The 57671-nt window shown below is 44.7% G+C and carries 58 protein-coding genes (1 of these 58 running past the window's edge); 9 read left to right on the forward strand and 49 right to left on the reverse strand.

Annotation, left to right across the window (positions count from 1 at the left end; genetic code table 11):
* The 43 genes from A3738_RS31125 to A3738_RS13925 form a co-directional block, all read right to left on the reverse strand.
* Positions 1–464, reverse strand: a 464-nt coding sequence (locus A3738_RS31125; RefSeq protein WP_197473858.1) for a hypothetical protein, incomplete at its 3' end; no start/stop codon positions are given.
* 27 nt (positions 465–491) lie between these two features.
* Positions 492–797 carry a hypothetical protein gene (locus A3738_RS13725; RefSeq protein WP_068476200.1) on the reverse strand — a complete coding sequence of 102 codons (306 nt, stop codon included), beginning with the start codon at positions 795–797 and terminating at the stop codon, positions 492–494.
* Positions 798–809: 12 nt separating this feature from the next.
* A complete protein-coding gene (locus tag A3738_RS13730) occupies positions 810–1592 on the reverse strand; it encodes a ParA family protein (RefSeq protein WP_068480065.1) in 783 nt (260 codons plus the stop codon).
* A gap of 175 nt (positions 1593–1767) precedes the next feature.
* A complete protein-coding gene (gene motD / locus A3738_RS13735; RefSeq protein WP_068480062.1) occupies positions 1768–2553 on the reverse strand; it encodes a flagellar motor protein MotD in 786 nt (261 codons plus the stop codon).
* A gap of 9 nt (positions 2554–2562) precedes the next feature.
* Positions 2563–3321 carry a flagellar motor protein gene (locus A3738_RS13740; protein WP_068480060.1) on the reverse strand — a complete coding sequence of 253 codons (759 nt, stop codon included), beginning with the start codon at positions 3319–3321 and terminating at the stop codon, positions 2563–2565.
* Positions 3321–4445 carry a chemotaxis response regulator protein-glutamate methylesterase gene (locus A3738_RS13745; RefSeq protein ID WP_068480057.1) on the reverse strand — a complete coding sequence of 375 codons (1125 nt, stop codon included), beginning with the start codon at positions 4443–4445 and terminating at the stop codon, positions 3321–3323. The genes A3738_RS13740 and A3738_RS13745 overlap by 1 nt, the downstream gene beginning before the upstream one ends.
* A 25-nt stretch (positions 4446–4470) precedes the next feature.
* A complete protein-coding gene (locus tag A3738_RS13750; RefSeq protein WP_068480054.1) occupies positions 4471–6846 on the reverse strand; it encodes a chemotaxis protein CheA in 2376 nt (791 codons plus the stop codon).
* Between the two features lie 23 nt (positions 6847–6869).
* On the reverse strand, positions 6870–7664 hold the full coding sequence (locus A3738_RS13755) for a protein phosphatase CheZ (RefSeq protein ID WP_068480164.1): 795 nt from the start codon (positions 7662–7664) through the stop codon (positions 6870–6872).
* Positions 7665–7671: 7 nt separating this feature from the next.
* On the reverse strand, positions 7672–8058 hold the full coding sequence (cheY, locus tag A3738_RS13760; RefSeq protein ID WP_068480161.1) for a chemotaxis response regulator CheY: 387 nt from the start codon (positions 8056–8058) through the stop codon (positions 7672–7674).
* Positions 8059–8191: 133 nt separating this feature from the next.
* Positions 8192–8911, reverse strand: coding sequence for an RNA polymerase sigma factor FliA (locus tag A3738_RS13765; protein WP_068480049.1), 720 nt, complete (start codon positions 8909–8911; stop codon positions 8192–8194).
* 71 nt (positions 8912–8982) lie between these two features.
* A complete protein-coding gene (locus tag A3738_RS13770; protein WP_068478671.1) occupies positions 8983–9795 on the reverse strand; it encodes a MinD/ParA family protein in 813 nt (270 codons plus the stop codon).
* Between the two features lie 120 nt (positions 9796–9915).
* Positions 9916–11259 (reverse strand): flagellar biosynthesis protein FlhF, encoded by a 1344-nt coding sequence (flhF, locus tag A3738_RS13775; RefSeq protein WP_068502096.1) that lies wholly within the window; start codon positions 11257–11259, stop codon positions 9916–9918.
* A gap of 47 nt (positions 11260–11306) precedes the next feature.
* Positions 11307–13484 (reverse strand): flagellar biosynthesis protein FlhA, encoded by a 2178-nt coding sequence (flhA, locus tag A3738_RS13780; protein WP_068480043.1) that lies wholly within the window; start codon positions 13482–13484, stop codon positions 11307–11309.
* 127 nt (positions 13485–13611) lie between these two features.
* A complete protein-coding gene (flhB, locus tag A3738_RS13785) occupies positions 13612–14748 on the reverse strand; it encodes a flagellar biosynthesis protein FlhB (RefSeq protein ID WP_068480040.1) in 1137 nt (378 codons plus the stop codon).
* Complete coding sequence (gene fliR, locus A3738_RS13790) at positions 14749–15537, reverse strand: flagellar biosynthetic protein FliR (protein WP_068480037.1); 789 nt, start codon at positions 15535–15537, stop codon at positions 14749–14751.
* A 2-nt stretch (positions 15538–15539) separates the two neighbouring features.
* Positions 15540–15809, reverse strand: a complete 270-nt coding sequence (gene fliQ / locus A3738_RS13795; protein ID WP_068480035.1) for a flagellar biosynthesis protein FliQ — start codon at positions 15807–15809, stop codon at positions 15540–15542.
* A 24-nt stretch (positions 15810–15833) separates the two neighbouring features.
* Positions 15834–16571 (reverse strand): flagellar type III secretion system pore protein FliP, encoded by a 738-nt coding sequence (fliP, locus tag A3738_RS13800; protein ID WP_068480033.1) that lies wholly within the window; start codon positions 16569–16571, stop codon positions 15834–15836.
* Positions 16572–17171 (reverse strand): flagellar biosynthetic protein FliO, encoded by a 600-nt coding sequence (gene fliO, locus A3738_RS13805; RefSeq protein ID WP_068480031.1) that lies wholly within the window; start codon positions 17169–17171, stop codon positions 16572–16574.
* A gap of 37 nt (positions 17172–17208) precedes the next feature.
* Complete coding sequence (gene fliN / locus A3738_RS13810) at positions 17209–17709, reverse strand: flagellar motor switch protein FliN (protein WP_068480029.1); 501 nt, start codon at positions 17707–17709, stop codon at positions 17209–17211.
* Complete coding sequence (gene fliM, locus A3738_RS13815; RefSeq protein ID WP_068480027.1) at positions 17702–18700, reverse strand: flagellar motor switch protein FliM; 999 nt, start codon at positions 18698–18700, stop codon at positions 17702–17704. Before fliM ends, fliN begins: the two co-directional genes overlap by 8 nt.
* 19 nt (positions 18701–18719) lie before the next feature.
* The gene (locus A3738_RS13820; protein ID WP_068499680.1) at positions 18720–19223 is read right to left on the reverse strand and encodes a flagellar basal body-associated FliL family protein; all 504 of its coding nucleotides are present in this window, start codon (positions 19221–19223) and stop codon (positions 18720–18722) included.
* A gap of 222 nt (positions 19224–19445) precedes the next feature.
* Positions 19446–21329 carry a flagellar hook-length control protein FliK gene (locus tag A3738_RS13825; RefSeq protein WP_068480020.1) on the reverse strand — a complete coding sequence of 628 codons (1884 nt, stop codon included), beginning with the start codon at positions 21327–21329 and terminating at the stop codon, positions 19446–19448.
* 91 nt (positions 21330–21420) lie between these two features.
* On the reverse strand, positions 21421–21726 hold the full coding sequence (locus A3738_RS13830) for an STAS domain-containing protein (protein WP_068473743.1): 306 nt from the start codon (positions 21724–21726) through the stop codon (positions 21421–21423).
* Positions 21727–21817: 91 nt separating this feature from the next.
* A complete protein-coding gene (locus A3738_RS13835; RefSeq protein ID WP_068480018.1) occupies positions 21818–22867 on the reverse strand; it encodes a chemotaxis response regulator protein-glutamate methylesterase in 1050 nt (349 codons plus the stop codon).
* Positions 22868–22892: 25 nt separating this feature from the next.
* The gene (gene cheD, locus A3738_RS13840) at positions 22893–23534 is read right to left on the reverse strand and encodes a chemoreceptor glutamine deamidase CheD (protein WP_068480016.1); all 642 of its coding nucleotides are present in this window, start codon (positions 23532–23534) and stop codon (positions 22893–22895) included.
* 2 nt (positions 23535–23536) lie between these two features.
* The gene (locus A3738_RS13845; RefSeq protein ID WP_068480157.1) at positions 23537–24337 is read right to left on the reverse strand and encodes a protein-glutamate O-methyltransferase CheR; all 801 of its coding nucleotides are present in this window, start codon (positions 24335–24337) and stop codon (positions 23537–23539) included.
* Between the two features lie 58 nt (positions 24338–24395).
* On the reverse strand, positions 24396–24917 hold the full coding sequence (locus A3738_RS13850) for a chemotaxis protein CheW (RefSeq protein ID WP_068480014.1): 522 nt from the start codon (positions 24915–24917) through the stop codon (positions 24396–24398).
* A 106-nt stretch (positions 24918–25023) separates the two neighbouring features.
* A complete protein-coding gene (locus tag A3738_RS13855) occupies positions 25024–26418 on the reverse strand; it encodes a chemotaxis protein CheA (protein WP_231876651.1) in 1395 nt (464 codons plus the stop codon).
* 33 nt (positions 26419–26451) lie between these two features.
* Positions 26452–27060 carry an Hpt domain-containing protein gene (locus tag A3738_RS32025; RefSeq protein WP_068483184.1) on the reverse strand — a complete coding sequence of 203 codons (609 nt, stop codon included), beginning with the start codon at positions 27058–27060 and terminating at the stop codon, positions 26452–26454.
* A 29-nt stretch (positions 27061–27089) separates the two neighbouring features.
* Entirely contained in the window at positions 27090–27452 is a 363-nt protein-coding gene (locus tag A3738_RS13860; RefSeq protein ID WP_068480009.1) for a response regulator, read from the reverse strand.
* Positions 27453–27517: 65 nt separating this feature from the next.
* A complete protein-coding gene (locus tag A3738_RS13865) occupies positions 27518–27793 on the reverse strand; it encodes a lipid asymmetry maintenance protein MlaB (protein WP_068476840.1) in 276 nt (91 codons plus the stop codon).
* A 176-nt stretch (positions 27794–27969) separates the two neighbouring features.
* A complete protein-coding gene (gene fliJ, locus A3738_RS13870) occupies positions 27970–28413 on the reverse strand; it encodes a flagellar export protein FliJ (RefSeq protein ID WP_068476838.1) in 444 nt (147 codons plus the stop codon).
* Positions 28414–28418: 5 nt separating this feature from the next.
* Entirely contained in the window at positions 28419–29774 is a 1356-nt protein-coding gene (gene fliI, locus A3738_RS13875) for a flagellar protein export ATPase FliI (RefSeq protein ID WP_082878188.1), read from the reverse strand.
* On the reverse strand, positions 29767–30603 hold the full coding sequence (locus A3738_RS13880; protein ID WP_068480007.1) for a FliH/SctL family protein: 837 nt from the start codon (positions 30601–30603) through the stop codon (positions 29767–29769). Before A3738_RS13880 ends, fliI begins: the two co-directional genes overlap by 8 nt.
* A gap of 8 nt (positions 30604–30611) precedes the next feature.
* Positions 30612–31634, reverse strand: coding sequence for a flagellar motor switch protein FliG (fliG, locus tag A3738_RS13885; RefSeq protein WP_068480006.1), 1023 nt, complete (start codon positions 31632–31634; stop codon positions 30612–30614).
* Positions 31627–33342 (reverse strand): flagellar basal-body MS-ring/collar protein FliF, encoded by a 1716-nt coding sequence (gene fliF, locus A3738_RS13890; protein WP_068480151.1) that lies wholly within the window; start codon positions 33340–33342, stop codon positions 31627–31629. The genes fliG and fliF overlap by 8 nt, the downstream gene beginning before the upstream one ends.
* Positions 33343–33376: 34 nt before the next feature.
* Positions 33377–33751 carry a flagellar hook-basal body complex protein FliE gene (gene fliE, locus A3738_RS13895; protein ID WP_068480004.1) on the reverse strand — a complete coding sequence of 125 codons (375 nt, stop codon included), beginning with the start codon at positions 33749–33751 and terminating at the stop codon, positions 33377–33379.
* 209 nt (positions 33752–33960) lie between these two features.
* Positions 33961–35430, reverse strand: a complete 1470-nt coding sequence (locus tag A3738_RS13900; protein ID WP_068763649.1) for a sigma-54 dependent transcriptional regulator — start codon at positions 35428–35430, stop codon at positions 33961–33963.
* Positions 35427–36704, reverse strand: coding sequence for an ATP-binding protein (locus A3738_RS13905; protein ID WP_068479137.1), 1278 nt, complete (start codon positions 36702–36704; stop codon positions 35427–35429). Before A3738_RS13905 ends, A3738_RS13900 begins: the two co-directional genes overlap by 4 nt.
* Before the next feature lie 204 nt (positions 36705–36908).
* Positions 36909–38351 (reverse strand): sigma-54 dependent transcriptional regulator, encoded by a 1443-nt coding sequence (locus A3738_RS13910; RefSeq protein WP_068479140.1) that lies wholly within the window; start codon positions 38349–38351, stop codon positions 36909–36911.
* A 202-nt stretch (positions 38352–38553) separates the two neighbouring features.
* Positions 38554–38832, reverse strand: coding sequence for a hypothetical protein (locus A3738_RS13915; RefSeq protein WP_068479143.1), 279 nt, complete (start codon positions 38830–38832; stop codon positions 38554–38556).
* A 2-nt stretch (positions 38833–38834) separates the two neighbouring features.
* On the reverse strand, positions 38835–39401 hold the full coding sequence (locus tag A3738_RS13920; RefSeq protein WP_082878325.1) for a YceI family protein: 567 nt from the start codon (positions 39399–39401) through the stop codon (positions 38835–38837).
* 33 nt (positions 39402–39434) lie between these two features.
* Positions 39435–39965, reverse strand: coding sequence for a cytochrome b (locus A3738_RS13925; RefSeq protein ID WP_068479440.1), 531 nt, complete (start codon positions 39963–39965; stop codon positions 39435–39437).
* A gap of 101 nt (positions 39966–40066) precedes the next feature.
* Here A3738_RS13925 and A3738_RS13930 point away from each other — a divergent pair, with 101 nt between their 5' ends.
* The 3 genes from A3738_RS13930 (at position 40067) to A3738_RS13940 (ending at position 43094) form a co-directional block, all read left to right on the forward strand.
* Complete coding sequence (locus A3738_RS13930; RefSeq protein ID WP_068479438.1) at positions 40067–41149, forward strand: flavin reductase family protein; 1083 nt, start codon at positions 40067–40069, stop codon at positions 41147–41149.
* Positions 41146–42255 carry an acyl-CoA desaturase gene (locus tag A3738_RS13935; RefSeq protein WP_068479436.1) on the forward strand — a complete coding sequence of 370 codons (1110 nt, stop codon included), beginning with the start codon at positions 41146–41148 and terminating at the stop codon, positions 42253–42255. The genes A3738_RS13930 and A3738_RS13935 overlap by 4 nt, the downstream gene beginning before the upstream one ends.
* A 71-nt stretch (positions 42256–42326) precedes the next feature.
* The gene (locus A3738_RS13940; protein ID WP_068479446.1) at positions 42327–43094 is read left to right on the forward strand and encodes a sterol desaturase family protein; all 768 of its coding nucleotides are present in this window, start codon (positions 42327–42329) and stop codon (positions 43092–43094) included.
* Here the strand turns inward: A3738_RS13940 and A3738_RS13945 are convergent.
* The 4 genes from A3738_RS13945 to lptF all read right to left on the reverse strand — a co-directional run bounded on the left by A3738_RS13945 (position 43069) and on the right by lptF (position 47258).
* Positions 43069–43671, reverse strand: a complete 603-nt coding sequence (locus A3738_RS13945; protein ID WP_068479433.1) for a MarC family protein — start codon at positions 43669–43671, stop codon at positions 43069–43071. The two genes, A3738_RS13940 and A3738_RS13945, sit on opposite strands and share 26 nt — an antisense overlap.
* A gap of 64 nt (positions 43672–43735) precedes the next feature.
* Entirely contained in the window at positions 43736–44962 is a 1227-nt protein-coding gene (locus A3738_RS13950) for a DUF6160 family protein (protein ID WP_068479431.1), read from the reverse strand.
* A gap of 131 nt (positions 44963–45093) precedes the next feature.
* Positions 45094–46155: an LPS export ABC transporter permease LptG gene (gene lptG, locus A3738_RS13955; RefSeq protein WP_068479429.1), complete on the reverse strand. Its 1062-nt coding sequence runs from the start codon at positions 46153–46155 to the stop codon at positions 45094–45096.
* Entirely contained in the window at positions 46152–47258 is a 1107-nt protein-coding gene (gene lptF, locus A3738_RS13960) for an LPS export ABC transporter permease LptF (RefSeq protein ID WP_231876652.1), read from the reverse strand. The genes lptG and lptF overlap by 4 nt, the downstream gene beginning before the upstream one ends.
* Before the next feature lie 121 nt (positions 47259–47379).
* Here lptF and A3738_RS13965 point away from each other — a divergent pair, with 121 nt between their 5' ends.
* From A3738_RS13965 to A3738_RS13985, 5 genes are all read left to right on the forward strand, one after another.
* Positions 47380–48852 carry a leucyl aminopeptidase gene (locus A3738_RS13965; protein ID WP_068479425.1) on the forward strand — a complete coding sequence of 491 codons (1473 nt, stop codon included), beginning with the start codon at positions 47380–47382 and terminating at the stop codon, positions 48850–48852.
* The gene (locus A3738_RS13970; RefSeq protein ID WP_068479423.1) at positions 48853–49302 is read left to right on the forward strand and encodes a DNA polymerase III subunit chi; all 450 of its coding nucleotides are present in this window, start codon (positions 48853–48855) and stop codon (positions 49300–49302) included.
* Between the two features lie 88 nt (positions 49303–49390).
* The gene (locus A3738_RS13975; RefSeq protein ID WP_068479421.1) at positions 49391–52243 is read left to right on the forward strand and encodes a valine--tRNA ligase; all 2853 of its coding nucleotides are present in this window, start codon (positions 49391–49393) and stop codon (positions 52241–52243) included.
* Between the two features lie 42 nt (positions 52244–52285).
* A complete protein-coding gene (locus tag A3738_RS13980; protein WP_068479419.1) occupies positions 52286–53185 on the forward strand; it encodes a ketopantoate reductase family protein in 900 nt (299 codons plus the stop codon).
* Positions 53169–54062 (forward strand): ROK family protein, encoded by an 894-nt coding sequence (locus A3738_RS13985; RefSeq protein ID WP_068479417.1) that lies wholly within the window; start codon positions 53169–53171, stop codon positions 54060–54062. Before A3738_RS13980 ends, A3738_RS13985 begins: the two co-directional genes overlap by 17 nt.
* Before the next feature lie 7 nt (positions 54063–54069).
* Here A3738_RS13985 and ampD read toward each other — a convergent pair whose 3' ends face one another.
* Together ampD and A3738_RS13995 are read right to left on the reverse strand one after the other, a co-directional pair.
* Complete coding sequence (gene ampD, locus A3738_RS13990; protein ID WP_156493719.1) at positions 54070–54609, reverse strand: 1,6-anhydro-N-acetylmuramyl-L-alanine amidase AmpD; 540 nt, start codon at positions 54607–54609, stop codon at positions 54070–54072.
* 42 nt (positions 54610–54651) lie between these two features.
* Positions 54652–57060 carry a DUF1631 domain-containing protein gene (locus A3738_RS13995; RefSeq protein WP_068479413.1) on the reverse strand — a complete coding sequence of 803 codons (2409 nt, stop codon included), beginning with the start codon at positions 57058–57060 and terminating at the stop codon, positions 54652–54654.
* Between the two features lie 229 nt (positions 57061–57289).
* Here A3738_RS13995 and nadC point away from each other — a divergent pair, with 229 nt between their 5' ends.
* A protein-coding gene (gene nadC / locus A3738_RS14000; protein ID WP_082878543.1) for a carboxylating nicotinate-nucleotide diphosphorylase crosses the window boundary here: on the forward strand, positions 57290–57671 show its 5' portion. It continues 467 nt past the right edge of the window; only the first 382 of its 849 coding nucleotides appear in the window; the start codon lies at positions 57290–57292; its stop codon lies beyond the right edge, outside the window.

A 57671-nucleotide genomic window follows, 5' to 3' on the forward strand; every position in this document is an offset into this window, starting at 1 on the left:
TCTGGCTCTGGCTCTGGCTCTGGCTCTGGCTCTGGCTCTGGCTCTGGCTCTGGCTCTGGCTCTGGCTCTGGCTCTGGCTCTGGCTCTGGCAAATCATTATAAGTTGCCGTATCACTTAATACCTCAACGACAGGCTCTGTTTTTTGTTCGCTAGAATCACTATCTTCTTGTTCTAGCGCCTTTAGCTTAGGCATAAGGCCGCCAATCACACCACTAGTAATCGTATTAACCTCAGGCTCCACAAACAATTGTGTTGCTTTAGGTACGGTCGATCGCTTACTGGTTTTTAATTGAGGATTTAGATCTGCGGATCTCGGAGCTTGGCTTGAGTTCGAATATGCTTTCTGGATTGATTTAACTGGCGTTGTGTCGTCGCCAGAGGAGCTAAACATCTCACTAAAGTAGTCCTGCAATAGATCATCATTCTTACTATGAGCAGCAGGTTTATCGTTGTTGTGAGACACAGTACAGCTCGACCTATTCTCGGTGGATTAACGACAGTACTTAATGCGCGGCAGCATCAGTTTTGCTACGGAAAGCACGTTCAATTGAAGCTTAGTGTTGCGTTCAAGACGAAACGAAATCATCATCGTTGTTAGAAAAATCAGCATTGCTTCATACTCAGATGTATCTTTCTTACCGTTCAATACAGCATCGACATCAATGGTCGATTGCAATTCAAATCGATTTCGAAATAACTGAAGAGGCTTAGGCGCGGTAAATAGAACATCTAAGTAATCTTCAATAATTTGATCGTTATAAGAGGGGTACTGCACATCATATACTTGCTGTGTCATCACCCTTTCCTTTTATATTCCGTTGGGTGTTTTCTCTAACAAAGTTTCAAGTAGTTTTTTGTATGCGCGCACACCGTGTGTCACGGCGTCTAAATCTGAGGGCACCACACCCTTGGTACTCGCATCTCTGAACTTCGTATCGACCGGGATCGCAAATTTCCAAACGTTATCACCCCATGTCTGTTTAATTGTTCGAAGACTTTGTAATGAGGCCTGTGTCCGTCTATCAAACATAGTCGGCAAAATAAGATGTTGCAGATTACTTTTTTGCGAGCGTATGACCATCGATAAAGTATGCATCATTCGCTCAAGCCCTTTGATAGCCAAAAACTCTGTCTGCACCGGGACAATTAACTGCTGGCTGGCTGCTAAAGAGTTGATCATAAGCACGCCGAGTGACGGAGAATTATCTAACAATACAAAATCATACTGATCCCATAACAGCGCTAGCGTCTTTGATATGATCAGGCCCATTCCATCGACACCCACCATACGTCTTTCAAGCGTCGCTAATGCTGTGGATGCAGGCATTAGATCTAGACCTGGGCAAGACGTTGCCGTAATGAGTTGTTCAGGCAAACCATCTGGCACTCTACCCTTGTGCATAAACAGGTCAAAAGTACTCTGCTCTATGGTGTCTGGATCATGACCAAAATAGCTGGTCAATGATCCATGCGGATCTAGATCCATTACAAGAACGCGTTTACCTTGCGATGCAAGGAGCCCCCCGAGGGATACAACCGTAGTGGTTTTACCAACCCCACCTTTTTGGTTTGCTATTGCCCAAATACGCACGTTCTTCCGACTCCTGAATTATATTTTTTGTACTGCAAAATCAATGAATTAGATATTAACACCACGCATCCATTGCTAAAACCCAGCGGCAAATATCTACGTCAACAATCTGACACACAACGCAATATTGCACATCTCATGCCAAACACGCTTGACGAAAATGAAACGAGATAAGTTAGCGAATAAGCGTACTGCGGACGTCGCCCGAACGGGAGACTAATAGAACAATTCGTCGGTTATCACTCCGACCTTCAGGAGTGTCATTACGAACAATAGGTGAATACTGACCAAACCCCATAGCCACCATGCGCGATTCTTCAATATTTTCGATCGCTAGAAGCTGTAAAAAAGTCGTCGCCCTTAATGCAGAGAGCTCCCAATTATTCTGAAATTCACTATTTGAGACGCGCCGGTTATCAGTATGCCCCTCGATCAGAATGCCGTTTCCGCGATCACGCAATACACCCGCAATCTTTTTGATAACACCAAAAGCTTGCTCTGAAGGGATCACATCGCCACTTTCAAAAACGACGTTATCGCGTAGCGTTATCTCTACCCACTCATCAAGCAAAGTAACCGAAATCTTGTCTTCGTATATTAAGTCAGCAAAGCTATCTTCAAATTCGCCCGCTATCGACTCTAGTTGTTCATCATCAATATTGTCTTTGTTCGATTCGTAACGTTCATGACGACCTACCAGTAGAGGGTTCAGACCTTCGCTTTTGCTAAAACTTTCTGACTTATGGCTAATCTCACCAATTTGAATTGGTTCTAGACTTTTCTGACGGGTGTTGAAGACGCCCTCTAGCGTTTCTGATAGGACCTTATACTTCCCCTCATTAACCGAGGAGATCGAATACATCACAACGAAGAATGCGAACAAAAGCGTTATAAAATCTGCGTAGGATACTAACCAACGATCATGATTTTCATCTGCGGTAGTACGACGTTGTCGACGCATAGTCGTCCCCTAGACCTTGGCATGTTCGAGGTGTAAATACCCCTTAAGCTTCAGTTCCAAAGAACGAGGATTTTCACCTTCAGCGATCGATACCAATCCATCAATCACCATTTCGTAATAGCGAGTTTGATGCTCTACCTTATGACGTATTTTGTTCGCAATCGGAAGAAATACTAAGTTAGCTAAACCCACTCCGTATATTGTTGCGACGAAGGCAGTCGCGATGCCGGCGCCCAATTGGCTTGGATCGGCAAGATTACTCATCACGTGAATCAGACCAAGCACAGCACCAATGATACCGATGGTCGGCGAGTATCCAGCCATCGAGTCATAGACTTTAGCCAAGTCTAAGTCCCGCTGCTCACGCGCAAGCATATCGACTTCTAGCACGCTTTGAATCGACTCAGGCTCAGCGCCATCAACAAGGAGCTGAAGACCTTTTTTGCAGAAAGACTCGCGTTCTTTTGGGAGAACCGACTCCAAACCCAGCAAACCATCTTTGCGCGCACGAACACTCCACGACAGCAATTTATTAATACCGTCGTCAATTGATACATGAGGAGGAAAAAACACCCACTGTAAAGCCGAAGCGCTGCGCTTCAAGGTATGTGTAGGAGTTTGGACGAGAATAGCGGCAAGCGTGCCACCGATAACGATTAAAGCCGCTGGACCATTAATCAGAGAGTCGAACGTGCCGCCTTCAATTGCGTTACCGCCAAAGATCGCAACAAAAGCTAGTAATAGCCCTACGACACTCAGGTAATCCATTAGCTTAACCTATTTATTATTTGCTCACCGATTTCGTTAATATCAAGCGACCGATCACTGTAACCAGCTTTATCAACCACCATCGGCATTCCGTATACAACGCAAGAGTCTTCTGTTTGAGTCCATACAGTCGAGCCGCCAGACTTCATTAGTCGACACCCTTCTTTACCGTCTGAACCCATGCCTGTCAGAACAATCCCTAAAGCTTTACCAGGAAATGTCTTCGCCACTGAACCAAAGCTCAAATCAACTGATGGTTTGTACGTCAGCCTCTCATCGCCATCAAGCACAGATATAACCTTACGACCTGCTCTTTGACCAACAATCATTTGCTTGCCCCCTGGCGCCAAATAAGCTGTACCCGCTTCTAGAGTATCGCCATCCACAGCTTGCTTTACTTTCACTTGGCTTAATCCATCCAAGCGCTCAGCAAAAGCAGGGGTAAATGTTGCCGGCATATGCTGAACAAGCAAAATAGGTACCGGAAAATTTTGAGGTAATTTAGTGACCACTTTTTGCAAAGCGACCGGACCACCGGTAGATGTACCGATAGCCACAACATCAACACTATGGCCTCTCCTAGAAGAGCCCGCAGCGTTAGAGTTAATGGATGTTGTAGGCGAAGTTGGCTCACTCGTTAAAGGACGACGCGTTGCCGCTTCGCTCCCTTTAGTCTCAGTAGTGCCTGACGTATTTGCAGAACGAAAACTACTCGCTTTGAATCGGTGACGGCCGGCGATTGAAAGAACGCGTTTACGAAGAATATCTTGCATCTTCGTGGCATCACGCGCGATATCTTCAAAGTTCTTAGGAAGAAAATCTACTGCCCCTGCGTCTAATGCATCAAGGGTTACTCTCGCCCCTTCGTGCGTCAGCGATGAAAACATTAGAATCGAGGTCGGTTGTTCGGACATAATCTGACGAACTGCTGAGATGCCATCCATAATAGGCATTTCATAATCCATCGTAATTACATCTGGTTTTAATTCGACATTTTTCTCGACGGCTTCTTTACCGTTTGTTGCCATACCAACGATTTCAATGCCGTTTACATTTCGCAGAATCTCGTTCAATCGTTTTCTAAAAAAAGCTGAATCATCAACTATCAGAACTTTTACTGTCATCCCTTACAAACCCTGCAAAACAACATTACGCGTAACGCGTTAATAAACTTGGAATATCTAGAATGAGGGCAATACGGCCATCACCTGTTATGGTTGCGCCCGCCATACCTGGCGTGCCATGCAACATGCCACCTAGCGGTTTAATTACGACCTCTTCCTGCCCAACTAATTGATCAACGATAAACCCAACCTTTTGAGTACCCACTGCAACAATCACAACGTGTGCGAATTCTGGATCTGTGGCACCACCATTTTTAACGAGCCATCGCTTGATATAAAACAGTGGGTAAACATTGTCACGGACAACAATACATTCTTGACCATCGACAACATTTGTCTTCGTTAAATCTAAGTGGAAAATTTCGACAACGCTTACGAGAGGGAATGCGAAAGACTGTTGCTCTAGCTTCACCATCAATGTCGGCATGATAGCTAGGGTCAACGGCACTTTGATCGTTAAACAGCTACCTTTACCAAGCTCTGAATCAATATTGACGCTGCCGTTGAGCTGCGTGATCTTTGTCTTCACGACATCCATACCGACACCGCGGCCTGACACATCAGAGATCTCTTCTTTCGTTGAGAAACCAGGTGCAAAAATCAGGTTGTAACACTCGTTGTCACTCAAGCGATCTGCGGCGTCCTGATCATAGACACCCTTTTCAACGGCCTTTCTTCGTAATACTTCGGGATCCATACCTGCGCCGTCATCACGGATGGATAGCAGAATATGGTCACCTTCTTGTTCGGCCGACAACAACACTTCACCAACAGGAGGCTTACCGTTTGCTTCACGCACATCAGGCATTTCGATGCCATGATCAACCGCATTTCGAACCAAGTGAACGAGAGGATCTGAGAGAGCCTCAACTAAGTTCTTATCTAAATCAGTTTCTTCACCTTGTAAAACAAGGTTTACTTCTTTTCTTAGGTTTCTCGCTAGGTCACGTACAACACGAGGAAAACGTCCAAAAACCTTCTTAATTGGCTGCATTCGCGTTTTCATAACGGCAGACTGTAAGTCCCCCGTTACAACGTCAAGATTCGACACCGCCTTCTGCAAGGCTTCGTCAGTACTGTCATCCCCTAAACGTTTTAAACGATTACGGACCAATACCAGCTCGCCAACCATATTCATAATTTCGTCGAGTCTCTTCGTATCAACACGAACGGTCGTCTCGGTCGTCAAGCCATCTGCCCGCGCATTAGCCTTGGGTTTTGCCGCAGGCTTACTGGCAGAAGGACTGCTTGCTACTTTGGGTTTCGCAATACGGCTTGTCTTAGCAGTAGAGGCTGACTGTCTAACTTCCTTATCTTCCGGTGTTGAAACAGAAGACGGACTCGGAGGCGGCGTTGTCTGAGACTTATTCGCTTGAGGCGCTTCACTTGCAGGCCCTTTACCTTGGCCATGCAAATCATCAAGTAATTTTTCAAACTCGTCATCAGTAATCATGTCCGAATTTGATGATATAGAAGCCTCAAATTCTTTGGTCTCAGGTTTTTCAGGTTCAGCACTCGCTGCGGGAGTATCAGAAGCTGCTGAGCTCGCAGGATCAAACTTCCCTTCGCCATGAAGCTCATCAAGAAGTTTTTCGAATTCGTCATCGGTGATTTCATCAGAAGCACTAGCATCTGATGCCGTATTTGCTTTTGGCTCTGAAGGAATCGGAGACTTACTTGGCGCATCCGCGACTTTATGCTCTTGCAGCTCACCTATGAGGCTTTCAAATTCTTCATCAGAAATATCAGACTCACCTGCTGGAGACGCATCTTGTGATGGAGCAGCATCATTTGTTGAGGCGGGTGTCTCTTGAGCTGGAGCTGAAGTTGGGCCATCAAGCGCATCCAACAACATCTCAAATTCATCGTCTGTAATGTCGCCCTCAGCTGAAGCGATCTGGTCAACGATTTTTGCTCCTTCTTCAGCTGTTTGCTGATCTGTTGAAGGAGTTTGTGGAGCTGGCTCATTCGGAGCAGCTTCAGGTACTTCCTCTGCCACCGGCTCCGCGCCTTGTTCACATGCAAAGCGCTCTAAATCTTTTAATAGCGAAGGTTCTGCAGGACTCGGTTGTTCGCCAGAACGAACCTCATCAAACATGACATTAACGGAATCAAGTGCACGAAGCACCACATCCATCAATTCGGCGTCTACGGTTCTCTTACCGTTACGCAAGACATCAAACACATTTTCAGCAATATGACAGCAATCGACCAAGGCCTCTAACTGAAGAAACCCTGCCCCACCTTTAACGGTATGAAAGCCACGGAATATTGCATTGAGAAGATCTAGGTCTTCAGGGTTTTGTTCTAGTTCAACGAGCTGTTCAGATAACTGCTCAAGAATCTCACCAGACTCAACAAGAAAGTCCTGCAAGATCTCTTCATCTGGCTCAAAGCTCATTCACTAACCCCTTTGTACTCTTCCTAAAACCCTAAGCTTGATAAAAGGTCATCCACATCGTCTTGACCATTTACAACATCTTCGCGTTCTTCTTTTTTCATCTGTGGACCTTCGCCATCCATATTGGTTTCGATGGACTCAAGGTCGTGCACAGTACCTGTAATTTGGTCGACCTTTCCGGCCATCCTTACAAGGTTAACGAGATTTTCTTCAACATCTTTAACTAAATTTGTTACACGATTGATAACTTGACCCGTTAAGTCCTGAAAATCCTGTGCAAGCAATATAGATGATAAATTTTGATATACCTTATCTGAGTCATTACCAAGTTGAGTCAAGAAGGTATCCATGCGCCCCGTTAGGTCTCTAAATTCACTAGGGCTCATTTCCTTACGGCGCAACTTTTGCCATTCTTGCTTAAGTTGATCAGCCTCATCTTTCATATGCGATGCATAAGGCATTGTTTCTTCAACAAGGTCTAAGGTTTTGTTGGCAGCGCTATTCGTCATATCAACGACGTAGGCTAGTCGGTCAGATGCATCATCAATTTTCGATAAAGCTTCTCGGCTTTGTACATCACCGCAATCAATCTGAAAGTCGCGAATCGATTCATAGAGACTGCGAGTCAATCGACCTACTTCGACATAAAGTGTTTTATCACGAGTTTGATTAATCTCAGAGATGAGACTAAGCGCGGAAGACAAGTCGCCCTGATCAACGAGATCTTTTAGCTGACTTGTTTGTTCTTTAAGCAGTTGTTCAAAGCCTTCTACACCTTCAATGCTTTGCGCTGCTTGAGACGGAGTTAGTTCGTTCATAACAGTACTAGGCATCAATTCGTTCGAAGATTTTCTCGATTTTTTCTTTCAAGACGGCTGCTGTAAATGGCTTAACCACATACCCATTTACACCTGCTTGTGCCGCTGCAACGATCTGATCTCGTTTTGCTTCAGCAGTAACCATCAACACAGGTAAAGACTTTAAGTCATCATCTGCACGAACGGTCTTAAGCAAGTCAATACCAGTCATTCCTGGCATGTTCCAATCCGTCACGAGGAAGTCATACTTACCGGTTTTCAGCATCGGCAATGCAGTATTGCCGTCATCAGCCTCATCGGTATTTGTGAACCCTAAATCGCGAAGTAGGTTTTTAATAATGCGCCTCATTGTCGAAAAATCATCAACAACAAGGATTTTCATATCTTTATTCAAGTCGACCTCCATTCCTGTCGAAACCTTTGATAGCGTTTCAAACCCTAATATGAAGTCTAGACAGAGAAATGAGTCTAGCCAGTTTTTTTTATTGGAAAATCAAGAACTTTGATTAGTTATGGATAGTCGTAAATTACGAATCAATCCACTCATACATTCTTGACTTTAAACGGATAGCTGCCTGTGAGTGAATTTGACTAACACGAGACTCACTCACATCAAGAATTAAGCCTATTTCTTTTAGATTCATCTCTTCTTCATAGTAAAGAGAAAGCACTAAATTTTCGCGTTCCGGCAAACGCTCTATCTCAGATGCCAGGGCTTTTTTAAACTGCTGCTCACTAAAGAAATCACTCGGTCGATCAGCAGTCGAGCCACTCTCGACTTCAAAGCCTTGGCCTTCAGAGTTTTCAGCCAGTTCCTCGAGTGAAAAAAGCTTACCGGCATTACTATCTTTCAGGCACGCAAAATATTCATCGAGAGACATTTCAAGCTCTGCGGCAATTTGCTCGTCACTCGCATCTTGCCCAGTTCTAGCCTCAATCGCTTTTACTGCTTCCGCGATGCGGCGCGCGTTGCGATGTACGGAACGAGGCACCCAATCGCCCTTACGGACTTCATCCATCATCGCGCCGCGAATTCGGATTCCGGCATAAGTCTCAAACGACGCACCACGATCACTTTCGTATTTTTGCGCAGCCTCTAGCAGGCCAATCATGCCGGCCTGAATCAAATCATCGACTTGAACACTTGATGGAAGGCGAGCCATTAGATGATGTGCAATACGCTTTACTAAGGGCGCATGCTTCACGATCAACTCATCTGCGTACTGTGTTTCTTTTTCGCTATACATCAACAAAACAGTATGGCCCTGCCGTAAAAGTACTGCATGGGGAATAAATCATTACGAGGCTACAGCCAATCCTAGGCTTGTACTAAGCGCTCAACAAAAAACTCCAAATGTCCTCTTGGAGTGCTTGGTAATGGCCACGAATCAGCCTTTTGAGCGAGCTGCTTGAATGCTATAGATGCTTTAGCGCGGGGGTAAGCTTCTAATACAGGGCGCTGACGCTGGACAGCTTTGCGTACGTTTTCATCGTAAGGAACAGAACCTACATATTGGAGTGCAACATCAAGAAAACGTTCCGTCACAGAGGTAAGCTTTGAAAAGAGATGGCGCCCCTCTTCTGGGCTGCGAACCATATTTGCAAGGACACGAAAACGGTACATGTCGTAGTCGCGATTAAGCAGCTTTATTAATGCATAGGCATCGGTAATAGACGTTGGCTCATCGGTCACAACCAGTAACACTTCTTGGGCTGCACGAACAAACGATACAACACCATCTGATATACCCGCTGCGGTATCCACAATCAGAACGTCAAGATCTTGTGATAATTCACTGAAGGCGTTGATTAAACCGGCGTGCTCTAGATGGTTAAGCGCAACCATCTTTTGCGTTCCGGATGCAGCCGGCACGATCTTTATTCCTTTGGGGCCTTCTACAAGAATATCGCGCAGACTTAAATCACCTGATATAACGTCTGAGATATTTCCCTTTGCGGTAATTCCCAAGAGCACGTCGATATTTGCCAAACCTAAATCCGCATCGAGCAATGTCACTCTGCGACCTAGATCCGCTAAGGCTAAAGAAAGGTTGATCGATACATTACTTTTACCGACCCCACCCTTACCGCCAGTGACCGCTATAACTTGAACAGGGCTAGAATTCGCCATGCTGATGAATATCCTTTTGTTTTACTTCTTCTTCGCTTCGAGACAAGACAAACCTTAAAAGCGACTACCAACAACCAAAATAGGTGATTGGTGAAATTTGTCTAGTTGACGCCAGTGATATTAAGCAAAATTGCTAACTGATTCGTCTACATGCTGCTGCGCATTCGCGTGGCTCGGAATTGTCACCCATCGCTCGGAACTATTCAATAATTCCTCCGCTTTATTGAGCAGACTTTGACGCTCCGCCAAATGAATATCTTCTGGCACTCTCTGGCCATCTGTTACATACGCGCAGGAAAGTTTACTCGCTATAAGGTAACTTAATGCTTCCCCAAAGCTTACAGCTTCGTCAAGTTTGGTAATAATTGTTCCCGCTAGCCCGACCATCTTGTAATGCTTATAGTTAGCCTTCATCACAGCATACTGACCCGTTGCCGGCATCACTAAGTAGTTTTGAATGCGATGCGCAGACATTTTCAATTCTTTAAGCTGCTCATTCCACGAACGATCAGACTGCATCAAACCAGCCGTATCCACCAATACAAGCTTGCGATCAGAGCACTTGTCTAGAATCGCATCTAAGCAATTATCCTCGTCAACAACATGCACTGGAACATTCAGAATTCTTCCAAACACTTTTAGCTGCTCGTGTGCGGCGATTCGGTAACGATCTGTTGTCACCAAAGCAATACCATCTGCCCCATGACGCATAACATAACGCGCAGCCAACTTACCAATCGTCATTGTTTTGCCACTTCCGGTCGGGCCAACAAGTGAAATCACGCCACCCATGTCGATGATTTCGCTATATTCTGTCTGAATCGCACCATGAATTTGTTTACGCACCTTTGCCCAAGCAGTATCAGAATCGCCTTCACTTGCAACGCTATCTAGCAATTGCTTTCGAATAGGCTGCTGAATCGCTAGACGCTCTAAGCGCTCATCTACGATCGATTGGCTTGGCGTCACAACAGCTTGAGGCATTGGTTCAATAGATTGTTGCGAAGTCGACTGTTTCGCCTGAGCAGAAATCATTTCGCGTAGTTCACGAAGCTCTTCCTGCATCACGTAAATCGCATCATCTTGCTTGCTCGAACGCTCATCATGATTGACTGCAGGAGTCGCCTGAATCTTATTCGTTTGACCAAACTGCTCTGTTTTAATGACGTTCTGTTCTTGCTTCACGCTCTCGATGCGGCGACGACTTCTATCCATTTCCGCCTGCAATTCGAGACTGCGCTCAGCGCGTTGTTTTGCGAGCTCGGACGCGCTCACTTTAGTTTCATTATTAGATACCTGAGCAACACCCTGCTCTGGCTGATCTTCATATTCGGCAGTTGCCAATATCTCGACACCACCATTTGTTTTTGAGTTTGAAAGAATCACCGCATCAGGGCCTAAATCTTCGCGTATCTGACGCAAAGCATCTTGCATTGAATGGGAGAAATAACGCTTAACTTTCATAACTCTTCACCTAAAGGCTTTTTTGACGACAACTTCCTGTAGTCAAATTATTGACCGACCGTCGACACTATATTTATTTGCTTGTTATCCGGAATCTCTTGATATGAGAGCACCCGAATACCGTCATTTACAAAGCGTGAGAACTTAGCCATCGCTGGGCGGACTGGCGCGGAAACTAACAGTATTACGGGGTTTCCAAGCATTTCTTGTCGCTGCGTTACATCTGCTAGTGAACGCTGCAAGTTCTCCACAATACCGGGCTCCAAGACCATTCCGAGATCATCGGCACCGCCGGTTTTCTGTGCTTGCTGTACAGACTTAAGCAATAGCTGTTCCAATTCAGGCTCGAGTGTAATAACAGGAATTTCCGCCTCACCTTCAATCAGGGTTTGTACGATCATCCGCTTCAAACCTTGCCGACAAGCTTCGGTCAACACTTCTGGCTCTGCGCCTTTAGGTGCGCGACTAATCAAAGCCTCAGCAATAGAACGCATGTCTTTGATTGGCACATCTTCTTGCAATAGATTCTGAAGTACTTTTAATAGAAAGGAGACACTTAAAGTGGTTGGCACTAATTCTTCAGCAAGTTTTGGCGCCTGCTTCGTCAACTGATCAATCCATTGCTGAACCTCTTCGTGACCCAATAGCTCATAAGCATGTTTTTGAAGAAGTTGGTTAAGATGCGTTGCGACAACAGTGCTTGCGTCCACAACGGTATAACCCAAGGCTTGAGCTTGATCTTTGTTCTCTGGATCGATCCAAACGGCTTCCATGCCAAAAGCAGGATCGACACCCGCAATTCCATCAATACTACCAAATACTTGCCCAGGATTAATCGCCAGCTCTCGATCGGGATGAATCTCTGCTTCGGCCAAGGTCACCCCCATCAAGGTGAGACGATAGACATTAGGCATGAGGTCAAGATTGTCGCGGATGTGCACTGATGGCATCAAGAATCCAAGCTCCTGTGAGAGCTTCTTGCGCACACCTTTTATACGACCCAAGAGCTGACCGCCCTGACCTTTATCAACCAAGGGTATTAATCGATAACCTACCTCTAGACCAATAATATCTACGGTCATCACATCATCCCAACCCAACTCTTTCTGGGACGATTCTTGTTGACCTTCTTGCCCCGCTGGAAGCTCTAGAGTTGAAGAGTCAGGTTGCACCTGCGCACTACCAACATTGGCTTGCGAGCCACGTTGAGGGACCGGCCCATCATAAGGTTCTACCTGCGGCTTTTTATTCTGGCGATCACGATACCAAGCCCCCGCGCCGACAAGAATACCAAGCGACAAAAACGCAAAATGCGGCATGCCAGGTACGATGCCCATCACGATTAGAATACCAGAGGCGATATACAAAGCCTTAGGCGACAAAAACATTTGATCAAGCACTTGTGATGACATGTCTTGTGTCGTACTAACACGCGTCACCATAATTGCCGCAGCGGTAGAAAGAAGTAACGATGGAATCTGTGCGACCAAGCCATCACCAATCGTAAGAAGCGAGTACTTTTGCATCGCATCATTGAACTCTAGTTGGTGCTGCAAAATGCCGATACTCAAACCGCCAATAATATTAATGGCTAAGATCAACAAACCCGCAATGGCATCACCACGTACGAACTTTGATGCACCATCCATCGCCCCATAAAAATCTGCTTCCGTGGCAACTTCTTCCCGACGCGACTTCGCCTCTTCTTGATTGATAATTCCTGCGTTAAGGTCTGCATCAATTGCCATTTGTTTGCCTGGCATCGCATCGAGTGTAAATCGAGCACTTACTTCAGATACACGCCCAGCACCCTTGGTCACGACCACAAAGTTGATGATCATTAAGATTGCGAATACAACTAGACCAACGGCGTAGTTGCCGCCAATAACCACTTCACCAAAGGCTTGAATTACTTTACCGGCTGCGTCCCCGCCCTCATGGCCTTCTAGGAGAACAACACGCGTTGACGCAACGTTTAATGCCAAACGTAGTAAGGTCGCAACCAACAAAACCGTAGGAAATATCGCAAACTCCATGGGGCGGAGCGCATAAACACAGACAAGAAGAACAACCAACGACAAGGCAATATTGAAGGTGAATAACAAGTCCAACAGGAAAGGAGGTACAGGCAAGGTCATCATGCCAAGCACCGCTATCAGCAATAGCGGAATGGCCATGTGGCTTTGAATAAATTTAAGCTGATTTAAGCCAAGACTTGTTTGCATAACACCTAATCAATCTTGTGATGATAACTACGAATGACGATTTTTCGTCACAACTATCGCTAGCTACAGTGTTTTGCAAAAATCGACCCAAGTTTTAACCCCGATCGATATTTTTTATAACATGCTGCTAATCGTGCTGTAGATCATCCGGAATTGGGATGTCAGGCATACTTGGGCGAGGTCTTGCACGTCTTCGGAATTGTTGTAACTGGAAGACATACGCAAGCACCTGAGCAACGGCCACATATAGACCCGAAGGCACCTCTTCCCCAACTTTTGAATTGTAATAAATCGAACGAGCAAGAGGCGGCGCAGCCACTAACTCAATATTATGCTCTCTACCGATTTCTCGGATTTTCATAGCAACCTCATCCACCCCCATCGCAAGCACGATTGGGGCATCGTCTTGATCAGGCTTGTAACGCAGGGCGACTGAGTAATGTTCGGGGTTGGTAATAATGACGTCGGCTTGAGGAACGTCTTGCATCATGCGCCGCTGAGAAATTTCACGCTGGAGCTGACGAACACGGCCCTTAACTTCAGGTTTACCCTCAGTGTCTTTGAATTCGTCTTTGACTTCTTGTTTGGTCATTTTCAGATTCTTATTGTGATCGTACATCTGAAAAGGAACATCAACAGCTGCAATAATAATCATCGTGCAAGACAGAAAAAAGAAACTCCAACCCAAAATATCGGCAGCATGAGCCATGGCCGTGACGGTCGCCTGATTGGCAATACCTAACAACTCTTCGGTATGAATTTGAAGTAAAACAACCGCGAAAAATAAGACAATCCCGACCTTGGCAATCGCCTTGGCAAGCTCTACGAGAGATTTGAGCGAAAACATCCTCTTCAAACCTTTCAAGGGATTCATACGGCTAAATTTAGGCGCGACAGCTTTGGGCGCTATCAGCCAACCACCAAGCACAATAGAGCCGGCAATTGCTGCAATAAAGAGCATTACCATTAAAGGCATCGTGACGAGCATGGCTTCGCCCGCAGCGTCCAGCAAATAAAGGCCCATTTGGTGAGAATCAAAAACAACTTCGCGTGGCAACACAAAGCTATGCTTCATGATCTCAACCATCGTTTCGCCAATTTGCGCGCCAAAGATCAGAAGCCCGCCCGTACCTACAATCAAAAGCAAGGCCGTGTTCAGTTCTTTTGAGCGCGCAACCTGCCCCTCCTCCTTGGCTTTTTCTATTCGCCTGGGGGTGGGTTCTTCGGTTTTTTCCTGACTGCTATCGTTACCTTCTTCTGCCATCTAAAAGCCCTGCATATCACGCAAAAATAAGAAGGTGTCGGTACTGAAATTATCAAACTGGGGCAATAAGCCTGAAATGCTCACCCAGACAATAAATAAACCGAACAACATACCGATTGGAAAACCCAAAGAAAAAACGTTCATCTGCGGCGCGGCACGCGTCATGATGCCGAACGACAAATTTATGATCAGCACCGCCGTAATGGCAGGCAACGCAATCACTAGCGCAGATGCAAACAACCAATTTATGCGCATCAGGAATCCCCAGAGATCCTCTCGCGACACGCTATTTGGGCCGATAATTTGGTCTGAAATAGGCCACGCCTGAAAACTTTGAACTGCCACTTCGATCATAACGAGGTGGCCATTCATCGAAAGAAAGATAAGCGTCACGCAAACTAAAAATATCTGAGATAGGATTGGGACATTTACCCCATTACTCGGATCGATCATCGACGCAAAACCTAGGCCCATCTGCATGGCGATCATCTGACCTGCAGCAACAAACAGCTGCATCAAAAACACAAACATTAAGCCCATTAAGGTACCGATAAAAATTTGCTGCAAGGTCACATACATCGCAGTAAAAGATAAGGGCTCAATTTCAGGAACAGGTGGAAGCAAAGGAGCAACAAGCAACGTTACGACGAATGCTAAACCAACACGAACGCGCATCGGAACTAACTGCGTGCCGATGACCGGAATCACCATAAAGAAACTCGCAATTCTGAACAGCGGCCATAACCATGCAGCCACCCAAGCCCCTATTTGCGCATCTGTAAAAACCATTGCTAGCCTATCAGCACTGGAATGTTGTGAATGAGACGCTCTGAGAAATCGATGATCTTTTGCATCATGAATGGACCTGCGGCAATGAGTACCACCAGCGTGACCAATAAACGAGGCAAAAAGCTAAGTGTTTGTTCGTTAATTTGCGTAGCAGCCTGAAATACACTCACCATTAAACCGACAAGCAAACCTGGCGTTAGAATAAGAGCGACAAGCAATACGATCAGATAAATCGCGTCACTCACTAAATCGATAGCAACATCAGGTGTCATACGCCCTCCCCTCAAGTAGCTTCGTCATATTCCAAAACTCGCGGCTAAGGTGCCCATAATCAATGCCCAGCCGTCAATTAAAACGAAGAACATAATTTTAAAAGGTAGAGAAATAATAATTGGAGATAGCATCATCATACCCATCGCCATTAAGACGCTCGCTACAACCATATCAATCACCAAAAATGGCAGGAACAATATAAACCCGATTTGAAATGCTGTTTTCAATTCACTAGTGACGAATGCAGGCATCAACACCCAAAACGATACCTCTTCAGGACTAGCCGCTTGTTTGCCAGATATGCGCATGAACAGCGCCAAGTCATCTTCTCGCGTTTGAGCCATCATAAACTCCCTGAAAGGAACACTGGCCTTTTCTACTGCTTCAAGTGGTGCTAGCTCCTCAGCCATATACGGTTGGATAGCTTCTGCATTCACTCTTTCAAGCACTGGCGTCATGATGAAGATTGTAAGGAATAAGGTCAGACCAAGAATAATTTGATTCGACGGTGTCTGCTGAAGACCAAGTGCTTGTCGCAAAATAGCAAACACCACAATGATCCGCGTAAACGATGTCATCATCATTAACATCGCAGGCAAAAAAGTTAGCGCTGTCATCAGCGCCAGAATTTGCAGCGTTACAGAATAAGACTGAGACCCGTCTTCATTCGTTATCAACTGCAATGCTGGAATACCAGAGTCGGCTGCGAAACCAAAAGAAGGCACAAGCAACGCTAAGATCGAGAATAAAACAGCCTTCACTTATTCACTCCCTTTTGAACTTTGCTTGCTAATAATAGATTGGAGTTTTTCGGAAAACTCACTCGGTTTCGCCGATACCGAGGGCTTAATTGGCGCTTCATCGAAATGATGCAGCAAGGAAATCTGCTGCGAAGTCACGCCGATCAAGAATTGCTCACCACGAACATCTAGCACTGCAACACGCTCCCGCGTTCCAATCGCCATGGCAGAAACAACTTTTAAATCGTTCGATCCCATACCGGTTAAACCTGTAAAACGCTTGACGATAAAGGCGATCAATAAGATACAGGCAACCATACCTAGCAGCGTGAGCATCACAAAAGGCCAATTGGATGCTTCAGAAACAGTGACTTTTGGAGAAGAAAGAAGGCCGTCAGAATCAAGTATGTTTTGAGAAGCCGACGACTGATTAGAATCCGAACCCTCAGATTCTATTGTTGTCGCTAGGCTTTTTTCAGCAGCCTCCTGCTCCGACAAATCTGAGCGTTCAACTGACTCTACGGTTTGAGTATTACTATTTTGTTCTGAAGTGATCGTTTTCTGCGTCGCAAGCGCATTGAAGCTCAGCAAAGTAATCATTAGAAGGATCAACAGACGCACAATTTACCTCACTTACGCCAAATCCAGCGCTGCCTAGTTAGCCTAGGCGACGAATGCGTTCTGATGGACTTACAACGTCCGTCAAACGAATACCGAACTTATCGTTCACCATAACCACTTCGCCATGGGCAATTAGCGTACCGTTAACCAGTACATCTAATGGCTCGCCTGCCAATCGATCCAATTCAACAACAGAGCCCTGATTCAGCTGTAATAAATTACGAATAGGGATTGACGTATTCCCAACTTCCATCGAGATGGTCACCGGAATATCTAAAATCACGTCCAGATCGGGAGTTTCAGAACCAGTACCCAGACCTGCACTAGCTTGATGAGCTGTGCCAGAGAAACTTTCCAAGGGCGCTGCCTGAATATCATTCTCTTCGCCACCTAAGGCTTCAGCCTCGGCCATCGCCGCGGCCCATTCATCCTCAGCGTCACCACCAGCATCGCCAGACTCTTCCATCGCCGCTTCCCATTCAGATGCTAACTTCTCGTCTTCACTTTGACCGTCGTTTTGGGTTTCGTTATCACTCATCTTCGTCTACCAAGCTGGTTGAAGCGGTTGTTGGCCGCTCTATTTTGTCCTTAATCATCAATGCCAGTGATCCATTTTTCTGGCCTAACTGAGCATAAAACATAGGTATTTTGTTTGCCGATACCATGGCATATTCAGGTAAATCTACGGAAATAATGTCGCCTTCTTTTAAATTCGACACGTCACGTAAACTAATTTGGTTTTCTAGTAGGGTTGCGTTAATCGGCACGTTTGCGCTGAGTAAATCTTCACGCATCGTGTTCACCCAACGTTCATCAATTTCATCAACGTCGCTTTGCACACCGGCATCAAGCAGCTCGCGCATAGGCTCAATCATCGAGTAAGGCAGCGCCAAATGCAGATCACCGCCACCGCCATCTAATTCAATATGGAATGTACTGATTACAACCACCTCACTTGGGCTGACTATATTCGCCATTGAGGGGTTCACTTCAGAATTCACATACTCAAAATCAACTTTAAAAATCGCATTCCAAGCCTCTTTCATATCGATAAAGACTTGTTCCAATACCATTTGGACAACACGATTTTCTGTTGGAGTAAACTCGCGCCCTTCGATTTTAGCGTGTCGCCCGTCTCCCCCAAAGAAGTTGTCAACGAGCTTGAAGACTAACTTCGCATCAAGAATAAATAGCCCTGAGCCACGCAAGGGGCGCATTTTGACGATATTTAAACTTGTTGGAACGTAGAGCGTATGAATATATTCGCCAAACTTCATAATCTGAACGCCACCTGTGGAAACGTCAGCATTACGTCGCAATAAGTTAAACAAGCTAATTCTGGTATATCGTGCAAAACGCTCATTGATCATTTCAAGCGTTGGCATTCGCCCACGAACAATACGGTCTTGGCTAGCTAGATCATAGGAACGGACGCCGTCTTCAGAATGATCCTCTTCGGTGTCTATATCTCCATCATCTACGCCATGAAGTAGCGCATCGATTTCGTCTTGTGAGAGTAAGTCTTGCACGAAAGCTAATAACCTTTTCTTACTGCATTACGAAGTTTGTAAAATACACAGCCTCAATAAGAGGCTCACCTTCGGCTTCAAGAACAGCATTGATTGAAGTAAGCGTTTCAGCAATCAGCGCTTCCTTTCCTTCAATTGTTTGAGCCATTTTGAAATCCGCTCCGCCATATAAGGCGTTTAACTTCGAACGTATCGACGGCATGTGATAATCGACTGCATCTAAAGCAGCTTGATCACGCCCCATAACGTTTAAGCTTACCTGCATATAACGTTGGCGACCGTCTACCATCAACGTCGCAAGTACAGGTGGTTTTAAATCCATATAAATAGCAGGCTGAATCTCTGGCGTCGTGTCGTCACTCGCTTCAGATTCTCCGCCTGCCATCAAGAAATACGTCACACCGCCAGCGATTACCAACAAAAGTACGACTAAGCCAATGATAACAAACAGTTTTTTCTTTGATCCCGTTGCTTCCTGCTCAGCACCCTGCTCTTCATTTTCTGGCTTTTCTTTATCTGCCACGTCAAAATCTCGTCAATTATGTATTGATTAATTAGGCGTTGTAGTTATTCAGCAATCTATATGCCAATCACTACAACAGAATTGTCGTAAGTGAGTTATGCGCCTCACTTACGGAACCGAGCAGATTCTAGCTGATTCGCTTTCTATTTATTGCTTTGTTAAGCAAGAGTAATGCGAAAAGAAGGAGCGCACGAACGCGTGCCCCTATGTTGACTTAATGTATTAGGCGTAAGCGTCGACCAAACTATCGCTCAAACTGACGTTTTGATTTGGATTATCCGAGACAACACTTTGATGATTTTGCGGTGTACTCGTACCAGCACTATACGCCACAGATTGATCTTCTTGACCACCTTGCTCAGGCGACGACTCTTGGCCAGAGCTTTGACCTAACGATTGCTCGCCTGCGTCAGCAAGTTCCTCAGAGCTGCCATTCAGCATTTCTTTTAGCTTGTGAATATTAGCCTCAAGTAATTCGCGCACACCTTGGTTCTGAGCATTGATGTTTATAGAACTTTGCTCAGCGCCGATCTGAATTTTTATATCAATCGGTCCCATATCAGCAGGATTCAAATGCAATTCGGCCTGTTGAATATTACGAGCACTCATCCACATCAACTTTTGATTTAACTGATTTGACCAGTCGGGGTCATCAACAGCTAATGGCAATGAACTAACATAAGCTTTACCCGCTTGTGACTCCGGCACTCTGCTATCTGAAACGAGGCGTTGATTCGTCAAACCCTCAAATTTGCTCAGACCTAAGTCAGGCGCATCGTCAACATTCTGGATACCACCAGAACTTAGCTCGAACTGCAGCTTCGCTCTAAAATCACTTTCGGAAACAAGCGTACTACTTTCAGGTTGCAGCAAAGTACTCGTGATGTTTGCCGCGTTAGCATTATACGGAGAGTTGCTGGTCAGACCTGCAGAGGTATTTGCGTTTTGCGAAGCAGCTGCTTGAACTTGTGCTTGAGCTAAACCTTCAACCCGCATAATGGATGCAGCGTTCGACAATGCTGGCCCTGCAGCGCTTACCTGCGCCATCATAGTATTACCAACCTTCATTGCACCTACGACATGAGATGCACCATCAGCAGCATTCGGACTTGTATCGGTGCGTATAACCGAAGTCATACTATTCAACACTGTCTCACTAACGGCCGAATTTACTTGCCCGTCCTTAGCAGATACTTCAAAACCATTCTCAAGGGACTGAGGAGACTGGGCAATCGGATTTAGCGCGGAAGAATCCACTGGCTTACCGTTAATCGAGACAGTAAGCTCTCCGCTAACAATAGGATGTGCAAAATTCATTTGGCCATTCTGCGAACTAGATACAGCAGCAGAAGCCGCCACGCCATCTTTACCCAAACTTAAGCCCTCATTTGAAATGATCGCAGAACGTTGAAATGAATTCCCTAAGTTAGTTTGCGAATCGCTACTAGCCGCGCCATCAACACCAACTAATGGTGCAGAAGATCCCGCGATCGCGCTTTGGCCATGGGGCCTCAAAGCCTGGCCATTCGAATTGTTAACACTCGCTTGCTGAGAACTCGTTGATTGCCCAAACTCAGACCTGAGATCTGACGCTGTGTTTGCTAACGAGGATGCACTGCCATTCTTACCCACCTGATTAACAGCGCTAAATACTGCGCCTTTGACAGTTTGGAGCTCTGTATCTGGTGTAATAGTTACATTCTGGCCCAACTGAAAGTTCAATACTGATGAATTAATCCCACTATCACCTTGCCCTGATACGAATGCGGCCGTGGAATCGAATTCATCTGTACTGGCTGAATTAGTTAATCCATTCCATTCGGGCTGATCGGCTTGCGGCAATTCTCCGTCTTTTGGCGGTAACGGATTGCCACTTTCATCGTGAGCTTGAGGACTTGCCGAATGCGATATTGAATTAGACAAGGCTGTTTGATCGCCGGAATGTGCGCCTAAGGGTTCTGATTTTTCTACCTTAGTTTGAGCTTTATTAAAAACCTTACCGAAGGCCTCAGACGAGCCATTCTGGGCTTTAACCGTCGCTGCTCCCGTCTCAATTAACTCTGAGTTCGGTGCACCGGACACTGGAAGTAATGACAATTGCTGCATAATTTTTAACGAACAACGTTATTTAATAATTAATTATGCAATCAACGATACAAAGATCATGCCGACAAGTGTTTATCGGCGCATAGATATATTAAGTGATAGAAAACAGCTGCTCAAAATTGGAAATTTTAAGGATTTTTTTTACATCATCATTGCAATGATTTATTGCGATTTTCGCATCCGCACCACCAGCATGATCACGAAGTAGCAACAACATTCCTAAGGCCGAACTATCTATATAAGAGGTTTCGCTGAGATCAATTTCGTAAGATGAAATTTGTGTTTCAGCGCTCTCATATGCGTCTCTAAAAGCTGCGTGATGACTGAAATCAAATCTGCCATCTATTGCGATTTTTAAGGTTTGGTCACTACCTTGGTAGCTCACATTCACCGACATACTGCCCTCGTTTTTTCAGTGTTGGTATTACCGCACATAGCGTAGTAAAGATTGCGAAACTCGCGTAATTAATTTGAGAACTAATGAGCAATTATGTAATTTTGCATGCATTAAGTAATGCCGGCCCAATCCGCTGTATGGGCAGCACTTCTACTGCAGCATTCAGTTTAACTGCTGCGCCGGGCATTCCCCACACCACGCTACTTGCCTCATCTTGTGCAATTGTATGCCCTTTTGCTTGTCGCATTCTTAACATTCCGGTGGCTCCATCAGCCCCCATTCCCGTCAACATTGCGCCAACACAGTACTTACCAAGTTCGGCCGTTGCTGAATCAAATAAGACTTCAACCGATGGAATATGTCCGTTTACTTTTTCACCATCTAAGAGCGCTGTAACAAGCTTTTTATCGCGTTTAGCTAAGCGCAGATGACGGTCACCCGGTGCTAAATAAGCACACCCCGCTTTAAGCGGCATATCTGCTTTCGCCTCACAAACTTCAATGGGCATCGTATCGTTTAATCGACTAGCAAAGGTGCCACTAAAGGCTGCTGGGATATGTTGCGCCATAAGAATCGGAGGGCAGTTTTTAGGCATGTACCGAAGAATTTCTTTCAAGGCTTCAGTGCCGCCCGTCGAGCTTCCGATACAAATCACCTTGCCTACTTTATATCGATCTTCTTTAGTTGAAGTCTCGGTGGGAGTGCTTGCTTTAGTCGTGACACTTTCACGCGCGAGCATATTAGCTCTAGCCGCATTGCGAACCTTATCTTGAATGACACCTGCGTATTGGACTAGATCTCCCCAGCCTCCACCTTTGGGCTTACAAACGTAGTCAACTGCTCCAATTTCTAGCGCATCGAGCGTAACGGGAGCTCCTTTTGCCGTTAAGGTAGATATCATTACAACTGGCATCGGACGCAAGCGCATCAAATTCTTGAGAAACGAAATCCCATCCATCTTCGGCATTTCAACATCAAGAGTGATTACATCGGGGTTTAACGCTTTAATCTTCTCTCGCGCGTCAAATGGATCGCTCGCGACCCCGACTACCTGCAAGTCGGGAGCTTGACTGATAATCTCGGTCAGTACTTGGCGTATGAGCTCCGAGTCATCAACGATTAATACTTTATATGGATTCACTGCCAGCCTCTCAAATCGACTTCAGTTAAAATAATTCGACATCGCCTGTATCTGCAGATTTGTTTAAATTACTACGATAATCGCGTTCACGTTGTGCAATCGTGTCGTTTGCCACACTAATTAAACGCTTCATTTTTACGGCGCCAGTATCAGGGAAATACAACACTTTTCTTGGGTGGGCGCCCCCAACATCCATTGCTGAAATACTTAAGCCTTCGCGTGCGAGATACGATCGAACGAAGTCAACATTGCGCGTTCCTATCTCTGTCGTATTGCTCAACACATTACCGCCACCGAACACCTTTACTTCGAGGTTCTTGCGGGTTCCGCCCATTTTCAAAATTTCATTGATGAGATACTCCATCGCCCAATTTCCGTAACGGGACGCCAAAGCAAGATCTCCGCCCCAATTATCGGTAGAGTGCTCAACTTCTTGGGGCAACATAAAATGATTCATGCCTCCAACACCTAATTGCCGATCCCGGATACAAGCAGCAATACAAGAACCTAAGACTGTCGCGATAATTTCACCGCAACGACTTACATAAAATTCGCCGGGTAAAATTTTCGCTGCATGCATATTCATACGGCGATCCCAGTACCGATTAATATGCTCAAAACCTGGTTCTGCAGGAGGCAATGTGCCTGGTAGTTGATGCGCTTCCATCGCTATGATTTCACTCTGTAAATAGTCTTTCCCAGGGATTCAAACCGGACGCCTACGCCATGCATATTTTCAGAATGCCCTATAAACAAATAACCACCGGGGTTTAATGCATCTGCATAGCGATTCAATAAACGCTCCTGCGTCTCCTCATTAAAATAAATCATGACATTGCGACAGAAGATGAAGTCAAAGCGTCCTTTCATCGGCCACGATTCCAATAAATTCAGACGTTTAAAGCGAATCAGCGATTGCAGCGAAGATTGAACTTTTATGATATCTATATGATTTCTATCAAACAAAAACCATTTCTTTTTTCGGCTCTTACTTAGACCTTCAATCCGCTCAATGTCATAGATTCCCTGCGAAGCTTTTTGCAAAACATTTGAATCTAGATCTGTCGCTAAGACTTTCACGTCCCAATTTTTGATAGGTAAATATTCGTTCAAGGTTAACGAGATCGAATAAGGCTCCTCTCCCGAGGAACAGCCAGCCGACCACGCTCTTATCTTGCCTTTACCGCTAGCGTGAAGCTGAGGTAAAACCGTATTCGCCAAATACTCGAAGTGATGCTCTTCTCTAAAAAATGAAGTGAGATTGGTTGTGATTGCGTTGATAAATAAACTGACTTCTGGATGCTTTGGATTGCGAATAATTTCGCAATACTCTCCAAACTCACTTAGGTTAAGTTCCCGCATCCGACGAGCGAGACGGCCATAAACCATGTCTTGTTTATGGTCACCCAGAACGATACCTGTATAAGAATAAGCAAGTTTACTGATCTCAGAAAAATCTTTCTCTGACATGAAGAATTCGCGATCAATCTTTTTCGCGTTGGCTCCCACGTGCTCTCGTCCCTTTGAATCAGTGAATACTTAGCAATGCCTTTTGATCTTGAATGAGGCCTTCGTTTAGATCTAACAAAATGACCATATGTTCTTCTGTACTGCCCAAACCTTTGACGTACTGACCTTGGGCTTTGTTACTTAACTCGGGTGCGGGCTGAATATCTTTGTCAGAGAAGTTATGAACATCTGACACGGCGTCGACGACCACTCCCATCACTTTATTTGAGTTAGAACATTCGACATTCAAAATAATGACGACAGTCGCATCGTCGTACGTTAAATCGGTCAAGCCAAAGCTCATACGCAGGTCAATCACAGGAACAACAGTCCCACGCAAGTTCATAACGCCCAAAACATGGCCTGGTGAATTGGGAATGCGCGTAACAGCCTCCCAGCCACGAATTTCTTGAACAGATAATATATTGACGCCAAATTCTTCTTCCTTCATATAGAAGGTCAAATATTGCTCAGCCAATTCTGCCTGCGCATGAATGCCATCATCATTGTTTGGAGCTTCAATTTCTGTTTGCTTAGCCATTACTGCTCTCCTTATCTCGCCCTAGGCCGCAGCCGAGTCATCTTCGTTGACGTGTTTCTTGTATTCGTCTCGACTCACGCCAGACAATTTTATCAAGCCGCCAATATCAAGAATTAGTGAGACAGTGCCATCCCCCCAAAATAGTGGCACCAGAAATTCCATCGACAGAACGATAGTTTTCCTGAAGACTTTTGATCACCACCTGTTGCTGAGCTAGTAAGTCATCGACGAGTACGGCAATTTTCATGTTGTCACCCTCAACGACGACAAGCAGACCATCTTCAAGCTTTTCTGAATCAGGCTTAATGCTGAAGATATCCCAAAGGCGCACAATTGGTACGTATTCATCCCGCAAGCGCAAGACCTCACAGCCTGATGAAACACGATGAATCATTTGATCATAAGACTGAATAGACTCAACAATTGAGACCAGAGGGAAAATAAAGACATCGCTGCCAACTCGGATGAGTTGTCCATCAAGAATTGCTAGTGTGAGTGGTAATCGGATGGTGAAGGTGCTGCCTTTGCCAGACTGCGACTCAACTTCGACAGAGCCATTAAGCTCTTGAATATTTCGTCGCACAACGTCCATCCCGACGCCACGACCTGAAATATCGGTGATTTCAGACGCGGTCGAAAATCCAGGTTTGAAAATCAAATCATAGATCTGTTCATCGCTGAGATTATCACTCGCTTTCACCAAGCCATTATCAATGGCTTTCTCAAGAATACGATCACGATTCAGGCCTGCGCCATCATCAATGATTTGAATCACTATGTTGCCACCCTGATGAAAGGCATTCAGAGTAATTTTACCCATTTCATCTTTGCCAGCTGCAACGCGCGTTTCAGGCGATTCAATGCCGTGATCTAACGAGTTTCGGACTAGATGAACAAGAGGGTCTCCAATACGTTCCATCACTGTTTTGTCGAGTTCCGTTTGCTCACCCAACAACTCCAACTCAACATGCTTGCCGAGTTGTTTGCTCGTATCATGAACCAAACGGGGAAACCGCGAGAACGCAAAACTAATTGGTAGCATGCGTATACGCATAACGCTTTCTTGAAGCTCACGCGTGTGATTGTTGAGCTGCTCAAGCCCTTCCATTAGTCGTGGCAACTTGTCGACGGTAAAATTTCTGCCGAGTTCACCTAGCATAGATTGGGTAATCACTAGTTCCCCAACCATATTAATCAGGCTATCAACCTTGTCGGTTCCGACACGTATTGACGCACTTTCAGCTTTCGCTTGATGCTTCGCTTTGGGTTCGGCTTTGGCCGCAGTAGTTTGAGGTTTTTCTGCGACGACTTGGCTCGGAGCGGATTCCTCTACCACAGGTGCAGGTTTAGCTGAAGAAGTTGCATCCTCTGAGGTATTTGAACTCGACGCTTCAGCAAGCCCAACACCGCCGATATCTATCGCTTCAATCGTCAACTCAGAATCATCAACGACCCATTCAAACACCTCGTCGACTTGCTCTTTTGTCGCCTCGCCAAACAAAGAGATATTCCATGCGAGGTAACAAGCATCAGCTTAAATATCATCGAGTTTCGGAACATCTGAGGCATCCACGTCGACCTCAAGCTCACCGAGTTCAGCCAGCTCTCTGAACATCCGAACAGGCTCGTTACCCGTTCGTAAAATATCTGTAGAAGGACGGAAAAATATTTGCCATCCGCGTGCCCCATCACTATGGCCATCGTTAGCATCGCCCTCTCCACCGTTTTGGGTTGCAGCGGAAGCGCCTGATTCTCGGCCATTTAAAATATCTTCAAATTCTGATTTAAGTGAATTGGATAATTCGGTCTCGCATTCCTCGCCTTGTTCCAATTGCGTGACCATTGTTCGCAGGCAATCGACTGAACGAAGGAATAGATCAACATGCTCTGCAAGAATTTTGAATTGATCTGATCGAATCAGATCAAGAAGCGTTTCTACGACGTGTATAAAATCTGCAATTTGCTGAAAACCAAAGATACCACTACCACCCTTAATTGAGTGCGCAGCACGGAATATTTCATCAATGCGCTCAGAATCTTGATTGTCAGGGTCCAGCTCTAAGAGAGCTGCCTCCATTATGTCTAAGCCTTCGTTACTTTCTTCAAAGAAGACCTGATGAAACTGACTGAGATCTACGCTCATACTTCACCCCATGAAAATGGTGCTTAACACTACCCCATCACTTTCTTGATGGTCGCGAGTAACTGGTCCGGATTAAACGGTTTAACAAGCCAGCCCGTGGCGCCAGCCTCTTTACCTTCGGATTTCTTATCGCCAGCGGATTCCGTCGTTAACATAAGTATCGGCGTGAACTTATAATCAGGAAGTGTTCGTAGATTCTTGACGAGCTCAATGCCATCCATTACTGGCATATTTACGTCTGATAAAACAAGGTCAATATTGGCACCTGTCGCTTTTTCCAACGCTTCTTGCCCATCTCCAGCTTCAATTACATCGAAACCAGCACCCTTAAGAGTAAATGTCACCATCTGCCGCATTGATGCAGAATCGTCGACTGCGAGAATTGTCGCCATTCGAATACCTCTAGTAGTTGTCCATTCGCCTTATATCTTTATCGTTGACACAACAACCAATTGCGTTATTGGTAGCGTTCAGAAAGCTGTTTAAATCCGAGTAAATCGGTACATTCTCTCAAACCATCTGACGCTGTTATCTCAACTTGAATGTTCAAGTTATCTGCTGTTGTGCAGGTACTCGACAAAAGTTGAATAATTGCTGTATCAACTCTTTCAACTGCGCTTGCATTGATATGGAGGGTTTCGGACTCTGACAACAACGTTTCGATCTCGTGATGCAAAGCTTCAGCCTTTGCAATAGTTACAGGACCTTCAAGCGTTAATTCGTTGCCTGCCATGTTTAACCCTATCTTTCGTTAAAATTCAAAAAATTGACCATAAAAAACACACGCAACATTGCTGCGATGCCTCAAATGTAGTTTGAATTTTTATAAATGCGCGGGGATTGGCGGAAGGGCTTAGATAATTAGGTTATAACCCAACATTGGGTTAGTTCATGCTAACTGCCAAGATACTAACGATACTTACTCGAAATAAAATCATCGAGCATTCTCCCTTCTTGCTTTTTTTCTTCCTTTGCGAGTTCTTGGCGATGCGTATCGTCACGCAATTGAGCAAGCGATTTGGTTTTTTCTCGCAGTGTCACCCAATGTTTTTTTGCTTGTTCAAATTGCAAACTTACATTATTCACAACAAGAGATTGTTGATCAATCGCATTATCGAGTTGTGCGACGAACTGCTGGTAGCTAGTTAGTGTATAGGGGTTAGAAGCTCCTTTCATGGAATTACTAACACCTGCAAGGTAGGATTCTCGATACTCCTTCAAACAATCCAATTGTTGTTGAGCATCATCAAGCGCCTGCCTAGCCTGACGCAAAATGGTACTAGCTTGGTCTTCCTCTTTCGTTGCCAGATCAACGAGCAAACGCAAACGATTTACTTTCTTTGAAACGGCCACAGAAATTAGCCTTCAGCGCATGTTTCAGCGTCAGGAGCGACCACGCTTTTTAATTGCATAATCGAGACATCGCTCGTTGCTCGTTCATTGAGCCCTTGCTGTAAGAAGTTGCGCATTAAGTCGATTCTAGAAACCGCAAAATCGGTTAATGGATCTGAGCCTTGCGCATAAGCACCAACAGAAATGAGATCTCTCGCTTGCTGATATTTTGCATACAACTGCTTAAAGCGCTGAGCATCTTTAAAGTGCTGTGGATCAGTTACCTGCGGCATAACACGACTAATAGAAGCTTCAATATCGATTGCGGGGTAATGCCCTTCTTCCGCTAATGCTCGCGACAAAACTATGTGGCCGTCTAAGATTGCACGCGTTGCATCCGCGATCGGATCTTGCTGGTCATCGCCTTCTGTTAACACAGTATAAAAAGCAGTAATTGAACCGCCTCCTTCAACGCCGTTACCTGCGCGTTCAACAAGTTGCGGAATTTTTGCAAAAACAGAAGGTGGATAGCCTTTGGTAGCGGGAGGTTCGCCAACGGACAAGGCAATCTCTCGTTGTGCTTGGGCATAACGAGTAAGAGAATCCATTAATAGCAACACACGCTGGCCTTTATCTCTATAGTATTCAGCAATGCGCGTACATAACGTTGATGCTCGCATTCGCATGAGCGGCGAATCATCCGCGGGCGATGCAACCACAACAGAACGGCTTAAGCCTTCTTCGCCAAGAATATCCTCGATGAACTCTTTTACCTCACGTCCCCGTTCACCAATCAACCCGACCACTACAACATCGGCGTTGGTAAAACGCGTCATCATTCCAAGCAACATACTCTTGCCAACACCACTACCGGCAAACAAACCGAGTCGTTGTCCAACGCCAACCGAAAGCAAGGCGTTGATCGCTTTTATACCGACATCTAAAGGCGCGCGAATTGGCGCCCGCGCTAGAGGGTTAATAATATCTGCTGAAGCAGGTACATAGCTCTCGGCAAGCAAATCGCCTTTACCATCAATAGGGTTACCACAGCCATCGAGCACTCGACCAAGTAACGACATACCTACGGGCACATCATTAGCGCTGGGTAGCGGAGTCACTTTGGCTCCAGGTTGAAACCCCTTCACCACGCTTAGCGGCATAAGATAGGTGCTGTCTTCGTCGAAACCGACGACTTCTGCTTCGACTTCTTCGTTATTGGAGCCTTGAATTAAACAGCGGTCACCGACGACTGCTTTACAACCTTTTGCCTCAAGGGTAAGGCCAATCATTCGCGTAAGTCGCCCACTGATGACAGGCTCGAAGTGTTCAATATTCTCCGATGCTTGCTGAAAATCGGTAATGCGTGATAGCAGATCAGCCATCTGGATTTAATCCATTTTCATCTTGCGAAATATCTTGGTCAGGCGCGTCTTCTAGCACTTCACTCGCGAAATCAACATGGCTTTCTAATGTCGCGGGGGATTCTTGATGGACCTCGAAATTTTGAGATTTCGCTGCTTGCAACAGCATGCTTTGTACAGCGTGTTGGAAGCGTTTTTCAATCGTGTAGTCAACCACCTGCTGACTTGTCTCAACTAAGCAGCCGCCCCTCGCCAAATGTGGTGATGGCACGACTGCGACCTCCTTATCGATCTCTTCAATGAGTGGCTGTACGATTGGAATATCTTGAGGATTAAGAGAAATACTAAATTCGCGTGCACGCTTGGGCAGCGAATTTATCGCATTCTGGAGCGCCAAACGAATAACATCGGTACTCTGCTTGATTTCTGTATGAATGACAGCACGCACAACGGCTAATATGGTATTGAGCAAGGCGTCTTCTAGTTGATCGCGTTGACTTTCTATAGGATCAAGCAAGGCCTTTAATTGATCTGAAAGAGCTTGTTTGTGCGATTGCAACTCACTGTCAGCTTGTTGACGCCCCTGCTCTAAGCCTTCTTGCTTACTTTGTTCGATACCAACGGTACGCCCTTCTTCGACGCCGGCGTTGTAACCATCGGCTTTTCCTTGCTTAAGCCCCTCTGCATAGGCTTCCGCGCGGATCGCCTCCAAATCGTCTGCTGTCAACGGTTTTACTTTTGCACTATCGGTATAGTCTTCACCTGAATTGAGATTAGGTAGCTCCCAGCGCTCGTAAGCACTTAAGCTTTCGACAGGACGATCGTCCTTAGGTGGATTTTGTTCACTCATACCAATACTTAGATCATTTCCTCACCGCTTCCACCCAAGGCTATTTCGCCAGAGTCTGCCAAACGACGAGCAATAGTAAGGATATCTTTTTGAGATGCTTCAACTTCCGATACTTTAACAGGTCCTTTCGCTTCAAGATCATCGCGAAGAAGCTCTGCAGCACGTTTCGACATGTTGTTGAATATTTTCTCTTGTAGGTCAGCGTCTGCACCCTTGAGTGCGACAATTAATACTTCGCTAGAAACTTCTCTGAGTAGTGTTTGGATGCCACGATCATCAACATCTTTCAGGTTGTCGAAGACGAACATGAGCTCTTCGATTTCGTTACCAAGGTCTGAATCGATCTCTTTGATGTTGTCCATCAAATCGCCTTCGATCGAAGACTCCATAAAGTTCATTATGTCAGCTGCCGTTTTAACACCACCAATTTTACTGGTCGCTGTCGCGGTATTCCCCGAGAATTGTTTCTCAAGAATATCGTTTAATTCTTGCAGGGCCTGTGGCTGAATCGAATCCAAAGAAGCGACACGCATCATAACGTCTAAGCGCACTTTTTCATCGAGGATACCAAGAACTTCAGCCGCTTGGTCGGGCTCCAGATATGACACAACGATCGCTTGAATTTGAGGGTGTTCATAACGGATAAGCTCAGCGACTGCTCGCCCTTCCATCCATTTTAAGGTATCGAGTCCAGTCGTATTACCACCAACTAAGATACGATCGATTAATCCTGAGGCTTTATCTTCACCCAAGGCCTCATTCAGCATGTTCTTAATGTACTGGTCTGAGCCAATGCCCATACCAGTTTGACGACCGACTTCTTCGATGAACTCAATCAGGACGGCTTCAACTTGCTCTTGGGTAATATTGGTCAAGCTAGCCATGGTCGAACCGACACGATGAACTTCTTTTGGGCCCATGTGTTTGAGAATTTGCGCCGCATCAGCTTCGCCTAAACTCAATAGCAGCACTGCTGCTGCCTCTAAACGAGGAAGTGTCGGTAATTGTGCTGCTTCTGTGTTATCAGCCATCTTGATTTACCCAAGTTCTCACTACTTGTGCCACTCGTGCTGGATCTTCAGCGATTAAACCTTTGAGCGCATTAATTTGTTTATCGTAACCTTCAGACGCGCCAGGCAACATAAAGTCTTCACCACTTGTTCCTAATGCAGCCATCGCGGGGTTATCGCCGTCCATACGTTCAAACGAATCTAGCGTTGGACCTGAACCGTCCATACCGCCTAATGCTAACTCTTTTGCTTCGGCACCTGAACTTACAAGGCTTTTAAATATGGGGCGAATAATCGCGAACACTACAATTAAGGCAACAACGACTGCCAAGGCTTTCCAAACAACTTCCCAAAACCATGCCTGTTCCCAGATCTCGGGTTCTACAAATTCTTCGATCTCTTGCGGCGCAAACGGAGTGTTGACGACGTTAACGCTGTCGCCGCGTGTTGCATCATATCCAACGGCGTTGCGCACAAGTAATGTTAGACGCTCAAGCTCTGCGTCGCTCCATTTTTGGAACGACACTTCCCCTGTTTCAGGATTGATGTTACGAATGTCATCCACTGCAACTGCAACAGTCAGACGTGAAACGCGCCCCTTTTGATGACGGGTGTAGCTCACCGTTCGGTCGACTTCATAATTTCGCGTTGCTTGCTTACGCAAATTAACAGGTGCTGCTTGCTCCGGCTGCGCAGCGCCCTCACCCGCTTCTTCAGGCACTTCTGCATTCACTGGCGGTTGATTAGCCAAAGCTCCTGGGATACCACCGTCGACACCATTTGCTTTTTGCTCATCCAGAGTCTGTTCGCTGCGTACCGCACCCATATCAGGATTGAACAACTCTTCTGCTTCTTCGATTTCTGTAAAGTCAACGTCAGCTGATACTTCAGAACGAAAACGACCAGAGCCTAGTACCGGATCAAGAATACTTGTGATTCGATTATTTAGAACCGACTCTATCTTGCGCGAGTATTCAAATTCACGAGAAACTCTTGCGTCTTCTTCCGTTTCGTTATTCTTAGAAAGCAAATTACCTCGCTGATCTACGACAGTCACGTCACTCTTCATCATCTCGGGTACGCTACCCGCAACGAGGTTAACGATTGCTTCAACCTGCTCTCTTGAAATACCACGCATAGCGGGAACTTCGATCAATACAGAGGCTGATGGTTTGCGTGAATCGCGAACGAAAACGGAACGCTTTGGAATTGCAAGATGGACACGTGCGTGTCGGATATTTCGGAAACTAGAAATCGTGCGTGAAAGCTCACCTTCTAGTCCGCGCTTAAAACGAGTCGACTCCATAAACTGGGAACTACCCAAACCTTGGTCTTGATCTAGTAGCTCATAACCTATCGATTGATCAGACGATATTCCGACAGCGGCCAATTTTATTTTTGCTTGATACAGTTGCTCTGACGCAACTAGAAGCACCCCACTCTGAGGGTCAACTTTAAAATCTATGCCATTTAAATTTAGTACCCGCGTCACTTCTTCCATATCTTGCGCTGCGATGTTTTGCATGGCGGGTTGGTAATTTGGCTCTTGTAACCAGAGGACTAACGCAAGACCTAGTGCAACACTGCCCGCCAAACCAATCATCAAACCAATTTGACGGAACAAACCTAGACGATTAACACCTGTCATTAGGTCGCTTTGTGCTGGATCAGCTACCATATCAGTAGATCCTTTACCTACTGTCGTTGCTGGTACGCTTGCTTCGCTCATATTTGCTGCCATGATATTGCTCTAATCCTACCTATTAAACCGGCATCTTCATGATATCTTCGTACGCTTTCACTACTTTGTTGCGTACCTGTGTTACAGCCTCAAACGCGACTGAAGCTTTCTGAGACTGGATCATTACCTGAGTGATGCTGACGTTTGGATCGCCTTGAGAATAAGCTGTTTGTAATGCGCTAGATTTCTGTTGTGCGTCATTTACCGAGTTGACAGCGTTAGATAACAAATCACTAAACTTCGGGATCTCATCAACCTTGTTAGTCGGGTTGATTTGAGTTGGAGAGACTTCTGGCTTTAACTGCTCTGCAGGTTGAATCTGCGCGCGAATGTTACGCATCTCTGCCAATACTTGTGAGATATCGGCTCGGCCAGTGACTGAATTGATTCCTGACATAGGCGCTCCCCTCTAGTTGAATGTCAATTTTTCGTTGTAAACAGTAATAGTTAGTGACAACAGCACAAATCAGGCCAAAACAATTACTGACTATTGAACATTTCTAGCAGGCAAAAAAATGGGGCCTAAATAGGCCCCGAATCAGCAGATTGACAAACTAAATTACTACTTAGCCATAGTGTTCGGTATCAAAAATCTGACACTTTTTTCTATGCTGCTAACTCTGACGCAATGTCGATGCCAAGTTCGCGCATTTGCGCTAATTTATAACGCAAGGTTCTCGGACTGATGCCTAATTTCTCGGCGGTTTGCTTCTTCTTGCCCCCTTCATCCTTGAGGGTATCGATAATAATTTGATATTCACGAAGTTTTAAATCTTTGCCTAGAGCACTGCTGTCGATATCCACGTTCAAGCTTTGTGGCGACGTTTGCTCCACTGTATTCTGACTATTCATCGACTCTGTCAAATTCTCGACAGTAGTTGGTTGAGGCTCATCGACGATAATGTGGCTATCGGAACTCAAATAATCGTCTGATGACGATATTCCTGGCATATCCAAAATCAAGTCTGAGGCTTTTATCACCCCGCCCTCTGCCAGGATCAAAGATCTCTGTACGGCGTTGTCGAGTTCACGAACGTTACCAGGCCAAGGATAATTCAATAACAAGGCTTTGCATTCATCGTTCAGTACAACCTTTCCTCGACGCATTTTCGCGGCATGCACTTCAAGCAATCGCTGAGCAATAGGTAGGATATCGTCTGGGCGCTCGCGAAGTGGTTTCCATGACATTGGGAATACACTTAAACGGTAAAACAAATCTTCTCGGAATTTCCCTTCGTCGACGTATGACTTCAAGGCACGGTTGGTCGTCGCAAGCACACGAACATCCAGTTTTATTGGTTTCTTACCACCAACGCGCTCTACTTCACGTTCTTGCAATACACGCAGCAACTTGGCCTGAAGCCCTAAATCCATCTCTGACACTTCATCAAGAAGCAGCGTACCGCCATTGGCTTGTTCAAATTTACCTGGAGAGCTGTTGTAAGCGCCGGTGAATGCACCTTTTTCATGGCCAAACAACATTGCTTCTAGCATGTTTTCAGGAATCGCCGCACAGTTGATTGCGACAAATGGCTTGTTTTTTCTTGGTGAATTCGCGTGAATGTATCGCGCCAATACTTCCTTACCCGTTCCACTCTCACCGGAAATCATGACAGTCGAATCGGTTTTCGCGACCTTGCGCGCAACCTTAAAAAACTCTTTGGTAAATTTAGCGTTTGCAACCGGCTCATCACTAATTTCAGGATTGCTGTTAGCACCAACTATTTTGTCGATCGAATCAATCAGCGTCTGCGGCTCAAATGGTTTAACTAGGTAGTCATCTGCGCCAGATTGCATTGCATCTACCGCATCTTTGATCTGCCCAAATGCTGTAATCAACATCATAGGTAAACCCGGGACCTTTGACTTAACCTGCGCTAATAGCTCATGGCCGCTCATGCCCGGCATATTTACATCACTCACGACAATGTCAAAGTTTCGTTTTTCCAAGGCGATCAAAGCATTTTCTGCGCAATCGGCCTCAAAGTACTTCATACCAGCAAGTTTTAGTGTGGTGCAAAGCGCTTCTCTAAGCTCGCGATCATCTTCGACGATAAGAACATTAGGAGTACTCATTTTGTTACCTCTCTAGCCATTGCTGGGTTCAGAATATTTTGCTCAGGTTTAAACAGTGGAATTAAGATTGTCGCCTGCGCACCACTATCAGTTGATCGCAGTGAAAATTTACCTTTGTGCGCTTTTACTACCGCCTCAACAACGGCGAGCCCTAAGCCCGTGCCTTGTGATTTTGTTGTAAAAAAAGGTTCATGAATCTGTCGCGCAATGGTGTTTGGAATGCCCGGCCCGTTGTCGTTGATTTGAATACAAGCGAAGCGGCCATCGGCATCGAATGAGTCAATATTAATTTCCAACTGACGTCGCGCATCTGAGCTTTCGTGAGCTTCAATGCTGTTATTAATTAAGTTGATACACGCGCCGACCAAGGTTTCTTGGTTACACAGTATTTGCCCCTGTGAGGCATTTGACCAAGTCGAACTGACCATGTGTTTATCAAGCAAAGGCTTTGCAGCAGTCTGCAAACTCTCAAAGAATGCTTGCATGCTCACCTGCTCGGCTAATCGAGTTTCGCCTTTTGCAAAAACAAGCATATCGCGTATTTGATGCTCTAGATGTGTGAGACGAGAAAGCAATTTTTCAGCACACTCAATACGCATCTCTTCATTCATTTTTGGTCGTCTAAGATGTCCCGCATATAGCATGGCCGTAGAAAGAGGAGTTCTAATCTGATGCGCCAAACTGGCCACCATTCGACCTAACGAACTTAGTCTTTCGGTGCGACTAACTTGGGCTTGCAAAGCACGCGTTTCGGTAAGGTCGTTGAGTAATATTAATTGGCCGTCGCCAGACTTAAGTGAACGCGTCTGTATGCCAAGCTTGCGACCATCTTTTAGGGACACTTCGTGACCATCGTCATGCTTAGGCGCAAAACAACGTTTAATAACGTCAAACCACCGTTCTCCCTCAAGAGGCTCACCTAAAAGTTCAACAGCCGCAGGATTATATTCTCGTATAATGCCTTTGCCATCAAGGACCACGACGCCAGCGGGCAGTACTTTTAACAACGCAGAGTGACGATGCTCCAGCGCTTGCTTTTCTTTTTCTTGCTGCGCGGTGTGTGATTCAGCTTCAGATAGTTCGCTTTTGAGTGCGACAACACGTTGCTCTAGTTCACGATATTGAAGGAGCTGCGATGAGCTGAGATTAACGAGCTTCGCTGATTTTTTTTGTTTAAGTTCAGAACGAACACGTTCAACTGCTGCTAATTGAGCCGCAATTTGTTTCTGGTCTTCGGTCTGACGCTCTTGAGTCTTACTATAAGACTGTCCCATTTACTATCTCACTTACTTCGAAGGTCGGATGCAAAACACTATTCGGGACAGAGAAAGCAGGTGTTAGGCCAAAACATAAAAGATTATATATTTCAATAGCTTGAAGAGATTTAAATGAAGTAGACAAGGTAAGACTGTCAATATTACGACACAAAAAAGCCAAGTTTATAACTTGGCTTTTTTGTGTTCATTTTTCTGACACTACTACCCATTGAGTTCGTACTTTCGAACCTTCTCAACCAAGGTAGTACGTCGAATTCTCAATCGCTCTGCAGCTCGAGCTACAACACCAGAAGACTCATCAAGCGCTTGTCGTATCAATGATTTTTCAAGACTTGCCAAATATTCCTTAAGATCGATACCGTTAATCGGCAACAAAGCTGGAGAATCAACACCCGCCAAACCTTGTACCTGCGTTGCAGTATCCTCACTCTCAAGGAACTCATCCTCTACCTCAACATGACGGTACTTCTGTGGAAGCTCTTTAACACCAATCACATCATAAGGATACATAATCGCCAAGCGCTCAACTAAGTTAGCAAGCTCACGAACATTACCCGGCCATTCATGGCGGCATAAACTCAAAATCGCAGCGGAGTTGAAACGAATAGATCCGCGCTTCTCAGTTTCCATACGCGAAATGAGTTCGTTGATCAACAAAGGAATATCTTCCTCACGCTCCTTTAAAGCAGGCATTTCAATCGGGAAGACATTCAGTCGGTAATACAGATCTTCTCGGAATGTGCCCTCTTCGATCATCTCTTCGAGATTTTTGTGCGTCGCAGCAATAATACGCACATCAGTAGGAATCGTTTTTGTTCCACCGACTCGCTCGTAGGTTTTTTCTTGCAATACGCGAAGAATTTTCACCTGCATATTTAGCGGCATGTCTCCGATCTCATCCAGAAACAACGTGCCACCCTCAGCAAGCTCAAAGCGACCTGAACGGGCAGTTATCGCACCAGTAAATGCGCCCTTTTCATGGCCAAATAATTCGCTTTCTAGAAGCTCAGCAGGAATAGCACCACAGTTAACGGGAACAAAAGGCTCATTGCGACGATGTGAGTTGTAGTGCAAATTGCGCGCTACTACTTCCTTACCCGTACCAGACTGACCAGTGATCAAAACGCTAACATCTTTGTCAGCCACTTGTCCCATAAGAGCTCTAACTTCTTGAATTGGGCGACTAGTACCGACCAAGCTTCTAAACAATTCAGCTTCTCGCTGCTGTCCACGCTTCCGGTTCGTAGCAAATTGATCTCGGTACAACTGAGCACGATATAAGCTATCAATGGTTTGGTTGTATTCCAGAGATGATTCGAGCGATGCGATGACTTTTTTACGTAACACATCATCCAAATTGAAATGCCCCGCATCGCCAATCGTGAGAATTGGAACAGCTTGGTTCAGTTCATCTAACTGCGCGACGATTTCAGCACCTGAATCAACACTTGCGTCTAAAAACACTGTTCCCACGCAAATTTGATCATCGCTATTATTAACAGCTAACAACTGCTCTTTATCTGAGTCCCATTGATTGCGCCCAACAGATACAACTGTTTCGCCAAGAAAATTTAAAATTACGGAGATATCACGAAGAACCCCATGGTTATCACTGATAACCAGAACACTTGTATCTTGCGACATTAAGGTCTGCCTTTATTATGCAGCAATAGCTATTTGCCTTGCTTGTTATTGGATGTGCATTTTGCAATTACGAATACGATAATTAAAGCCACTAAGCTGAAAATAGTCAATAAAACGTCATCACGCATAAGAAATAAAAAAACCGACAAAAAACGTTCAATTTTTTGTCGGTTCATTAATTAAAGGGATTTAAGAGAACGCTCTAACTTGTACGATAAGCCTTAATGCCCTTCTTGTTTGATTGCATACCAGCAAGTTCCTTCGCAAATTGTTCACGTAAGTTCGCTACAGAGATAGTTAAGTCATCGTACATTCGTAACAGTGCTTTAAGCTCAGCGGTCGAATTCTCGTTGGCGTTTGACTGAAGGATAGAACGAATTGAGTGATCAAGTTCAATCAACTTATCGAAGTCTTGACGCTCAATCGCATCGTCAAACTCGCGCTGTAACTTCTTTAAATAGTCTGCCCCCAACTTAACCATTGTTATTTTTTAATACCTTCAACAGAGAGAATCATCTCTACGTCCTGAGACAGTGGCCCAAGATCACGCATGATATTGAAATCTTTCATACGAAACTTAGTTTTTCCCTCGAAACCTACTCGTTGTCCGCCCCAAGGATCAGCCCCCATGCCCACAACATCAAACTCAATCGCAACTTCTTTTGTTACATTTTTAAGGCTCAAGTTGCCATATAAGGTGCCACTTTCAGCATTTGCCATTTCGACCCGAGTGCTCACAAACTTAGCAGTAGGAAACTGCGCCACATCAAGAAACTTGCTACCTCGCAAGTGCTTGTCTCGTTCAGCGTGGTTCGAATCGATACTATCAACGTTAATGTCTACCATAATGTTTGAAGCGTCAGGTTTTTCTGGGTCGAACGAAAAATCACCTGAAAATTCATTAAAGCGACCGTATAACCAGCTGTAGCCGAGATGCATCACACGGAACTGAATAAAGGCATGTGCGCCCTTTGTGTCAATAACATAGTCCGCGGCATTTACTGCGATACTATTTAATGAAAGTAGCAACGCAACTGCACTTGCTTTCATTATTTTAACCATAATCTTCCTCTTATTCAGATGTTAGGACTTGATCCAAAGCATACGCTTTAGGACTGAATCTCGATTTACAAAGTGATGCTTCAATGCGGCAACGGCATGGATGATCGCAACAATTAGAACTGCATCAACAATACGCTCATGCCACAACCCAGCGACGTCTTCCTGATTAGGTACAAACTCACCTAACGACACAACATCAATCAGTCCAAAGAAACTAACAGGACGTCCGTCCGCTGTCGATATCAAGTAGCCCGACAAGCAAATAGCGAGCACGGCAACATAAAAGAAAACATGCACAAGACGTGTTACCACCATCTCGAACTTAGAAGGTTCAATGCGCTTAGGACGAGTCCAGTAAATTCGCGCAGCCACTCTTGCCAACATTAAGACGACTACCAACAAGCCAAATGACTTATGCCAGAAAGGCGCTGACTGATACCAAGGATCATAATAATCCAGCGCGACCATGTAATCGCCTAGAAAGAAAAGTGCTATCAAAAGACTAGCGATGATCCAATGCAGACATACATTTGCTAATGCCCAACGTTCCATTAGACGCTCCAAGATAAAAATAGTAAGTATAAGCTAGACATGAAATATTAGAATCGATAATATTTAAGCTAACAAATGTTAGCAACTAAAGTCGATTTGATATGTTAAGAACATTTTCGTCAAAACAAACCGAACAACTAGCGCATTACCTTACCCCAATCAGGCAACTGCTATCTCCTAACTACAAGCGAAAGCTTGCTCCAGCAAAAGTACTTTTCTGTGAAACGTTAGACGACGAATGCATATCCCTTCGCCTAAAGGTCAGCCACATAGAAAAATTGGCTTTCAAACCGGGTCAACACTTCCAGCTTTCGTTTGAGATAAATGGTCGATTTCTCACAAGAACCTTCAGTGCTGCTTCAACCCCTAAAGACTTATATGAAAATAAAGTTGTCGAGTTCTACATCAAGAAAATTCCAGATGGTACGGTTACGAGTTTTATCGCTGACGAATTAAAAGCCGGAGATATGATTAATATTGCGAAAGCTCAAGGAAGCTTCGTTATCAGCGATAACTCATCATCGGCGATGCAGTTATTCCTTGCCGCTGGCAGCGGAATCTCGCCAATCCTTTCAATGCTGAAATCATCACCAAGAGAAGAATTAACAAAACATAAAGCAATATGGTACCGGAGAGGGAATGTACAATCCCCAGCAACGAAATCATTACGCTTGTTAGCAGAGAATGGTTTAGATCTGAAAATAATCGACACTGAGATTAATAACAGAATTAGCGACAAACACTTGGAGCACGCGCTATCGGAAAAATCCGTTTCGGATGCTTATATCTGCGGACCAATTGGCTTCATACAGACTGCCGGAAATTTACTTCAGCAACGCGCCAAAAAGCTTAATCAAACGCTTCCATCAATATACTCCGAGACCTTCGTTATACCTAAGATTTCTGGCAGCACATCTGAACATACAATCACAGTGAATAAAAACGCAACGGCAACCAGCATTGGCAATGAGCCCATATTAGATTCACTCGAAAGCGCTGGCCACAAACCCGTTTTTGGATGTCGGGCAGGAGCGTGCCACCAATGCTCGGCAACTTTATTAAGCGGATCGGTGAAAAACGTATTAACGGATCAAACTCATCGAGAGCACGGAGAAAAAATACAAATTTGTTGCAGCTTTGCAGAAAGCGATTTGGAGATAGAGATTCAGGAGAGAGTCGAATGACACAACAAATCCAATTTGATGTTTTAGAAAAGCAGTTTGAAGAATTAAGAGAACAAACATTTAAAAAAGTCGGGACCGAAGACGCCAACTATATTCGGAAACTTATTGGTTTTCAGAGGTTGCTCGATATTGTCAGCCGTATTGGAATTGCATGTGCATTCTTATTTTTTGATGGCTATCTAATGTGGTCGATAGCGATTTTATCTGTGCTTGGCTTAGCTCTCTCAAAGATTCTCGACAACATGGAAATCGGGCACAACATAATGCACGGTCAATATGACTGGATGCACGATCCGATTACAAACTCTAAACGATTCGACTGGGATAACGCTGGAGATAGCGATTCATGGCGTAGGTACCACAATTATGAGCACCATACTTATACAAATATCATCGGCAAGGACAGAGACTTTGGTTACGGTCTTTTGCGCCTGAGCGATGATTTGAAATGGCGCCCCAAAAACCTTTATCAGATCATAACCTATTTAAACCTAAGCCTACTGTTTGAATGGGGCGTTGCGTATCACGAGCTAGCAGGTGAACGCATATTCATTGGAAAGAAAAAAGAAAACAGTAAACTCCCAATATCAAGACTTGATTTAAGAAATGCATTTTTTAAGAAAGCCGGGAAGCAAATCCTCAAAGACTATATCCTCTTTCCGCTCATATTCTGGCCTGTCGCATTGCCAGTATTATGTTGCGCGATTATCGCAAATATTTTACGCAACCTATGGACCGCGACTATCATATTCTGTGGCCATTTCACCGAAGAAGCACAAACATTCGATGAGGAATCGACCAAAAACGAATCAAAAGGCCAATGGTATTATCGCCAGATTCTAGGCTCGTCCAATATTGAAGGCTCTAAACTTTTCCATATCCTCACTGGCCATTTAAGCTATCAGGTTGAACACCACCTGTTCCCTGATATTCCAGCACCTAGATACCAAGAAATGGCTCCTAAAGTGCAAGAAATTTGCAGAGAACACGGAATTCCATACAATACCGGTAGCTTCGGGAGGCAGTATTGGGGCGTATTCAAGCGCATCGTCAAATATTCATTCCCAACATCAGTTACGAGCCAGGTGAAATCTATACATAACTAATGGAAGTACTTTCAAGCGTTATTGAACAATATCAGAGCATCATAAGACTATCCGTTTTTGGATTATGTCTTATGTCTTTGTCTCTTATTGAACATCTAATCCCCGCACGTCAATCTGGTAAAAATAACCCAAGACATTTTGTCGAAAACATATCCTTAACAGGATTAACGAGCCTTGCCCTTCAAATAGTCCCCGTTGTGCTGGCTGCCAACATCGCTCTGCTGAATGAAAGTTGGCAGATAGGCATTTTTTATCTAATCAGCGACAACAATAACCAACTTGCCATAATTGTTATTGTGTCGGTAATCATTTTGGATTTTATTATTTACTGGCAGCACAGAGTTTTCCACAGAGTGCCTATTCTATGGAAACTACATCGAGTTCATCATAGCGATCCATCTTTAAACGCAAGCAGCGCACTTAGGTTCCACCCTTTTGAACTGCTTCTATCAACCCTAATAAAATCGACCGTCGTCCTAGTATTCGGTATTCCCTTCGCAGCTATTGTCATATTCGAAATAGCTCTCAACGCTTTCGCATTATTCAATCATTCAAATATTCGCTTTACACCAAGAACTGAAAACGTATTGCGAAAAATATTAATTACGCCCAGTATTCATCGAGTACACCACAGCATTCATCATGCAGATCACGACCAAAACTTTGGATTTAGTGTCGTGTTTTGGGATAGATTATTTGGCACCTATAAGTCCGAAAGTTCACTCGGACGGCACTACTCAATAGGTTCAAATGAAATGACTAATGAAAATTGCAAGGGTTTTTATCGCCTGTTAAAGCAACCATTCATTCCAACTAAATCATTGCAGAAAACGCAATAATTCCGTCTGCTATAAACTGAATAGCAAGTGCGGCAAGCAATACGCCGAGAAAGCGTCTTAGCACCTCATCACCAGTCCGACCTATTAATTTTTTGACTGGGCTAGCCAAGCATAATGAAATAAATGAGATGCATCCTACGACTATCACTGCACTAAACACCGCTAATTTAGCATCTAGAGTACTTGCTCCCGAATACAGCAAAACGACCATTGTCAGAGACCCTGGCCCAGCTATTAAGGGAACAGACATTGGAAACACAGCAATATCCCCTCGTCCGTCAAGACTCGCAAAATCGACGTCCTGAGTTATCATATTAAAAGCAGTGTAAAACAATAGTAATCCACCAGCTATTCGCAACGATTGAATATTAATACCTAGCTGACCTAACAATTCTTGCCCGTATAGAGCAAAGAGAATCAAAAGTAGCATACTAATTACTATTGCCTTGAAGGCCACTCTTATTCTTTCTCTTTCAGACTTTCCTTCTACCAAAGCGTTAAAAATCAAAGCAACACCTATGGGGTCGATGATCACAACTAATGCTGTTAATGCATTAAGAAATACAAGAATGTCCAAAATAAAAGTCCTAAAAACAAAAAACCCGCTCGAAGCGGGTTTAAATAGTAGTCTATATATATTTCTAGTGTGCTGAAATTGTCCAACGCGTGTGAGATTCAATATCCGTCCAATACAGCTCACCTATCGAGATATCAGTATCGCCAAACGACAAGTGTTTAATATCCATATCGCCTTTAAAGCTAGTATTTAGGGCAATACCATCAACAAATTCAACCGTATTGTTTCGTAATTTTAGTACAGATTCCCTTACAGCGTAGATTTCTCTGATAGAGTGAGCAAAGTAAAATGACGAAGTTCCGTCAAGCCCGCTTAAGTCACCACGCTTGTTATGAATCGACATATCCTTGATCTGTATGCCGGCGATATCAAGATAAACTTCCATATCGGTAATCATGAAGTAAGCACTCCATGTTATCTTAGAATTCGCGTCACCAATACCGGTTCCTTGGGAAGCCTCAAATGAATCTATATCTCCATCACCATTCAGGTCTTCAGCACCAAAACCATTGCCGTTGTTCGATATATGTAAATCCTCAGGACCAAGGTATCCCTTCATCTTAAGGTTACTAATTAAGGTAGTAGTCCCATCTTCGCCTTCGTGCACACCAGTCGAATGGTTAGCATTAATGTCTAAACCTGCATTACCTATTGTGTAATCACTTCTAGCTATCCCGATTGCGTCAATTTCAAACGCAAAATCAACTGCGTGCTCAGTCATTAACTCAAAAGTATCGTAATCGTCAGTTTCGTATCGATTATTTGCTATGAAAGCCGCTTGGCCGCCCTCAACTTGCCAAGGGTCAGTTATATCGAAGTGAATAACCAAGTCACCGTCTTGATAAGTTTTCTTATCGTCGATAGCAAGATCTCTCTCAGAGTCATAGCCATTTGCCACGTCTTGAAATCGAGTATCTATATTGCCTGCATCGACATATAGCTGTGCGTAGTCACGCATTTTAGAAAAACCATAGTCCAGAACATTGTCGCCAGGGCTTGAGCCATCGCCAGCAACATCAATCTCTAAACGAAGGTTGTCCATGAAGTATTGAGAGGAGGAAGGATCATGCAAATCATGCCCCCCCATTCGAATGCCTTGCAGTAATAGAAAACCAGCATCTTTATACGCAAACTCGCCAATCTCATAGCGTGCCTCGACGTCAATAGTCAATCCAGCTTGACCAGTAACGTTTTGCAAATCTTGATCTTCTAACTTTATGAACTCAGCGTTTGCCCCATTAGAAATTGCACCAATTGCAACAACTAAACTGAGCCTATTAAACGTGTTCATTACTTATCTCCGAGTAGAACTTAGTTCCCTCGAAATACAACACATACTTTCGAGCAAGTAACTTTTATTTATTATTATTCGTCACACTAACTTAATTCACAAAATTTTTCAATGGGCGTTTTTTAATCGATCTAGCTTGCTCTCTTGATCATTAGCACACCAAAAGTAACGCACGCCAATATTGGTAGAACCGTTGCTACAATCGGCTCAAATCCGAATACCATACTCGCAGGTCCTAACAAATCTTGAACATACTTAAAAGTCAGACCAACGATTAAGCCGACAAAGACTCTAGTCCCCATAGCGACACTTCTTAACGGCCCAAATACAAAAGAAATCGCCACTAAAACCAAAGATAAAGTCGTTAGCGGCTGGAGAGCTTTTTTCCAAAACGACAGGACATACACTCCTCCATCTAAGTCTTGCTCATTCAAATATTTCGCATATGAAAACAAGCCACTCATAGACAAGTTGTCTGGCTTAACGATTAGTATACTCAGCAACTCTGGGGTCAATTCAGTTTCCCAAGAAGAAACATCTTCTTGGGCGACAGTAATGTTGCTCTCTCCAAAATAACTCCTCTTTACATCCAATAGACTCCATTGACGCTCGTGAAACAAAGCCTTGGCCGCAAACTCACTCATGATGAGTCTTTTATCGTCGTCATAAGTATTTATGGATACACCATGCAACGCGCCATTTGGTTCAACGGCATTGATATGAATAAACGCATCACCTTCTTTATGCCAAAGCCCTTGTCCGTAGACGATGCTTGATTGAGCCCCTTGTTTGAGCGCTTTATCACTCTGCGCTAATTTCTCAGTAGTCGGAGCAACAAACTCACCTAAAAGAGCGCCAAAAATAATTAATAAAAGCACTGGTTTAATTGCCGAACCAATAATGCGGGCCAGCGAAACTCCTGCTGCTCGAACAACAGTCAGTTCACTATTCTTTGCCAAAGCCCCCAACCCTATTAGGCATCCCATGAATGCACCAAGAGGAAGGTAATCATAAATTCGTCTGGGAAGGGTCAAAAGAATGTATAAAGCAACATCTAAAAGTTGGTAGTCATTTTTTATATCTTCGGTCTCAGCAATAAATCCAAACACCACATCTAGGCTGAGGACGACAAACATAACGACCAAGGTCGATGTCATCACAGCCTGCGCTACATATCGATCAATTAGCTTCATGAGGCGCCACCATGACCAAATTTATCTCTTACTAGAACACTCAAACGTTCTCGATAAAATAATGCTATTGCCGCACATATAAACATGATGTGAACAACACCAAATGCGATTAGCGGATCTAGATCGCCCTCCCCACCTTTTTTCTTAGCAAGTATAAGTAAACCTAAATAAAGAATATAGAGCAGCATCGCCGGCACCAAATGGAGATACCTGCCTTGTCTAGGGTTAACTTTGCACACCGCAACAGCAATCATCGCCACCACTGGAATCAAGATAACGAGCGATATACGCCAATATAAAATAGACCTATACTCATTCGACTCAGATCTAATCAGAGCTTGTGTCGGAATTGCTTCCTCCTTAACTCTGCGAAGCTCGCTACTCTGCGATGCGATAAGAACTCCATAGGTATCAAACGACAACTCTCTATAGTCGTGATTACCTGGAGCCCCTTGATATTGTTTACCGTTGTGAAGCACAAGATATCGATCTCCGGTTTCAGCATCTACGCTCTGAACACCCTTTTCTGCATACAATATGTTGAGCCGCTCGGCATCATCCTCAGAAGACTCGGCGATAAATACATCAAACATTGTCTGCTTATCATCACTCAATGCTCCCGCATAAGTAATACGATTTCCGATATTCAGATTCTGAAAGCGCCCCGGAACAAGCAACTCGAACGCTGTTTTACTTGCTTGTTCAGCAAACAACTTTTCTACCTTGGCCATGCCCGCAGGCGACACGTACAAAGTTAATAGACCAACACTCAATGCAACAAAGCCAGAGATTACCCAAGTCGAAGCAAGCAACTTATTTTGGCTGTAACCACAGGCATGCAGGACAGTCATCTCACTTTCCATGTACATACGTCCGTACGCCAAGAGGATTCCCATAAAAAGCCCTAGAGGAAGAATCAACTCTAAAAAACCTGGCAAGCGAAATGCCATGACTAAAAACAAAATATCAGCAGAAATATTCCCGACGGCAGCTTGCGATAAATACTTAATAAAACGGCCACTCATAAAAATGAGCAAAAGGATAAATGTGACCGCAAGCATTGATCCCAACACTTGTCTCGCCAAATATGAAAAAATAATCAAAGAAAACCCCGAGAAATATCGCTTTACGTACTACTCTAAAAGCTAGTCAGCACAATCGAATAGTCAAAGCGTAATTCGTCTCTTAAACTAGAGTTAGAAATAAGAAATTTAGGTGGGAATAATGAAATACAACGCGTCAATCCGCAAGTTAAGTGAAATTAAAAGCGATATTACTTGCATATTTAGCTTCCAGAAATCGGCATTAGGGCAACAAGCGAGTGACCTAGATACAGCCACTAAACAAAGCTTAAGCAAATCTATCAAAAACCTTGGTTTCAAAAGTGAGCTTGGCTCATCAATTACAATCACTTCTCTTGACGCAAATTCGAAGCAAATAATTGTTGTTGGGCTGGGCGAGCAAAAAGCCCTTAATAAAGCGTCAATATTAAAAGCAGCGGCATCAGCAACTAAAGATATCCTCGCATATACGCCAAAGACTATTACCCTTGGCATCTCTGACCTTGCGGAACACACCGCTGAAGCTGCAGAGGCATTTAGCTCTTCAATCGCTAGTGCAAGCTATCGCTTCGAAACATACAAATCTGAAAAATCAAAGAAACCAACACCAACACAGCTCACCTTTGTTTGCGATAAAAAAGAACAAAATGGAGTCAAAAAAGCCCTTAGTTATTCTCAAGCCAAATCAATTGGTATGGCGCTCACACGTGACCTAGGAAATGAGCCCGGAAATGTCGCGACACCAAGCTACCTCGCAAAAGTTGCAAAAGAAATGGCGAAAGAATTCAACTCTTTGTCCTGCAAAGTTCTTGAAGAAAAAGACATGGAAAAGCTCAATATGGGTGCTTTCTTATCGGTGAGCAAAGGCAGTACTGAGCCAGGAAAGCTGATTGTTTTAGAATACAAAGGCGGCGCAGCTAAATCTGCGCCTCACGTACTGGTTGGTAAAGGCATTACGTTCGATACGGGCGGTATCAGCTTAAAACCTGGCCCAGCAATGGACGAGATGAAGTATGACATGTGCGGCGCAGCCAGCGTGCTCGGTACAATGCGCGCAATAGCCGAACTTGCTCCAAAAAAGAATATTATCGGCGTAATCGCCGCTGCAGAGAATATGCCTGCGGGCAACGCATCAAAACCGGGAGATATCGTTACAACCGCATCAGGTCAAACTGTTGAAATTCTTAATACGGACGCAGAAGGACGACTCGTTCTTTGTGATGCACTCACCTACGTTGAGAAATTCAAACCCAAATCAGTTATTGATATTGCGACGCTGACGGGCGCATGCATTATTGCACTTGGCCACTCTACTAGCGCCGTAATGAGCAATAATGATGAGTTCGCTGAAACGCTATTACAGTGTGGCCAAGAAGCAAATGATAAAGCTTGGCAACTGCCAATCTGGGATGAATACCATAAGCAATTAGACAGCCCATTTGCCGACATGCAAAATATTGGAGGAAAAGGCGCTGGCAGTATCACAGCCGCTTGCTTCTTGTCTAAATTCGCCAAAAAATACACATGGGCACACCTAGACATTGCTGGAACTGCATGGACTTCCGGCGCCAACAAGGGCGCAACAGGCCGACCGGTTCCTTTGCTACTGAATTACTTAATGAATCACGCAAAATAAATGCACAAACAAACCGACATTTATATTTCCAAAGGGAATGCATTTAGTGATCTGGCAAGCATAGCTTGTCGGATCGCTGAAAAAGCCATCGCAGCAAATCAAACTATATTATTTGTGTGTGAAAGCGACATCGATGCTAAAAGTCTTGACGAGCTGCTCTGGTCTTATCGAGAAAGCTCTTTTCTTCCGCATCAGCAATCAGTATCCCCAAGCCCAAGTTACCCCATAGCTATTGCGTCATCGCAGGGCGCGAATGATCCTTCATTCAAAGCAACAGATACAAACATTTGCGTATACCTTGGCCCGACCAAGTTAGCCGAAGAACCTCAGATGAAACGACGAATGTTCATAGTTCGTAATGACCAGAAGCAACTGGAATCTGCACGAGCCTTGTTCAAGCAACTTAAATCTAACGGCGAAGACATAAATACGCACGACTTACGTCGTTAATTGGGAACATAACTACCTTGTTTGCCCCCGCAGATATATAATGCGCCTCTTTCTAAAATCAACGCCAAAAAAGTAGTGAAACACAACGATGGATAAAACCTACCAACCTAGTGAAATTGAACAAACTTGGTATCAAAAATGGGAAGACGAAGGCTTCTTCAAACCAAGTGGTGAAGGCACGCCATATTCAATCATGATCCCCCCACCGAACGTCACTGGCAGCCTCCACATGGGGCACGCGTTTCAAGACAGCATCATGGATGCCTTAATTCGCTATCATCGAATGAAAGGCAACAACACGCTATGGCAAGTTGGTACTGACCACGCGGGTATCGCGACTCAAATGGTTGTTGAGAGAAAATTAGCCGCTGAAGAAGATAAAACTCGACACGATCTAGGTCGTGAAGCATTTCTCGATAAAATTTGGGAATGGAAGGAAGAATCAGGTGGCACCATCACACGTCAACTTCGTCGTCTAGGAGCCTCTGTCGATTGGGATCACGAACGCTTTACGATGGATGACGGCTTCTATAAAGCTGTTCAAGAAGTATTTGTTCGTTTGTACAAAGACGATCTTATTTATCGCGGCAAGCGCCTTGTTAACTGGGACCCAAAACTACACACCGCTATTTCTGATCTGGAAGTCGAGAACAAAGAAAAACAGGGCAATATGTGGCATCTTCGGTATCCACTTGCAGACGGTGAAACAACAAGCGAAGGCAAAGATTACATCGTTGTTGCTACCACTCGACCCGAAACGATGCTTGGGGATACAGGTGTTGCGGTAAACCCTGAAGACCCTCGCTACAAAGCGTTGATCGGAAAAGAAATCATTCTTCCATTAGTCGGTCGTCGCATCCCGATTGTCGGAGACGAACATGCAGACATGGAAAAAGGCACAGGCTGCGTAAAGATTACTCCTGCACACGACTTTAACGATAATGAGGTCGGCAAGCGATGCTCGCTTCCAATGATCAATGTCATGAACAAGAACGGTGAAATTCTTGATCAAGCAGAAGTGTATGATATGTCAGGCCAAGCCATCACCCACATTGACGTAACAATTCCTAGCGAATTCCAAGGTCTCGAGCGTTTCGCTGCGCGAAAAGCAATCGTTGCTGCTTTTGACGAAGCTCGATTATTAGACAAGATCGACGACCACACGCTAACAATTCCTTATGGCGACCGATCTGGCGTCGTGATAGAGCCGCTGCTTACCGATCAGTGGTTCGTTCGTGCCGGCCCGCTAGCTGAGCCAGCGATTAAAGCTGTAGAAGATGGCGACATTCAATTCGTACCTAAGCAATACGAAAACATGTACTTCTCATGGATGCGCGACATTCAAGACTGGTGTATCTCACGCCAGCTATGGTGGGGACACCGTATTCCAGCATGGTATGACAATGAAGGTAATGTCTATGTTGCACGCACAGAAGAAGAAGCGCGTGCGCATAACAACATTTCTGATGATGTAGCCTTATCACAAGATGAAGATGTTCTAGACACATGGTTCTCATCAGCACTTTGGACATTCGGCACACTTGGCTGGCCTGAAGCAACTGAGCGCTTAAAGACCTTCCATCCAACAGATGTACTAGTCACCGGTTTTGACATTATTTTCTTCTGGGTCGCTAGAATGATCATGATGACAATGCATTTCATCAAAGATGACGATGGCAAAGCGCAAGTACCATTTAAATATGTGTACGTTACCGGCCTTATTCGCGATGAAAACGGCGACAAAATGTCAAAGTCTAAGGGTAACGTACTAGACCCTCTCGACATGATTGATGGCATCGATTTAGAGTCACTCGTCGAAAAACGCACTGGTAACATGATGCAGCCGCAGCTTGCTCAAAAAATCGAGAAGCGCACGCGAAAAACTTTCGCGGATGGTATTTCAGCGCACGGCACTGACGCATTGCGATTCACCCTATACTCACTCGCTTCAACTGGCCGCGACATCAATTGGGACATGAAGCGCTTAGAAGGCTACCGTAACTTCTGTAACAAGATTTGGAATGCTGCACGTTATGTTCTAATGAATACAGAAGAGCACGATTGCGCGCAGAATCATGATAATTACGAGTTAAGTATCGCAGACAAGTGGATCATCTCTCGCCTTCAACAAACTGAAGCGACTATTGAAAAAGCCGTTAGTGAATTCCGTTTAGATCTCGCATCACAAACGCTTTACGACTTTATTTGGAATGAATACTGTGACTGGTATCTTGAGCTTTCTAAGCCGATCTTAAATGACGAGAATAGCTCTGCTGAGCTTCTTGCTGGTACGCGCCGCACTCTCGTTCGTGTACTTGAAGCAATCTTGCGCTTGTCACACCCATTCATGCCATATATTACAGAAGAAATTTGGCAGCGCATTGCGCCACTTGCTGGAAAATCTGGCGAAACCATCATGACGCAAGCCTATCCTGTTTGTGATCAAAGCAAGATCGACGAAGCAACCATTGCTGATATTGATTGGGTCAAAGGTGTCATCGTTGGTTTGCGTAATATTCGCGGCGAAATGGACATCTCTCCAGCCAAAGCAATACCAGCGTTGATCCATAACGGCAACGACGAAGATAAACGCCGTTTCGAAGAAAATGGCGCACTAATCAAATCACTCGCCAAACTTGAATCCTTAGATTGGGTTGATGGCGAAGAACTGCCAATGTGCGCAACACAGTTGGTTGGCAAAATGGAAGTACTTGTACCAATGGCAGGCTTGATTAACGTTGAAGCGGAGCTTGCGCGCTTGAAGAAAGAAGCAGGTAAAGCGGAAGGAGAAATCAAACGCTTACAAGGAAAACTTGGCAATGAAAAATTCGTCGCCAACGCGCCTGCTGACGTTGTAGAAAAAGAAAAAGAAAAGCTTGCTGCAGCCGAACAAAGCTTAGCGACGCTAAGCGAGCAAATGGAAAAAATCGCATCGATGTAATTCGATGCGGTTTACCTCGTTTTAGTAGATTCTGTCAGCACGATGATCGCAATTGTTGGTGCCGGTGCCATAGGTCAAATGTGGGCCTATAAACTGGGTGCGGACAACTGCGTTTTTCTCGATACCAGACCGAATGGAACCAGTAAAACGATCAACATTACTGTTCAAGATCAACAAGTTACCAATGAGCTAACTGTTCGCCAGCACAATCTACAGACACTCAAAGAAACTAAGCTCTACATCGAAGCAGTATTAATCTGCACCAAAAGTCATGCTGCTTGTTCAACAGCACATGCTCTGGACACTAATCTACTGAAAGCTATTCCTTTCGTTCTTTTCCAAAATGGGATGGGAAGCCAACATGAGATCGTTGAAGGGATTCAGCATCGCCCTATCTACGCAGCAAGTACTACTAGTGGCGCCAATATAGAGAAGCCAAATAGACTCGTTCTAGCTGGTGAAGGTACAACCCATTGCGGCCCTTTAAATAAGCACGCTTCACAACATGATGACTGGCCGTCATCACTAGCAAAAATAAGCTCTCACGCAGACTATAAGCACAATATTAAATCTACTTTGCAGCGTAAATTACTCATCAATTGCGGCATTAACGCGTTCACTGCGATCGAGAATTGTTCCAACGGCCAAATACGATCAACTCAAAGTTTCCAACAGTATTGGCCTTCACTGATTGACGAGTTGAGCGGACTTTCAAATATCTATAAGTTAGAACTGACTAAAACCGATATAGTCGAAATGATCTTATCTGTTTGTGAAACGACCGCTGCGAATATCAGCTCTACCCTTCAAGACGTCCGGCAAGGAAAGAAAACCGAGATTAACGACATTAACGGTTTTGCGGCCAAACAATTAATAGCATCAGGTTTGTCAGCAACAACGAACACAATGCTAACGGAGCGCGTAAATGCACTTAGGAATTGACCTAGGCGGAACAAAAACCGAAATCATGGTATTAAACGCTGATAACAAGGCCGTCTACAACAAGCGCGTTGCGAGCCCACAAGGCGATTACACAAAAACATTGACCAATCTCTCCTCACTTATCCTCGAAGCAGAGAAATCACTCGGACAGAGGTGCACGATAGGAATAGGGATCCCTGGCAGCATATCGCCAACTTCAGGCTTGGTGCAAAACGCTAACTCAACCTGGCTAATTGGCAACAACCTTAAACAAGACCTCGAGTGTAGCATTGGTCGACCTGTCGCTTTAGCAAATGATGCTGATTGTTTCACGCTCAGCGAAGCATCAGATGGAGCAGCGAAAGATCAAACCTGTGTTTTTGGTGTAATACTCGGAACTGGAGTGGGTGGTGGAATCTGCATCAATCAACACATTCTGGTAGGCCCAAATGCGATTACAGGAGAATGGGGTCATAACGTCATGCCAGCACCTCTGCAAACTAATTCTAATGCTGCCCAATGCTATTGCGGAAAAACACATTGCATAGAAACCTATCTCAGCGGCCCAGCATTCGTTAGACGCACTATAGAAACAACCGGAGCGGAGGCCTCTTCAGTACAAGAACTTTTAAAGCTAAGTACTGAAGACACACAGATTAAAGATGCATTTGAACGTTACTACGAAGGATTAGCGTATGCTTTAGCCCAAGTCGTTAACGTCTTAGACCCCAATGCAATTGTTCTTGGAGGAGGACTAAGCAATCTTCGTGATCTGTATATCGAGGTTCCTAAACGCATTAAAAAATATGTATTTTCAGAACAATTTGAAACACCAATACAACCCGCAAAATATGGCGATGCAAGTGGCGTAAGGGGCGCGGCTTGGCTAGGAAGATAGCTCGAAGCTAGATCATTGAGAAATAGCGATTCCAATCAAACATAGGTCCTGGGTCTGTTTTTCTTTCTGGCGCAATATCACTATGACCAACAATATTATCTTTCGAAACTATTGGGTACTCATCCATTAGTGCACGCGTTAAGTGAACTAAAGACTCGTATTGCGCATCAGTAAAAGCATCATCATCCTGCCCTTCAAGCTCAACACCAATGGAATAATCGTTACAGTTTTCCCGACCACAGAATGTGGACACACCAGCATGCCAAGCGCGATCTAAACACGACACAAACTGCGTAACACGCCCATCACGTCGAATATAAAAATGAGCCGATACTTCCACTCCACGAATTTCATCGAAAAAAGGATGCATATCGTGGTCGAGGCGATTGAGAAAAAAGTCATCCACCTCATTACCACCATAAACGCCGGGCGGGAGACTAATGTTATGAATGACCAATAAAGACGGCTCAGAGCCATCAGGACGTTGATTGAAATTTGGTGAATCAAGGCGACGAACTTGCGTTAGCCACCCTTCATTTACGGTCATATTGATAAAACCATTATTAAAAGCTTTATCAGTAAGCTTATATCAAGAACGAAGATTTGTGATGATGGATTCAAGCGCGCGATCAAATAACAAGCCATCGTTCAACGCGACGAGCTGGCCTTCACATAAATCTTTAGCAAGCTCATCTTTGTACTTCTCGTGAACCTTCACACCAGCTCGATTTACAAAAATGTGCTTACCCGTTGATTTAATAATCGCAGCAAGCTTACAGCGCTCTTTATTGTCACCACCGCCAAACTCAAACCAACATCCAACTACAAAGCGCTCGACTTGTTGAACAAAAGGGTTGTCTGGCGCTAACTCGGGCGCGCGAGTTTCGGCTTGCTGGTCAACCAGTACGATACTTTCCTGTTTTTTGGGGAGCTTTTCGTTTTCTGCTTCAATTGCCGCGCGTTTCTCATTAGCCTGCTCGCATGCCTCTTGTAATTGTTTGAAATCATCTTCGAGCTCTAAAGTTGAACGTACTAGATCGCTTACTTCATCACTCTGTTCTGAAAAATCATCTTGCAGGAGTTCACTAGCTTCTTGCTGGTCAACCTCCCCCACTGGCGCAATTTCACTCAAATCAATTTGTTGCTGGAGAGCTTGAAGCGACAATACGTGCTGATCCTCTAGACCTGACAGAAGTCTTTTTGCCAAAGTATCGTCTAAAGCAACCTCGTCAAACCCTAAACGAACACGCTTAACGAGTGATGGAATCATTTTAAGAAGTTTAGCTCTCGCATCTTGCTCTGAAGGATCTGGACATAAGGACCAAACCAGTTCATTTACAATTGCTTTAGCCCCATTCCAAGCTTCGCTTTGCTCTCCCTCGCGCAGAAGTTTAAAGACCAACACTTTACTCCACGCATCGCGTAGTAGTTCAACACCAAGATCCGGAACTGACTTCCCTTCAATCGCCTCGTTGATAACATCTTGCGCCGCTTGGCGCGCATCGTTAGCTGCAGCTTTACCACGCTCAGAGTCTCTAGTACGCTGTTCAACTAACAGGCCTCGTTTTCTTTCCGAATCAACGAAGCTTTCAAAGTCACTCAATAAACCGTCGAACATAGACACGTCTTGCTCGAAGCCGTTAATAATTTGCTCTACGATACCCTCAAGCTTTTCTTTAAAGCGATCACGCCTTCCTTCACGCGGCGCATTCCAACCAATCGCTGAAGACGCGATTTCATTAAGAAGCTTACGTGCAGGATGCCCACCTTTGTTAAAGAAACTGTCATCGATCAACGCCACTTTCAAAATAGGTATCTGCAGTCGTGAAATGATGGCTTTCATTTCAGGCTGCAATTGACGATCTTCAAGAATGAATTCAAATAGCATCGACACAAGGTTGATCATGTCAGCATCGAGACTTTCATAAGCCTTTCCAACCGCTCCAGCGCTCTGATCTTTTAGCAAAGCAGCAAAATCAATGGCTTGATTCTCTCCAACGAACGACCCAGCTTGCTCTAAGTTAAGTGACTGAGCGCGAGATAAAATCGCAACTAACTCGTTTTGTGAAATAACTGGTGCAGCTGAGGCTGAGGAAGAGCTGGCATGCAATCCTGAAACCGGCGTATTACCCTGAATAGGCTGACCTTGAGGATGCAGAAGTTGACGTAATGCGTCTAGATTAACTCCACTATTGCCTGCATCCGCATACTCAGGCGCTTCAACTCCCGAGCCGATGCTTGAATTTGCTGAGAAGGCTTTGCCATTCGAAGAAGGAACGGAGCTTTGCTGTACAGATCGGTTTGTCTGCCTTACTTTAAATTCAGGCAATACTCCATCGTTAATAAGACTTTGATTTACATCAACATACAATTTCGGCAAAGCAACAAGAACATAACGTTCAAAAAGCTTAAACAAGGTCAGCTTAACACGAATATTCGCTTCTAAGCTTTTGCACGCATCCACAAAACCTTCACACAAAGCTTCTGGCGCGAGCGGTATATTTCGATCTTCACATTCGCTCGTGTTCCACAGCACTTTCATACGCGCTTTTAATGCTGAAAGGTCTTCAGACGAACCAGACCGGACTCGCTGCACCATTCCTTCGATCGCTACATCGAACTCTAAACTTTCATCATCCACTAAACTGAGCGAATCGATGGATGGAGCATCTTCGCTAACTTTCGGGTCAGCTTCCTTTTTAGATGGATGCTGAAAAGACTTAACCGCGGCACTTAGCGTTGATAGTACAATTTGTTTTTTCTGGAGACGAAGCTCCCGCATCGCCTCAAAATACAACGATTGATCATTATTACTTTCAGCCTTGTCAGCCATAGCAAACAAAGCATCATCCGCGTTATTAAACAGCTCAATCAAGGCAGCACGAATTTGCTCCTTGCCAATATCCCTAATTTTCACAAGCTCTTTTGGCAATGGAACACCGGCCGCTCCTCGAGGGGCCTTAACTCCATGAATACCAACTACTTTAGCGCTCGCCATAAAACTGTTCCGATAATTTAAACAAAATGAAGATGCTGGAGCGTCAATTTATCAACGCACAATATAAGTATATAGCGTCATTTTATAATCGCCTGTGACAATATGTTGCAAAGCGAATTAGTTCACATAGATAGAGAATTTAAATAACTCCGGCACACTCATCCTACAGATAGATTATTTTTCAAGAGTCCTTATAATGCGGCGTCCAACCAATGTGAGAGCACCCCATATGATTGAGCAAAGCACCATAGCTGAGGCCATTAAATCGAATGTTTCGCTAGCATTAAGTGAAGATATTGGCTCAGGCGACATAACCGCCATGCTCATTCCAGAAAACCAACGCGCAACAGCCACCGTCATAACTAGAGAGACCGCCATTTTGTGCGGCATAGATTGGGCTAATGCTGTATTTGAAGCCGTAGACTCATCACTAAAGGTGACTTGGCATTATTCAGAGGGAGACTCACTCGAGGCAAATCAAACTTTTCTGAGTCTAGAAGGAAATGCTCGCTCAATTTTGACAGCAGAGCGATGCGCCTTAAATTTCGTCCAAACTATGTCTGCGACCGCTACACTCGCAAACAACTATCATCAACTGGTAAAGCATACCG

This window comes from Oleiphilus sp. HI0066 (genome assembly GCF_001635725.1).

Bases quoted from the DNA above. Each gene is read 5' to 3' on its own strand.
- ampD (WP_156493719.1), bottom strand. From the start codon at position 54,609: ATGACCGTAAATGAAGGGTGGCTAACGCAAGTTCGTCGCCTTGATTCA.
- flhA (WP_068480043.1), bottom strand. From the start codon at position 13,484: ATGCAAACAAGTCTTGGCTTAAATCAGCTTAAATTTATTCAAAGCCAC.
- A3738_RS13935 (WP_068479436.1), top strand. From the start codon at position 41,146: ATGACACAACAAATCCAATTTGATGTTTTAGAAAAGCAGTTTGAAGAA.
- A3738_RS13765 (WP_068480049.1), bottom strand. From the start codon at position 8,911: ATGTATAGCGAAAAAGAAACACAGTACGCAGATGAGTTGATCGTGAAG.
- A3738_RS13925 (WP_068479440.1), bottom strand. From the start codon at position 39,965: ATGGAACGTTGGGCATTAGCAAATGTATGTCTGCATTGGATCATCGCT.
- A3738_RS13915 (WP_068479143.1), bottom strand. From the start codon at position 38,832: ATGGTTAAGTTGGGGGCAGACTATTTAAAGAAGTTACAGCGCGAGTTT.
- A3738_RS13825 (WP_068480020.1), bottom strand. From the start codon at position 21,329: ATGCAGCAATTGTCATTACTTCCAGTGTCCGGTGCACCGAACTCAGAG.
- A3738_RS13740 (WP_068480060.1), bottom strand. From the start codon at position 3,321: ATGGATTACCTGAGTGTCGTAGGGCTATTACTAGCTTTTGTTGCGATC.
- motD (WP_068480062.1), bottom strand. From the start codon at position 2,553: ATGCGTCGACAACGTCGTACTACCGCAGATGAAAATCATGATCGTTGG.
- fliG (WP_068480006.1), bottom strand. From the start codon at position 31,634: ATGGCTGATAACACAGAAGCAGCACAATTACCGACACTTCCTCGTTTA.
- flhB (WP_068480040.1), bottom strand. From the start codon at position 14,748: ATGGCAGAAGAAGGTAACGATAGCAGTCAGGAAAAAACCGAAGAACCC.
- A3738_RS13970 (WP_068479423.1), top strand. From the start codon at position 48,853: ATGCACAAACAAACCGACATTTATATTTCCAAAGGGAATGCATTTAGT.
- fliE (WP_068480004.1), bottom strand. From the start codon at position 33,751: ATGTCAGGAATCAATTCAGTCACTGGCCGAGCCGATATCTCACAAGTA.
- A3738_RS13845 (WP_068480157.1), bottom strand. From the start codon at position 24,337: ATGTCAGAGAAAGATTTTTCTGAGATCAGTAAACTTGCTTATTCTTAT.
- A3738_RS13985 (WP_068479417.1), top strand. From the start codon at position 53,169: ATGCACTTAGGAATTGACCTAGGCGGAACAAAAACCGAAATCATGGTA.
- A3738_RS13905 (WP_068479137.1), bottom strand. From the start codon at position 36,704: ATGGGACAGTCTTATAGTAAGACTCAAGAGCGTCAGACCGAAGACCAG.
- A3738_RS13995 (WP_068479413.1), bottom strand. From the start codon at position 57,060: ATGGCGAGCGCTAAAGTAGTTGGTATTCATGGAGTTAAGGCCCCTCGA.
- A3738_RS13865 (WP_068476840.1), bottom strand. From the start codon at position 27,793: ATGGCAGGCAACGAATTAACGCTTGAAGGTCCTGTAACTATTGCAAAG.
- flhF (WP_068502096.1), bottom strand. From the start codon at position 11,259: ATGAAAGTTAAGCGTTATTTCTCCCATTCAATGCAAGATGCTTTGCGT.
- A3738_RS13930 (WP_068479438.1), top strand. From the start codon at position 40,067: ATGTTAAGAACATTTTCGTCAAAACAAACCGAACAACTAGCGCATTAC.
- A3738_RS13975 (WP_068479421.1), top strand. From the start codon at position 49,391: ATGGATAAAACCTACCAACCTAGTGAAATTGAACAAACTTGGTATCAA.
- A3738_RS13940 (WP_068479446.1), top strand. From the start codon at position 42,327: ATGTCTTTGTCTCTTATTGAACATCTAATCCCCGCACGTCAATCTGGT.
- fliF (WP_068480151.1), bottom strand. From the start codon at position 33,342: ATGAGCGAAGCAAGCGTACCAGCAACGACAGTAGGTAAAGGATCTACT.
- A3738_RS13850 (WP_068480014.1), bottom strand. From the start codon at position 24,917: ATGGCTAAGCAAACAGAAATTGAAGCTCCAAACAATGATGATGGCATT.
- A3738_RS13980 (WP_068479419.1), top strand. From the start codon at position 52,286: ATGATCGCAATTGTTGGTGCCGGTGCCATAGGTCAAATGTGGGCCTAT.
- fliI (WP_082878188.1), bottom strand. From the start codon at position 29,774: ATGGCTGATCTGCTATCACGCATTACCGATTTTCAGCAAGCATCGGAG.
- A3738_RS13725 (WP_068476200.1), bottom strand. From the start codon at position 797: ATGACACAGCAAGTATATGATGTGCAGTACCCCTCTTATAACGATCAA.
- lptG (WP_068479429.1), bottom strand. From the start codon at position 46,155: ATGAAGCTAATTGATCGATATGTAGCGCAGGCTGTGATGACATCGACC.
- A3738_RS13770 (WP_068478671.1), bottom strand. From the start codon at position 9,795: ATGGCGAATTCTAGCCCTGTTCAAGTTATAGCGGTCACTGGCGGTAAG.
- A3738_RS13830 (WP_068473743.1), bottom strand. From the start codon at position 21,726: ATGTCGGTGAATGTGAGCTACCAAGGTAGTGACCAAACCTTAAAAATC.
- cheD (WP_068480016.1), bottom strand. From the start codon at position 23,534: ATGGAAGCGCATCAACTACCAGGCACATTGCCTCCTGCAGAACCAGGT.
- A3738_RS13750 (WP_068480054.1), bottom strand. From the start codon at position 6,846: ATGAGCTTTGAGCCAGATGAAGAGATCTTGCAGGACTTTCTTGTTGAG.
- A3738_RS32025 (WP_068483184.1), bottom strand. From the start codon at position 27,060: ATGAGCGTAGATCTCAGTCAGTTTCATCAGGTCTTCTTTGAAGAAAGT.
- A3738_RS13860 (WP_068480009.1), bottom strand. From the start codon at position 27,452: ATGGCGACAATTCTCGCAGTCGACGATTCTGCATCAATGCGGCAGATG.
- A3738_RS13910 (WP_068479140.1), bottom strand. From the start codon at position 38,351: ATGTCGCAAGATACAAGTGTTCTGGTTATCAGTGATAACCATGGGGTT.
- A3738_RS13965 (WP_068479425.1), top strand. From the start codon at position 47,380: ATGAAATACAACGCGTCAATCCGCAAGTTAAGTGAAATTAAAAGCGAT.
- fliN (WP_068480029.1), bottom strand. From the start codon at position 17,709: ATGAGTGATAACGAAACCCAAAACGACGGTCAAAGTGAAGACGAGAAG.
- fliR (WP_068480037.1), bottom strand. From the start codon at position 15,537: ATGGTTTTTACAGATGCGCAAATAGGGGCTTGGGTGGCTGCATGGTTA.
- A3738_RS13880 (WP_068480007.1), bottom strand. From the start codon at position 30,603: ATGAGTGAACAAAATCCACCTAAGGACGATCGTCCTGTCGAAAGCTTA.
- A3738_RS13755 (WP_068480164.1), bottom strand. From the start codon at position 7,664: ATGAACGAACTAACTCCGTCTCAAGCAGCGCAAAGCATTGAAGGTGTA.
- A3738_RS13950 (WP_068479431.1), bottom strand. From the start codon at position 44,962: ATGAACACGTTTAATAGGCTCAGTTTAGTTGTTGCAATTGGTGCAATT.
- A3738_RS13745 (WP_068480057.1), bottom strand. From the start codon at position 4,445: ATGACAGTAAAAGTTCTGATAGTTGATGATTCAGCTTTTTTTAGAAAA.
- fliQ (WP_068480035.1), bottom strand. From the start codon at position 15,809: ATGACACCTGATGTTGCTATCGATTTAGTGAGTGACGCGATTTATCTG.
- A3738_RS13900 (WP_068763649.1), bottom strand. From the start codon at position 35,430: ATGAGTACTCCTAATGTTCTTATCGTCGAAGATGATCGCGAGCTTAGA.
- A3738_RS13920 (WP_082878325.1), bottom strand. From the start codon at position 39,401: ATGAAAGCAAGTGCAGTTGCGTTGCTACTTTCATTAAATAGTATCGCA.